The following is a 57,671-nucleotide window of genomic DNA, read 5'->3' as shown; positions in this document are numbered from 1 at the left end:
CCGCGCCGGATCGGCGTTTCGGATCGGCATCGGCGACGGCGGCAACGAACTGGGGATGGGCCTCCTGCCGGCGGAACTCGTCGGGCGGGTGGTCGCCTCGGGCGAGCGGATCCGGTGCGTGGTCGGCGCGGACGCGCTGCTCGTCGGCGGCACCTCCAACTGGGCCGCCGCAGCCCTCGTCGGCGCGCTGTCGCTGCTGCGCCCCGAGGTGCCCGAGCTTCGTACGCTGCTGGAGCCCGCGTGGTCGTCCGACCTGCTGACCGCGATCGTCTCGGCGGGCGCGGTGGACGGGGTACGCCGCCGCCCCACGCTCAGCGTCGACGGCCTCGACTGGCCCGCGTACGCCGAACCGCTCGCCCAGATCGCGGACCTGGTCAGGAGCGCCCGCTAGGCGGGCTCACCGCACGGTGGCTGGCTGGCTCGGCCGCCGGCCGCAGCGGTCTCGACACGCGTCTCGGCGGACTGGCCCGGGCGGATCCGCGGCGGCGCAGCGGCAGGTGCAGGGCGGTGGCGACCACCGCGAAGGCCGCCCAGCCGCTGCCCACCGCGACGGCCGACGAGACGTCCTGCAGGTAGTGGTACGCGGTGAGGAAACCGACCAGCGCGAGGCTGTTGCGCGCGAAGTGCCCGCTGAACTCGACCAACTGACGGCGAGCCTCGACGGCGACCAGCACCCCCGAGTACGGGAATGTCACCACCATGCCGCGCAACACCGCGCCGAGCACCGCGGTGAGGATCGCCCCGACGAAGATGACCAGCAACTTGAGCAGCGCCGGCAGACCGTCCGGGCGACCTTCGGCCGGCGTCTCCGCGCGGGAGTCCGCGTCGCCGGCAGCGGCCGGTCCGGCAGCGGCAGCGTCCGCTTCGCCGGCAGCGGTTGCTGAGGCGACCCGCGTACGGGCTCGACGGCGCAGCAGGAGCATGGCCGCCAGCCAGAGCACGAGCGTGGCGCCGAGGGCCTCCTCGAACGGGATGTCGACGGCCAACAGACCTGCGCTCAGCGCCACGTAGACAGCGATCCCCGCGCCGTCGGCGAGCAGGATGGGCCAGCGCAGCCGCTGATGGGTGACCGCCACGGTGACGAAGAAGAGGTTGAGCCCGAGCACGCCGAGCACCTGCGCACCGCCCACCCCGTACGGCGTGCTGACCAGGGCGAGCGTCATCGGCAACGGAAGGCTGTAGACCAGCGCCCGGAGCCGGACCGAGCGGATCACGCTGACCGCCCAGACCACGGCCGTCACCAGCAGGACCGCACTCAGCGTCATGGCTTCCCCGTCTCGGCCGTCAGTCCTGGAAGGTCGCGGCGTTCACGCAGACGTCGAACACGCGGGTGAGGCGCTCGACGTCCGTCCGGTTCACCGAGAACTGGTTCTCGCCGATCTCGCCGTGCGCGGTCATCCGGGCCTCCCAGCAGCTCGACCCGTCCCAGACTGTCAGATTGACGAGGAGCTGTGGACTGACCACACCGAAGGGCAGCAGACCCACCCGCGCCCCGGCCGCGCGCTGCCGCTGCACGAGCGCGGACAGCTCGTCGGTCAGCGTGGCGTAGACGAAGACCCGGGTGATCCGGACGCCCCGTTGCAGGGCCGCGACGTTCGCCTCCCAGTACCGTCGGCCGATCTCGCTGCGCCACCAGCTCAGCTCCCCGCTCACCCGGGGCATCACGTTCGTCAGCGCGTCGAGCCGGTGCACGCAGCCGCGGGTCGCACCGACCAGGTCCTCGTCCTCGTCGCCGCGGCGGATGATCCGCCCCTGCGCGAGCTGCTCGGCCTCCAGCCGGAACTGCTCGTAGCGCCGCTGCGCCTCGGCCGCGACCCGCGTGCCCGCGTGCTGCTCGGCCGCCTCCCGCATGGCCGCGGCCAGCTCAGTGGTGGTGTGGACGAGCCACGGCGGACCGTCCAGCAACGTCCGCAGGTGAAACCGGCGCTCCGCGCGGGCCAGCGAGTCCACCAGCAGCGAGATGGTGATGCCCATCAGGCCGGCCAGCAGCGACTCCACCCCGGAGGCGGCGTTGGTGAGGTCGAGCATGACGCTGAGGGTGATCGACAACGTGATGCCGACCAACGCCACCGGGTCGGTGTGCGCCACCAGACGCGCGAAGCCGTCGGAGGCGCCGCCGCGCTCCCGGGGCCGCCGACGGGCCACGTCACGGACCATCGAACTCCCCCAATCCGCCGGTGCCGCCAGGGTAGACGCCAGCCACAACCCGCCGGCCCCGCCGGACCGGAGCGGTAGCATCCGGCACGTGCAGAGCGCGGATGCGGCCCCGTCGACCGACACGGTCGCCGAGCAGATCACGGCGGACGTCCGGGCCTGGGTCGACTCCACTGCGCTCCGCGGCCTGGTCCGGCACTTCGGCGGCGACTGGCCGACCGGCGACCTCGCCGACGTGCTGCGGTTCCTCGACGACTTCTCCGCCCGGCACTGGGACTTCCGGCAGGGGCGCGAACGCCCGGACGCGCGGGAGCCGACCCTTGACGCGCTCACGTCCAGGCTGGTCCTCGACGCGGCCGCCGCGCTCGGCATGGCGCGTACGGTGCCGCCGGCCCGCCCGGCGTACGCCCACCTGGTCGTGCTGGGCGGCCTGGCGCACGCCTGCGTGCGTCGCGTCGCGTACGCCGCGCACCTGCTGCGCGCCGGCCTGCGGGTGACCGGCGAGGTCGCCGTGCTGGGCAGCTTCCGACCACTGTCCGAGTGGGAACGCGCCACCCTCGCCGACGCGGGCCTGCCCCCGGACGAGACCGAGGTGGACGTGCTGGACACGGCGGTCCGGCAGGTGTTCGGGGTGACCGCCCCGACCGAGCAGGACGGCGTCGACGCCGGCCACCCCCACCACTCCTGGTCGTCGCGGACCTACCGGCCGACGGGCCTGCCACCGGTACGGGTGCTGGCCGCGCCGTCCAGTGAACCCGACCGGCGACGCGCCCACACCGCCGACACCCAGCGGTTCTGGGCCGGACACGTCCGGCTCGCCCCGGGTGACGAGGCGCTGATGGTCACCGCGCCGATCTACGTGCCGTTCCAGCACTGCGACGCGCTACGCACCCTGGCCGTGCCGTACGGCTGCGCCATCGAGACCGTCGGGGTGGACCCGACGCTGGCCGACCTGGCAGTACTGCCCGAGCAGACCCTCACCCCCGGGCGGTACCTGCAGGAGATCCGCTCGGCCATCCGCTCGTTGCGCGCCCTGCACCACCATGTCGCCCGGCGGTGACCCGACGATCCGCCAGGCCCTACGCCCCGGCGGTGTCGGCGACGGCCTGGGCGAAGACCTCGGAGCGGTGCTCGAAGTTGCGGAACCGGCCGTAGCTCGGGGCGGCCGGGGACAGCAGCACCACCCCGCCGGCCGGGGTCACCTGCCGGGACAGCCGGACCGCGTCCACCAGGTCGTCGACCAGCTCCGTCCGCACCTTGGGCAGGCCGTCGAGCGCCGCGACGATGCGGGCGCCGCTGTCCGGGATGCCGATCACGGTCAGTTCCCGCTCGGCGAGGTGCTCGGCCAGCGGCGTGTAGTCCAGCCCTCGGTCGGTGCCGCCGACGATCACCGTCAACGGCCGCCCGTCGTACGCGTCGATGGCGTGCATGGCCGCGTACGGGCTGGTGGCCAGGGTGTCGTCGACGAAGGTCAGGCCGGACGGGTCGGTGATCTCGGTGAGCCGGTGGGCCAGCCCCTGGAACTCGGCCACCGCGACGGCCAGGTGGTCCTTGGCGGCCACCACGTCGATGCCGAGCGCGTCGAGCACGGCGAGGGCGACGCACAGGTTGCCCTCGTTGTGCCGGCCCACCAGCGGCAGCACGGCGCGGGGGAAGAGCGGCTGGTCGCTGAGGTGGAACCAGGGGGTGCCGTCCGCGCCGGTGGCGACGTTGGTGGTGTCGGGGCGGCCGGCCCGCACCGCCGGCAGCTCCCCCAGCTCGGCGGCGAGCCGTGGGTCGGCGCCGTTGACCACGATCGTCTGCGGATCGTGGGCGAGCAGGTTGAGCTTGTCGCGGTAGTACTCCCGCTCCCCGCCGTGCGCGTCCAGGTGCTCGGGGAACAGCGCGGTGACCACGGCCACCCGGGGCGAGTCGGTGAGGTCGCTGCACTGGTAGCTCGACAGTTCCAGCACGTACAGCTCCGCGTCGGGCAGGTCGAGGGTCGGCACCCCGATGTTGCCGCCGAAGACGTTCGGGCGGCCCATCGCGGTGAGCAGGTGGCTGATCAGGCTGGAGGTGGTGCTCTTGCCCTTGCTGCCGGTGACCCCGACGGTGCGCGCGGCGTGGTCGGCCATCCACAGGGCGGTGCCCTGGGTGACCGGCACGCCGCGTCGGCGCAGCTCGACCAGCCAGGGATGGGTCTGCGGCACGCCGGGCGAGCGGACCACCACGTCGGCGGCGGCCAGCCGGGCGAAGCCCGCCTCGCCGGTGACCAGCGGGGCCGCCTCGGCCAGCGGCCCGTCCCAGGGCAGTGACAGGAAGTTGGCGCTGTCGTCGACGGCGACCAGCTCGGCGGGGCCGTGCGCGGCGATCGCGGTCACAGCTGCCCGGCCCTCCCGGCCGGTCCCCCAGACGGCGACGGTACGTCCGCGCAGGTCAGACAGGCGCACTGGGCTCTCCTCGGGGTCACGGCGGCGGCAGGGCGGGGGCCGGTCCGGACACGGCCGGACGAACCAGGGCCTAGTATGGCGTGTGCCCAACGAGCAGCTCCGGCGGATGGACGCCTTCACCTTCCCGTCCTACTCGATCGACTTCGCCACCGGCGAGGTGTTGTTCGACTACGCGCTGACCGGCCCGGCCGGTGAGCAACGGTTCACCGAGGTGATCACCCTTCCGTTGCCGGCGCAGCCGCCGTCGGACGAGACCGTGGCAACCCTCGGCCGGGTGCTGGAGGTGCTGCACCTCGTCGCCGGTGTGAGCTACTACAAGGTCGCCGCGCCGCCCCGGCTGGTGCTGCCGGCGCCGCTGGGCGCGGCCACCGTCGACTACGTCACGGCCGTCTACACCAAGGGCCTCGCGGAGTACGCGTACCGCAACCAGTTGCCGCACGTGCTCGAGGTGCGCCCGCAGGTGCCGGCCGGCTCACCGGAGTCGCCGCGCGTCTACGACAACTCCGATCGTCGCCCCCTCTCCGCCGTCGGCGGCGGCAAGGACTCGATCGTGAGCTTGGAGGCGCTGCGCCGCGCCGAACTGGACCCGGTGCCGTTCTCGGTCAACCCGAACCACGTGATCGTCTCGGTCAACGAGGCGTCCGGGCTGACCCCCCTCGCGGCCCGCCGGCGCATCGACCCGGTGCTGTTCGACCTGAACGCGGCGGGCGCGCTGAACGGGCACATCCCGGTCACCGCCATCAACTCGCTGATCGCGGTGGCGACGGCGGTACTGCACGGGCTCGGCCCGGTGGTGATGTCCAACGAGCGCTCGGCGTCCGACCCGAACCTGGTCTGGAACGGCCACGAGATCAACCACCAGTGGTCCAAGGGCGTCGAGGCCGAAGGGCTGCTGCGGGGGGCGCTGGCCGAGCACGCCGGCCTGACCGAACCGTACTTCTCGCTGCTGCGTTCGCTGTCCGAGCTGCACATCGCCCGACTGTTCGCCGAGTTCACCCGGTACGACGACGTGGTGACGAGCTGCAACCAGGCGTTCAAGCTGCGCGACGCGTCCGAGCGCTGGTGCCGGGACTGCCCGAAGTGCCGGTTCGTCTTCCTCGCGATGGCCCCGTTCATGCCCCGCGAGCGGGTCACCCACATCTTCGGCGGCGACCTGCTGGCCGACCCGGAGCAGATCCCCGGCTACCGGGAGCTGCTGGGCGTGGACGGGCACAAGCCGTTCGAGTGCGTGGGCGAGGTCGAGGAGTCGGTGGTGGCTCTCGGCCTGCTCGCCGAACAGGACCAGTGGCGCGACGCCCCAGTGATCAAGGCACTGGTCGAAGCCGTACCGGAAACGGCCTGGTCCGCGGTGGCGACGTCGGACGTCTTCACCCCCGGCGGCCCCAACCACATCCCCCCAACCTACGCAAAAGCCCTAACCTCCCTGTCCTAACCCCCGCCCCCTCCCCCTCCCCCCCTGCTCCTGCCCCCGTTGATCATGAAGTTATTGCCACTCTCATCGGCGTGTCTTGGCAATAACTTCATGATCAACGCGGGAGGTGGGGGGCAGCGAGGGAGGGGGTCAGGGGGTGCGGACTGCTTCCAGGGCCAGCAGGGCCACGTGCAGGGAGAGGCTTGCCTCTACCGAGTCGAGGTCGACGTCGAGGATGCGGGCTATGCGGGCCAGGCGTTCGTAGAAGGCCGGTCGGGACAGGTGGGCGGCCGCGGCGCCGGCGGACTTGTTGCGCCCCTGCTCCAGGTACGCGCGCAGGGTGTCGAGGAGCCGCTCCCGGGGGTGCTGGGCGTCGTACTCCAGCAGTGGGCCGAGTTCGCGCTCCACGAAGGTCTGTAGCCGGGGCTCGTCGCGCAGCAGGTGCAGCAGCCCCGCGAGGCCCACGTGCGGCAGTCGGAAGATCGGCAGGTCACGCCGGTCCCGTCGGGCCGCCTCGACGATCTGCCGCGCCTCGACGAGCGACCGTCGAGCCTCGCGCAGACTGCTCACCCCGGACCCGGCGGCCACGATCAGTCCGGCCGACGCGCCGCCGACGCCACCCCGCAGCGGGTCGACACCCGACCCCGGCCGGGACGGATCGGCGGCGGACGTGGCGCGGCCCGTGCCGGCGTCGAGGCGTACCCGACGAAGTGCGCCGGCGAACGCGGACAGCGCGCGGTCCTCGGCGGCCGGGTCGGGCAGGGCCAGCAACGCGCCCACCGAGTTGTCGTCGACCGCGCTGGTCAGCGCGGTCAGCTTCGCCTCCCGCAGCGCCTGGCCGACGGCCTCGGACAGGTCCCGCAGCCGGGCCTGGCCGGCCTCGGGGCCGCCCTCTCCGGCGGGGTCGTCGCCACGGTGGCGAACCATCACGCCGACGAGGTGCCTGCGGTCCAGCGCCACACCGAGCGCCTTGGCGCGCAGCGCCACCTCGTCGACCGGTCGGGAGTGGTCGAGCAACGCCGTGAGCAGGGTGCGGTGCAGCTGCCGTTCCAGCCCCTCGGCGTCGCGGCGGATCAACCGGCCCAGCGCGAGGGTGGACGCGGCCCGCTCGATGAGGATGGTGAGCCGGGTGGGCGGGGCGACGGTCGGCTCGCCAGGCCGGGCGCTGGGCGCGTCTCCGCTGGCCGGCCAGCGCAGCAGCAACCGCCCCCAGTCCTGCCCGCGGGCGCCGACGACCGTCACCAGCCAGCCGCTGTCCGGGTCGTACGCGGTGCGCCCGGCCGGCCGGATCCGCCGCGAGTGCTGCTCCCAGCCGTCCAGCAGCAGCTCGGCGCTCTCCCCCGCCGGGTCGTACCCGAGGACCTGCCGGGACAGGTTCTCCAGCACGACGGGGCACCCGGACAGCTCGGCAGCCTGCCGGATCACCTCGGCCGCGTCGGCGCCCTCGACGGAGAGGTCGGTGAACCGCTGGTGGATCTCCTCGGCGGCCCGCAGCTCGGTGAGCTGCGCGTCGACGATCAGCGCGTGCACCGCCTCGGTGATCCGCACGAACGGGGTGGCCCGGCGCAGCTCGACCAGGGGCAGGCCGCGCCGCTCGGCGGCGGCGGCCATCACCCGGGGTACGCCGCTGACGTACCGGCGGCCCAGTTCGACGACGAGCCCGGAGACACCGACGTCGGCGAGGTCGCCGATGAACGCGCGCAGGCCCGCGTCGTCGGCCGGCAACCCGATGCCTGTGGTGAGCACCAGCTCGCCGCCGCCGAGCAGGGTGGCGATGTCGGGTACCTCGGCGACGTGCACCCAGCGCACCGGCCGGTCCAGCCCGGCGTCCCCGGCGACCACGCGGGGAGCACCGTGGCGGACGGGATCCAGGGCGAGGACCTCACGGACGGTAGGGAACACGGCCGCCACGCTACCGTCCGTGACCCCGGACCTCGACGTGCCGGGGCCGCTCAGTCGACGCCGAACTCCATGGCGGCGCGGTCGAGCGCCTCGTCGGCGGCGGAGGCGACGCCCCGGGAGGCGATGGCCTCCGCGCCGCCCTCGGGCATCGCGCCGATCAGCCCGGTCGAGGCTGCCTGCGCGGCGCCGATCATCCGCTGGGGTGCCGCGCCGCCGACCATGCCGAGGGAGGCGTACTGCTCGAGCTTCGCCCGCGAGTCGGCGATGTCCAGGTTGCGCATGGTGAGCTGGCCGATCCGGTCGGACGGGCCGAACGCCGAGTCCTCGGTGCGCTCCATCGACAGCTTGTCCGGGTGGTAGCTGAACGCGGGGCCGGTCGTGTCCAGGATCGAGTAGTCCTCGCCCCGGCGCAACCGCAGCGTCACCTCGCCGGTGACCGCCGTGCCGACCCAGCGCTGCAACGACTCGCGCAGCATCAGCGCCTGCGGGTCGAGCCAACGGCCCTCGTACATCAGGCGACCGAGGCGGCGGCCCTCGCTGTGGTAGTTCGCCAGGGTGTCCTCGTTGTGGATGGCGTTGACCAGCCGCTCGTACGCGGCGTGCAGCAGCGCCATGCCGGGCGCCTCGTAGATGCCCCGGCTCTTGGCCTCGATGATCCGGTTCTCGATCTGGTCGGACATGCCCAGGCCGTGCCGGCCGCCGATGGCGTTGGCCTCCAGCACCAGGTCGACGGGGCTGCCGAACTCCTTGCCGTTGATCGTCACCGGGCGACCCTGGTCGAACCCGATCGTGACGTCCTCGGTCGGAATCTCCACCGACGGGTCCCAGAACCGGACACCCATGATCGGGCTGACCGTCTCGATGCCGGTGTCGAGGTGCTCCAGGGTCTTCGCCTCGTGCGTCGCGCCCCAGATGTTGGCGTCGGTGGAGTATGCCTTCTCGGTGCTGTCCCGGTACGGCAGGCCGCGCTCCAGCAGCCACTCCGACATCTCCTTACGCCCACCCAGTTCGGTGACGAAGTCGGTGTCGAGCCACGGCTTGTAGATGCGCAGCTGCGGGTTGGCCAGCAGGCCGTAGCGGTAGAACCGCTCGATGTCGTTGCCCTTGAAGGTCGAGCCGTCGCCCCAGATCTGGACGTCGTCGGAGATCATCGCCCGCACCAGCAGGGTGCCGGTCACGGCCCGGCCCAGCGGGGTGGTGTTGAAGTACGCCCGCCCGCCGGAGCGGATGTGGAAGGCGCCGCAGGTCAGCGCCGCCAGCCCCTCCTCGACCAGGGCGGCGCGGCAGTCGACCAGCCGGGCGACCTCGGCGCCGTAGCTGAGCGCACGGCCGGGCACGGAGCCGATGTCGGGCTCGTCGTACTGGCCGATGTCGGCGGTGTAGGCGCAGGGGACGGCGCCCTTGTCGCGCATCCACGCGACCGCGACCGAGGTGTCGAGGCCGCCGGAGAAGGCGATGCCGACACGTTCGCCGATGGGCAGGGAGGTGAGAACCTTGGACACGGGGAAGATTATTCAGCAAGACGCATGGTCATGCAAGCGGATCGTCGCGACCCAGTTCCCAGAACGCCACCGCCGCCGCGGCGGCGACGTTCAACGAGTCCACGCCGCGCCGCATCGGGACGACCACCCGCACGTCGCTGGCCGCCTGCGCCGCCGCGGTGAGACCGGGACCCTCGGCGCCGAGCAGCAACGCCGCCCGCGCGCGCTGCGCCGGGGTCAACCGCTGAATGGGTACGGCGTCCGGCGCCGGCGTCATGGCGAGCACCGTGAAGCCCGCCTCGCGTACCTCGTCGAGGCCGGTGGGCCAGCGTTCGAGCTTGGCGTACGGCATCGCGAAGACCTCGCCCATGCTGACCCGCACACTGCGCCGGTAGAGCGGATCGGCGCAGGACGGCGACAGCAGCACCGCGTCGATACCCAGCGCGGCGGCGCCCCGGAAGATCGCGCCGAGGTTCGTGTGGTTGTTGACGTCCTCCAGGATCACCACCCGGCGCGCGGCGGCGAGCACCTCGGCCGCCGTCGGCAGCGAGCGGCGGTGGAACGACGCGAGCACCCCCCGGTGTACGTGGAAACCGGTGGCCCGTTGCAGCACGTCCTGGGTGGCGGCGTAGACGGGCGCGTCGCCGGTGTCCAGGTCGACGAGCTGGTCGACGCGCTTGGCGTCGACCAGGTACGACCGGGCCGGGTAGCCGGCGCGCAGCGCCCGGCGCAGCACCAGCTCGCCCTCGGCGATGAACAGGCCGTGCGGAGGCTCCCAGCGGGTGCGCAGCTCGACGTCGGTGAGCGCGCGGTAGTCGGCGATCCGGTCGTCGTCGGGGTCGGTGATCTCGTGGACGGGCACCCGCCGATTCTGCCGGACGGCCGACCCTCGCCCCGGCTGCCCGTCCTGCGGGGTGTTTTGTCCGGTCGAGACGGGGAACGACCGGTGGAATACCGGACCCGACGGGAAGGACCAGCCAGGTGAGCGCAGACCACACGGCACCGGGCGAAGCGGGCGCGCTGCCCCGGCGCCCGACCGTCGCGGACCACATCGTCTCCCGCCTGTTCAGCTGGGGCGTGCGGCGCTACTTCGGCTATCCCGGCGACGGCATCAACGGCATCACCTCCGCCCTGCAACGCACCAACGAGCGCGCCCAGTTCGTCCAGGTCCGGCACGAGGAGACCGCCGGCTTCGCCGCCTCCGCGCACGTCAAGTACGGCGGCGGGCCGCTGGGCTGCGCGCTGGTGACCAGCGGGCCCGGCGCCATCCACCTGCTCAACGGCCTGTACGACGCCAAGCTCGACCACCAGCCGGTGGTCGCCCTCGTCGGGCACACCGCGGTCACCGCCGAGGGCGGCGGCTACTACCAGGAGGTCGACCTCCTCGCCCTCTACAAGGACGTCGCGGCGGCGTTCCTGGCCCAGCTCGACCACCCGGCGCAGGTGCGTCACCTCGTCGACCGGGCGTGCCGCACGGCGCTGTCCCGGCGTACCGTCACCGCCCTGGTGCTCCCGTCGGACCTGCAGGACGAGCCGGCCATCCCGGACCCGCCGCACGCGCACGGCTACTACCACACCAGCAACGTGCCGAGCAGCACGCCGACCATTCCGCCGCAGGCCGACCTGCGCCGCGCCGCCGAGGTGCTGCGCGGCGGCGAGCGGGTGGCCATGCTGGTCGGGCAGGGCGCGCTCGGCGCGCAGGACGAGGTCCGCGAGATCGCCCACCGGCTCGGCGCCGGGGTGGCAACCGCGCTGCTCGGCTTCACCGTCGTCGACCATCGCGAGCCGTGGGTGACCGGCGCGATCGGGCTGCTCGGCACCCGGCCCAGCTGGCAGCTCATGACCGGCTGCGACCGGCTGCTGATCGTGGGCAGCAACATGCCGTACTCGGAGTTCTACCCGCCAGCCGGTCAGGCCCGCGCGGTGCAGATCGACCTGGACGGCACCCAGCTCGGGCTGCGCTACCCGACCGAGGTGAACCTGACCGGCGACGCCCGTCCCACCCTGCGGGCGCTACTGGACGAGCTGGGCCCCGGCCCCGGGCCGACCGCCTGGCGGGCCGAGATCGCCGAGACCACCTCGGCCTGGCGGCGCGTCCAGCGCGACCTGGCCGCGCAGACCGCCGACCCGGTCAACCCGCAACTGCTGTTCACCACGCTCAGCGACCGGCTCCCCGACGACGTGATGCTCGCCGTGGACTGCGGCACCGCGACCGCCTGGTACGCCCGGCACGTGCAGGTCCGGCCCGGGATGCTGGCCAGCCTCTCCGGCACGCTGCTGTCCATGGGTGGCGCCATGCCGTACGCCCTGAGCGCCAAGTTCGCCCACCCGGACCGGCCACTGGTCGCGCTGATCGGCGACGGGGCGATGCAGATGAACGGCGTCAACGAGCTGATCACCGTGGCGAAGTACTGGCGCGGCTGGGCCGACCCGCGGTTCGTGGTGCTGGTGCTCAACAACCGGGACCTGGCGTTCGTCAGCTGGGAACAGCGCTCCAGCGAGGGGACGCCGATGTTCCCGGACAGCCAGCAGCTGCCGGACATCGGCTATCACCAGTGGGCCCAGGTGCTCGGGCTGCACGGAGAGCTCATCGACGCGCCGGAGCAGGTGCCCGGCGTCTGGGAGCGCGCGCTGACCGCCGACCGGCCGGTCGTCATCAACGCGCTGGTCGACCCGGCCGAGCTGATGCTGCCGCCGCACTTCACCGCCGAGCAGGCCCGCAAGACCGCAGCGGCGGTGCTACGGGGCGACACCGACTGGGCCGGCATCATCCGCCGCGGCCTCCCCGCGACGATCGCCAGCTACCGCCCCCGCCGCCGCGAGCGCTGACCCCGCCGGGTCAGCCGCGGCGGTCGAGCCAGCGTTGCAGGGCCGAGCGCGGGTCCTGGCCCTGGGTGGGCTGCTGGCGCTCGGGGACGGCGGGGCGCTCCACCGGGCGGCGGGGCTCGCCGGCCAGCTCGCGGCTCGGCGCGACGAACGCCATCTCCGGCTGACCCTTCACCGCCGTGGCGATGACCCGGGCGACCGCGTCGATCACCTTGCTCTGCACCGCCGAACCCACCGAGTCGGCGGGGTCGTCCGGGTTGGCGGCGATGCCGGCGACGGCCACCTGCGGGGTGAAACCGACGAACGTCTCGGTGGCGTTCTCCTCCGAGCTACCCGTCTTGCCGGCCACCGGCCGACCGCCGAGGATGTCGTTCACGCCGGTGGCGGTGCCGCCGTTGCACTGCCCGTACGGCGACTGCTGGCCCACCGGGCAGCGGGCCGCGTCGGTCGCGGCGCGCGCCACGTCGGCGTCGAGGACCCGCTTGCAGGACGGCTGGCCGACCGGCACCGTCGCGCCCTTCGCGTCGGTCACCGAGACCACCGGCACCGGCGTGCAGTAGGTGCCCTCGGCGGCCACCGTGGCGTACGCGTTGGCCAGGTCCAGCGGGGTGGTGGCGGCGACGCCCAGGGTGAACGACCCCCAGTTCGCGGCGTTGTCCTTGGCGAAGGCGGCGTCCGTATCGGCGCGGAAGGTGATGCCCAGCCGCTGCGCCATCTCCACCACCTTGTCCTGGCCGACCTGCTCGGCCAGCCAGACGAAGTAGGTGTTCACCGAACGGCCGAAGCCGTCCCACATCATCCGGTACCCGTCCATCCAGTCCGGGTTGGCGTTCGCCGGGCACCAGCGGCCGTCGCAACTGCCCGGCCCCTCGGCGGCGTACCGGGTGGGCAGCTTGGCGGGCGCGTCGAACCCGGTGGAGAGGGTACGGCCCGACTCCAGCGCGGCGAGCATGGTGAACAGCTTGAACGTCGAACCCGCCTGGTAGCCGTCGACACTGGCCCCACCGGAGATCAACGGGTTGACGGTGTTCGGGTAGTTCGCCTGCCCGGCCGGGTTGTCGGCGAGGCTGTAGTGCCGGTTGACCGCCATCGCCAGCACCCGCCCGGTGCCCGGCTGCACGGCCGCGATCGGCAGGGCGCGCTTGTTGTCGTACCCGTACACCTTGGTGGCCTGCTGCTGCGCGGTGGCCTGGACCTGCGGATCGAGCGAGGTGACGACGGTGTAGCCGCCCGAGCGCAGGGCCTGCTCGCGCTCGGCGGTGGTGGCGCCGAAAGCCGGCTGGGTCAGCCACCACTGGCGCAGGTAGTCACAGAAGTAGCCCCAGTCGTCGTGGCCCTGGGCGACGGCGGTGCAGCCGTTGGGCTGCGCGGTCGGGTGCAGGGTCAGCGGCTCCGCCTTGGCCTGCGCGGCCTGCGCGGCGGTGATCGCGCCGGTGGCGGCCATCGAGTCCAGCACGTACGACCGGCGGGCCAGCGCCTCGTCCTTGTCGCCGCTGATCGGGCTGTACGCGTCCGGGGACTGCACCAGGCCGGCGAGCAACGCCGACTCGGCGAGGGTCAGGTTCGCCGGCGGCTTGCCGAAGTAGCGCTGGCTGGCCGCCGCGATCCCGTACGCCCCGGAGCCGAAGTAGGCGATGTTCAGGTACCGGTTGAGGATCTCGTCCTTGCCGAGGCTCTTCTCCAGCGCGCCCGCGTACCGGATCTCCTGGAGCTTGCGGCCGACGGTCGGGTCGGTGGCGGCGGCGCGCTCCTGCGGCGTGCGGGTGGGGTCGGTCTTGAGCACGTTGCGGACGTACTGCATGGTCAGCGTGGAGCCGCCCTGCTCGGTGCCGCCGCCCTTGACGTTGGCGACCAGCGCTCGGGCCAGGCCCCGCAGGTCCGCGCCGCCGTGGTCGTAGAACCGCCGGTCCTCGGCCGCCACGATCGCCTGCCGCATCCCCGGGGCGACGTCCGCCAGCGCGACGTCGGTGCGGTTCACGTCGTAGAACGTGGTGAGCAGCGTCTTGCCGTCGTTGGCGTAGAGGTACGAGCGCTGCGGGGTGGCCGGGGTCTTCAGCGAGGCCGGCAACGCGGCGTACGACCCGATCGCGGCGCGCGCGGCGAACCCGACCAGCAGGTTGCCCGGGAGCGCGGCGACGGCCAGGGCGAGCCCGGCCAGCACGCCGGCGAGCAGCACGGTGAACAGCCGCGACAGCGGCGAGCGAGAGGCGGCCATGCTCCCCAGGATTGCCACAAAAACCGCCAACCGACCACCCCCGCCTCCCAACTGTCACCAACTTCACGGCCCCCGCCCAGCCCCCACCCAGCCCCCGGCCCGCGTTGATCATGAAGTTATTGCCACGACACGCCGAGGCCGAGGGCAATAACTTCATGATCAACGGCAGCGGGAGGACGCCCGCGCGGGCGCTTCAGGGGTTTGGGGTGCTCAGGCTGGCGTTGGCGGCGTCTCGGGCGGTTTCGCGGGGCATCAGGCGGCCGGAGCGGTAGCCGATGCCGATGCCGGCGATCAGCACGAAGATCGCGCCGAACGTCTGTAGCGAGCCGATCAGGGCACCTCCCAGGCCCAGCAGCGGTGCGGCGATGATCAGCATGATTCCGTCGCCGAGGCTGAAGGTGCCCGAGCGGGCCACCGCCCACCCGGTGAGGAACCAGCCCACGCTGTAGAACGTCGCGCCGAGCAGGACCAGCGAGCGCGCGGTGGTACCGAAGACCGGCGTCTGCTCTTCGAGCCCGGCGAAGGGCAGCATCAGCACGGTGCCGGCGATGCTGATCAGCAGGCCGGCGGCGGCCACCCGGCGGCTGCGCGTGGCGGCCAGCAGGCCCGTGAGGGCCAGGAGCGCGAGCAGGCCGAGCCAGACCGCGGCCACCCAGCCGATCAGATACACGGCCCGGCCGTCGGCCGGATAGGGGTCGTTGCCCACCCCGCCGTCGCTGGCCATCGCCACCGCGCCGTAAAGAATGGCGTACGCGGGCAGCAGCCACACCGCGGCCCGCGCGAACCGGCGTACCGACCAGGCCCAGCTGGCATTCGTGGCCGGGGCGCCCGGGGTCGGCTCGCCCACGAAGGGCAGTACGCCGAATCCTCCACCGGTGCTCCGGGAGCCCAGTGGGGCGACCGGGTCGTGCGCGCCGGGCACCGGGGCCGAGGACCACATCCGATTCGCCGGATCCTTCATGCGTCACCTCGCTCGTCCGCGAGCGGTGCGAGACGCGCCGGGGCGCCCCGATTGCCTGGTCACCACCCGTCCTAGGACCGATCGTGGCAGGCATCGGAGCGCCCCATGAGCATTTTTCGCATTAAGGCCGTGGGCCGGAGCCTCCGTTCGAGGCTCGCCCTGTCCGGCCGACGTGCCGGATCAGCCGCGCTCGCGCTGGTCGGCCGGGTCCTCGGTCAGGCTGGCCGGGGTGACCGGCTCCGGCGCGGGCAGCCCCTGCGGCTTGTTGCCGCCGGTGGCCTGCGCCTCGGCGACGCGTACCTCGTCGTGGATCTGCTGAGCGGCGTCCGCCGCGGCCTGCGCCGCCTCCGCGGCCTCGCGCTCCACCTGGCTCGCGTGGTCGGCGGCCTCCGGCGCGGGAAGGTCCCCGACCATCTGGCTCAGCCCACCGAGCGCGCCACCCATCCCCTCCAGGGCCTTGGTCAGCTCGGCCGGGATGATCCAGACCTTGTTGGCGCTGCCCTGGGCGATCTGCGGCAGAGCCTGCAGGTACTGGTAGGCGAGCACCTTCTGGCTCGGGTTCGCCTGGTGGATCGCGTCGAAGACCGTCCGGATCGCCTTCGCCTGACCTTCGGCCTGCAGGATCCGGGCCTGCCGGTCACCGTCGGCCCGCAACACCGCCGACTGCTTGTCACCCTCGGCGGTGAGGATCACCGACTGCTTGTGGCCCTCGGCGGTCAGGATCGCCGCACGGCGGTCCCGCTCGGCGCGCATCTGCTTCTCCATCGAGTCGCGGATGCTGGCCGGCGGCTCGATCGCCTTGATCTCGACCCGGGTCACCTTGATGCCCCACCGGCCGGTGGTCTCGTCGAGCACGCCCGAGAGGTGCCGGTTGATCTCGTCCCGGCTGGTCAGTGCCCGCTCCAGGTCCAGGGAACCGATCACGTTACGCAACGTGGTGACTGTCAACTGCTCGATGGCCTGGAGGAAGCTGGAGATCTCGTAGGTCGCCCGGACCGAGTCGACCACCTTGAAGTACAGAACCGTGTCGATCGAGACCACCAGGTTGTCCGAGGTGATCACCGGCTGCGGCGGGAAGCTGACCACCTGCTCCCGCATGTCGACCTTGGTGCGAACCGCATCGATGAACGGCACCAGCAGGTTGAGGCCGGGATTGAGGGTGCGCTTGTACTTGCCGAGTCGTTCCACCACGTCCTGGCGCTGCTGCGGCACGATCCGCACCGCCTTGGCCAGTGTTATCACGGCGATCAACGCCACCGCGATCACCAGCACCCCGACTGTTGTCATCCCGTTCACCCTCTCGCTTCCGGCAAGTCGCCGGCGGAAGAAACATCGTCCTGCCAGACCAGGGCGGTCGCGCCCCGGACCTTAATCACCCGAACCCGCTCGCCGGGCTCGAAAGTCTGCGTCGTGTCGTACGGCCGGGCACTCCACAGCTCCCCGTCGATCTTGACGAGGCCACTGTCGGCGTCCACCCGCTCCAGCACCAGCGCCGTGGAGCCCTCGATCGCCTCCACGCCGAACGGCTGTTCGCCGCTCTCCAGCGCCGAACGGCGGTGCCGCTTGATCACCGGTCGCGCCACCACCAGGCTCAACGCGGACACCACCGCGAAGACCAGGGCCTGCACGGCCACCGGCGCACCCAGAGCGGCGGCACCGGCGGCGGCGAAGGCGCCGAGCCCGAACATGATGAGAAAGAGGGTCGTCGTGAAGATCTCGGCGACCGCCAGCACCACACCCAAAACGATCCACACCACGGCGTCCACACCACGATCCTGACACGCAAACGCACGCGCGACCTCCCCCCGAAGATCAGTAGGCTCGACCAGGCCCCTTTCCGGCCCGCCGAAACGCCACCGACCAGCGGCCCGACCCCAGGAGATCCCCTTGACGCTGCTGCCCGAGACCGCCCGGCAGATCGACGCCCGGGTCGCGCAGGCCCAGGCCGACGGCCACACCCCGTCGCTGGTGCTGGGCGTGGTGTGCGACGGCACGCTGGCGCACCTGGCCACCGCCGGCGCGCACCCCCGCCCGGACGCCGACCTCCAGTACCGGTTGGGCTCGATCAGCAAGACCATGACCGCGACCCTGATCATGCAGTTGCGCGACGCGGGCCGGCTCGCCGTCGACGACCCGGTGGAGCGCCACCTGCCCGGCACCAGCGTTGGCGCGCTCACCCTGCGCCAGCTGCTCGCGCACGCCAGCGGCATCCAGCGCGAACCCGAGGGCGACTGGTGGGAACGGGCCGCCGGCGTGGACCTCACCACCCTGCTCGCCGGGGTCACCCCCGACAAGATCGCCTACCCGCCGCACCTCACCTACCACTACTCCAACCTGGCGTACGGGTTGCTCGGCGGCATCCTCGAACGACTCACCGGGACGCCCTGGGCCGACCTGCTCAACGAGCGGATCCTCACCCCGCTGGGCCTGCGCCGCACCACGTACGCGGCCAGCGAGCCGTTCGCCCGTGGCTACGTCGTGCACCCCTGGCACGACACCCTGCGCGAGGAGCCGCGTACCGACACCGGGGCGATGGCCCCGGCCGGGCAGCTCTGGTCGACGATCGAGGACCTGGGCCGCTGGGCGGCGTTCCTGGCCGACCCCGACCCGTCGGTGCTGGCCGCCGAGACGCTTACCGAGATGTGCTCGCCCGTGGTGATCAGCGACCAGGAGTCCTGGAGACACGGCCACGGCCTCGGGGTGGAGCTCCACCGGGAAGGCGACCGGGTGTACGTCGGACACGGCGGCTCCATGCCCGGCTACGTCGCCTCGCTGGCCGTGCACCGGCCCAGCCGCACCGCTGTCGTCGGCTTCGCCAACTCCTACGGTTTCCGTACCGGCCACATCGGCGGGCTGGGCCGGCAACTGCTCACGCTGGTGCTGGACGCCGAACCCGCCCCGGTCACCCCGTGGCTTCCGGCCGCCGCCCCGCCGCCGGCCGAACTCGCTGAGCTGACCGGCCGCTGGTGGTGGATGGGCACCACCATCGAGGTGTACGCGGACGCCGCCGGCGACCTGCACGCCGGCCCGGTCGGCGCACCGAACCTCCGGTTCGTTCCCGAGGGCCCGGACCGCTGGCGGGGTCGGGCCGGTGGGCAGGACGGCGAAATCCTCACGGTGCGCCGCGACGGACAGGGCCGCGCGGTCGCGCTGGACATCGCCACCTTCGTCTACACCCGCAGCCCCGACCAGGAGCCCTGAGAACCGCCCGCCCGTCACCCCGGCACGCCGCCGGAGCGGTGGGTCAGGCTGGTTCGGTGACGAAGTCGATGAGGCGTTCCATGGCGTTGATCAGGGGGGTCTCCACGTCGGCGAAGCTGTTCACCCGGGACAGGATGTACCGCCACATGTCGGCCGGCTCGGCCACCCCGAGGGCCGCGCAGACCCCCTCCTTCCACGGCTGCCCCGGCGGCACGACCGGCCACGCCGCGATACCCAGCGCCGCCGGTTTGACCGCCTGCCAGACGTCCACGTACGGGTGGCCGGTCACCAGCACGTACGACGAGTTGACCCGGGCCACGATGCGGCTCTCCTTGCTGCCCGGCACCAGGTGGTCGACGAGCACGCCGAGTCGTCGGGTCGGGCCGGGGCCGAAGTCGCGTACGTCGGCGTCCAGGTCGTCGATGCCGTCCAACGGCTCGACCACCACGCCCTCGGTCCGCAGGTCGTCGCCCCAGATCCGCTCGACGAGGGCGGCGTCGTGGATGCCCTCCACCCAGATCCGACTGGCCTTGGCCACCTGGGCGCGAACATTGTCCACCGCCACCGAACCGGACGCGGTACGTCGGCGGGCCGCCGGCACCGGCGCGCGGCTCGGGCGGCGCAACGTCACCGGGCGGCCGTCGAGCAGGAACGCCGCGGGCAGCAGCGGGAAGTTGCGCCGCCGGCCGTGCCGGTCCTCCAGCACGACCGCGCCGGCCTCGAAGCCCACCACCGCACCGCAGAACCCGGAGTCGGCGTCCTCCACCACGAGATCCGGTTCGGCGTCCACCTCGGGGGTGACCTTTCGCCGCCGCCAGTCCCCCGCCAGCACGTCCTCGCCGTATCGCCCCGCCATGTCGATCACGCTAACGCCCCCACCAGCACCCCGCCCCCCGACACACCGCGCCACCCCATCGAGGTCTGCGGCTGCGCCAGCGCTCAGGGAGGTACGCGGGACGGGGTCGCAGCGCCGCGCCCCGGCGGCTGACGGTCAACCGCGGATCAGCGGGCCGCGCTGCGGGCGCGGATCGGGCGAAGGGGGCAGTTCGGGGCAGGCAGGGCGGCCGGAGCGGCAGTCGAGACACGGCCACCGATGACCACGTACCCTTTCGGCATGTCCACCCCCGCAACGGGCGCGGCCACGCTTGCGCCGCGCCGGTCGAGCCGGTTCGTTGCCTGGGTGCGCGCGTGGCGCGCCGGGCTGGTGCCGTACGACGAGGTCGCCGACGCCATCGCCGGTGACGAGGAGCACCTCGTTGCGGACGCCCCCGGCACCTGGACCGACGTCCCGCTCGGCGCCGCGCTGCCCACCCTGGCCAAGCTCTCCCCCGACGAGATCCGTCTGGTGCTGCCCGCGCCGGGCGACCCACGGGGTCTGCCCGGTCCCGGGGACTTCGCCGGGGCAGCCCTGGTGGCGGGCGAGGCGGTGGTGGCCGGTGGGCTGGGTCTGATCCCGCAGGTGCGCAGCCACACGTCCGGCTCGGGGGACTGTTTCGAGACGGTGCTGTGGCGGGTGTACCCGCTGCCGGCCAACGCCCCGGCCGCCTCGCTGTCGCTGCCCGGCGCCGCCGAGGCGGAGGCCGAGCTGGCCGCCGCGCTGGCCGAGACCACCGCCGCGCTGACCCGGCTCGACGTGGCCCAGTGGCGGCCCGAGTTGGCCGGAGCGCTGGCCGCGCTGCGCCGCCCGGACGGCGCCACCGACCTGCCACCCGGCTTCGACCCGCGGGCCCGCCGGCTCTTCGCCCGGGCCGCGGTGCTCGACCGGGTGCTCGCGCTGGCCGGGCACGCCGCCCCCGGTGGCGCGATCAACAACTACGAGGCCCAGCAGCGCGACGCCGCGCTGCGCCCGCTCACCACGGCCTGCCGGCAGGCGCTGGTCGCCGCCTGCAACGCCCCGCTACGCCCCTGACCCACGCCGCCCGCGATCACGCCCGCGCCGGGCATGATCGCGCTCGATCCAGGATGTCATGGCCTCCGGCGCGCGCGTGACCACCACATCCATGTTCGAGCGCGATCATCAGCGCGCCGCGCGGTCAGACCTCGTCGAGCAGGTCGGCCACCGAGTTGATGATCCGGGACGGTCGGTACGGGTAGCGCTCCGCCTCGGTACGGCTGCTGATGCCGGTGAGCACCAGGATGGTCTCCAGCCCGGCCTCCAGACCACAGAGGATGTCGGTGTCCATCCGGTCGCCGATCATCGCGGTGGTCTCCGAGTGCGCGTTGATGGTGTTCAGCGCGGAGCGCATCATCATCGGATTGGGCTTGCCGACGAAGTACGGCTCCACCCCGGTCGCCTTGGAGATCATGGCGGCGACCGAGCCGGCGGCGGGCAGCGCGCCCTCCACCGACGGGCCGGTCACGTCGGGGTTGGTGCAGATGAACCGGGCCCCGTCGTTGATCAGCCGCACCGCCTTGGTGATCGCCTCGAAGCTGTAGGTGCGGGTCTCGCCGAGCACCACGTAGTCCGGGGCGAAGTCGGTGAGCACGTAGCCGACCGCGTGCAGCGCGGTGGTCAGGCCGGCCTCCCCGATGACGTACGCGGTGCCACCCGGCCGCTGGTCGGCGAGGAACTGGCCGGTGGCCAGGGCCGAAGACCAGATCGACTCCTCCGGCACGTCCAGACCCATCCGGCTCAACCGGGCCGTGAGGTCCCGCGGGGTGTAGATCGAGTTGTTGGTCAGCACCAGGAACGGCTTGCCGGAGGCGCGCAGCCGGTTGACGAACTCCGGTGCGCCCGGCACCGGCTGGCCCTCGTGCACCAGCACGCCGTCCATGTCGGTGAGCCAGCTCTGCACGGGCTTGCGGTCATGCATCGGTGCTCCCAGCGGGCGTCGGACGGCGGGTCGGTACGCAGCACACGGTCGGGCAGGTGTCCCACATCGGCAGGTCGCCGAGGCGACGACGCAGCTGCGCGCCGTCCGGGTCGGTCCGCTCGGTGACCAGCTCCCGGACCATGGTCACGAAGCGCGGGTCGGTGCCCGGGGTGCCGGCCCGGACGAAGTCCAGGCCGAGTTGCTTGGCCGTCTCCAGCGCCTCGGTGTCGAGGTCCCACACGACTTCCAGGTGGTCGGAGACGAACCCGATCGGGCTGACCACCACGCTGGTGGTGCCACCCTCGGCGAGGGTGCCCAGGTGGTCGTTGATGTCCGGGTCCAGCCACGGCACGTGCGGGGGGCCCGAACGGCTCTGCCAGACCAGGTCGTACGCCAGGTCGGGGGCGGCGGCAGCGGCCACCAGCGCGGCGGCCTCCCGCAGTTGCGCCTCGTACCGGCCGCCGTGCGGGCCGGCGTTGGCCGCCATCGAGGTGGGGATGGAGTGGGCGGTGAACACCAGCCGGGTGGTGTCCCGCCTGGCCGGGTCGAGCTGGCCCAGCGCGGCACGGACGGCGTCGATGTGCGGCTCGATGAAACCGGGGTGGTCCCAGAACTGGCGGATCTTCTCGATCACCGGGGCGTCCGGGCCGACGGCGGCGCGGGCGGCGGCCATGTCCTCCTGGTACTGCCGGCAGGACGAGTAGCCGCCGTACGCGCTGGTGACGAAGGCCAGCGCCCGGGTCACCCCGTCGTCGCGCATCTGCGTCACGGTGTCGGCGAGCATCGGGTCCCAGTTGCGGTTGCCCCAGTAGATGGGCAGGTCGAGACCGTGCGCGGCGAAGTCGGCGCGGACGGCGGCCAGCAGCTCGCGGTTCTGCTGGTTGATCGGGGACACCCCGCCGAAGTGCTGGTAGTGCTCGGCGACCTCGGCCAGCCGCTCGGGCGGCACGCCTCGGCCGCGGGTCACGTTCTGCAGGAACGGCATCACGTCCTCGGGCCGTTCGGGCCCGCCGAAGGACACCAGCACCACCGCGTCGTACGCCATGGGGTCATTCTCGCCCCTCGGCCGCGACGGCCCGGCGACGCCCCCTGGTCCGGACGCGTAGATCACGCGGACGGCGACCAGGGAGCGTCGCGGCGCAGTGTCAGGAACCGACGGCGTGGTAGCCGCCGTCGACGTGGACGATCTCGCCGGTGGTGGCCGGGAACCAGTCGGAGAGCAGCGCCAGGCAGGCCCGGGCGGCCGGCTCCTGGTCGGTGAGGCTCCAGCCCAGCGGAGCCCGCCCGGCCCAGGCCTCCTCGAACTGGTCGAAGCCGGGGATCGACTTCGCGGCGATGGTACGCAGCGGCCCGGCGGCCACCAGGTTGCTGCGGATGCCCTGCTTGCCCAGGTGCATGGCGAGGTAGCGGGACGCGGACTCCAGGCCGGCCTTGGCCACGCCCATCCAGTCGTAGACCGGCCACGCCTTCGTCGCGTCGAAGGTCAGGCCGACCACCGCGCCGCCGGCCGACATCAGCGGCAGCGCCGCCATGGCCAGCGACTTGTACGAGAAGGTGGAGACGTGCAGGGCGGTCGCCACGTCCTCCCAGGGGGCGTCGAGGAAGCCGCCGCCGAGGCAGCTCTGCGGGGCGAAGCCGATCGAGTGCACGACGCCGTCGAGACCGTCGACGTGCTCCCGTACCCGGTCGGCGAGGCTGGCCAGGTGCTCGGTGTTGGTCACGTCGACCTCGATCACCGGCGCGGGCTCGGGCAGCCGCTTGGCGATCCGCTCGACCAGGGAGAGCCGTCCGAAGCCGGTCAGCACGACCTGCGCGCCGTTCTCCTGGGCGAGTTTCGCCACCGAGAAGGCGATCGAAGCCTCGGTGATCACACCGGTGACGAGCAGCCGCTTACCGGCGAGCAGTCCGGACATGCAGGGTTTCCTCCGTACGTTGTCGAAGCGCTGGTCAGTGGCCCATGCCGAGGCCGCCGTCGACCGGGATCACGGCGCCGGAGACGTACCCGGCGCTGTCCGAGGCCAGCCAGGTGACCACGGCGGCCACCTCGTCCGGGCTGGCCATCCGGCCGGCCGGGATGGACTTGCGGATCTCCGCCTTGCGGTCGTCGCTGAGGCTGGCGGTCATGTCGGTGTCGATGAAGCCGGGCGCCACCACGTTCGCGGTGATGTTGCGGCTGCCCAGCTCCCGGGTGATCGAGCGGGCCACGCCGACCAGGCCGGCCTTGCTGGCGGCGTAGTTGACCTGACCCGCGCCGCCGGAGAGACCCACCACCGAGGAGATGAAGATCATCCGGCCCCACTTGGCCCGCAGCATCTTGCCGGAGGCCCGCTTGGCGACCCGGAACGCGCCGGTGAGGTTGGTGTCCAGCACACCGGTGAACTGCTCCTCGGACATCCGCAGCAGCAGGGTGTCGTCGGTCATGCCGGCGTTGGCGACCACCACCTCGACCGGACCCAGCTCGGCCTCGACGGCGGTGAACGCGGCGTCGATCGAGGCCGCGTCGGTGACGTCGGCGCGCACGCCGAACAGCCCGTCGGGGGCATCGCCGCTGCGGTGGGTGACCGCCACCCGATCGCCCTGCTTGGCGAAGGCCTGCGCGATGGCCAGGCCGATCCCCCGGTTACCCCCGGTCACCAGCACGGTACGGGCCACGGTTCCCCCTTGCGAATGGTCAGCACGGACGCGTCGGAGCCTAGGCGTTACCGGCAGGTAAGCGCTAACGGGAGCCGCGTCACACCGTGGTACGACACCGGGATCAACCCCTGGTGGCACGCCCCGTGATGGGCTCTGCCCGTACCCTCCGGGTGGTGAACCGGCAACCGATCGCCGTGGCCCTGCGGGCGTTGCGGCAGACCCTGTGGGGCCCGGACGCCCCGCCCGGTCGACCGCTGCTGGCCCGCTGGCCCCGGCTCGCCCGACCCGCCGCCCCGGTCGGGCTGCTCGCCGCGCTCGGCCTCTTCTGGATCACGCTCACCGTGGAGAGCAACTGGGGTCTGCCGGTTCCGATCGCGGTGCTGTTCGCGGCGCTGACCGTGGCGCCGCTGCTGGCGCTGCCCCGGCGTCCGCTGCTGGCCTGGCGGCTCACGGTGCTGGCCCTGCTGGTGTGCACGTTCAACGCCCCGGCCGACCTGCCCGGACCGTGGACGCCGCCGCTGGCGCTCGGCTCGGTCGCGGTGGTCGCGGTCGTCGTCGCGCGGGTCGACCGGCCGGTGCTGGCCTGGGTGGTGGCGATCACCGCGGTGCCGGTGCTCACCCTGGTGCGCGCGGAGAACCGGGCCGCCGTCCTGGCGCTGCTCGGCGCGCTGGCGATCGTCGGTGACCTGATCCGGCGCAACCGGCTGTCCCGGCGGGCGCTGGCCGCGCAGACCGAGCTGAGCGAGCGGGAGCAGGAGCGCCGCGCGGTGCTGGAGGAGCGCACCCGGATCGCCCGCGAACTGCACGACGTGGTGGCCCACCACATGTCGCTGATCGCGGTGCAGGCCGAGACCGCGCCGTACCGGCTGACCGACGTGCCGGCGCCGGCCGCCGCCGAATTCGCCGCCATCGCCGGCTCGGCCCGCGACGCGCTGACCGACATGCGGCGGCTGCTGGGGGTGCTGCGCAGCGAGGCCACCGGTCCGCAGACCGCTCCGCAGCCCGACCTGACCGACCTGGGCCCGATGGTGGACGCGGCCCGTCGCGCCGGGCTGCCGGTGACCCTGGACGTCGACCCGCTTGGCGACGGGCGGGTGCCCGCGCCGGTCGGGCTGGCCGCGTACCGCATCGTGCAGGAGGGGCTGGCGAACGCGGCCCGGCACGCGGCCGGCGCCGCGGTGCGCGTCACCGTCCGCGCCCGCCAATCCGGTCTGGGAGTACGCGTCGAGAACTCCCCGACCGACGCCCGACCGACCGCCGACGGCAGCCCGGGGCATGGGCTGACCGGCATGCGGGAGCGGGCCACCTCACTGGGCGGTACGTTCACCGCCGGGCCGCTGCCCGACGGCGGTTACGCGGTGGCGGCCGAACTGCCGTACGAGCCGGAGAGCGGAGACGCATGATCAAGGTGCTGATCGCCGACGACCAGGCGATGGTCCGGCAGGGCTTCGGCGCGTTGCTCGCCGCCCAGCCGGACCTGCTCGTGGTGGGTGACGCCGCCGACGGCGCGCAGGCCGTCGCCGCCGCCCGCCGGCTCGACCCGGACGTGGTGCTGATGGACGTGCGGATGCCGGTCATGGACGGGCTGGAGGCCACCCGCAAGCTGCTGGGCGACCGCTCGGCGCAGCGCCCCCGGGTGCTCATCCTCACGACGTTCGACCTGGACGACTACGTGTACGAGGCGCTGCGGGCCGGCGCCAGCGGCTTCCTGCTCAAGGACGCGCCGGCGGCCGACCTGGTGCAGGCGGTGCGGGTGGTGGCGGCCGGGGACGCGCTGCTCGCCCCGGCGGTGACCCGCCGACTGATCGCCGAGTTCGCGGCCCGCCCGGACCGCCGCCGACCCCGCCCCACCGACCTGGCCGGGCTCACGCCCCGCGAGACCGAGGTGCTGCGGTTGATCGCCCGGGGGCGCAACAACGCGGAGATCGCCGGTGACCTGGTGGTGGCGGAGCAGACCGTCAAGACGCACGTGGGGCGGATCCTGGCCAAGCTGGGGCTGCGCGACCGGGCCCAGGCCGTGGTGCTGGCGTACGAGACGGGTCTGGTCGCCGCCGGCGAGTAGTCCCACAGGGCCAGCCGGGAAACGGCTCCCCGGGGCGACGCCCGCGACCCGTGTCACGGTGACGGCGCTCACCGCCCGGGGTGGCCTGGCCCTGCCCGGGCTGCACACCGCGCCGGACGGTCCGGCGTGGGTGCTGGCCCGGTTCTGCTGGCTGCCCCTGCTCGCCGCGGTGCTGGTCACCGTCGTGCGTACGGGCCGTCGACACGGGTCGGCGGACCGCCCCGACCGGTGGCGTCGGCCGGGCGGTGGAGCGGTTGCCGACCGGTCGGCCGAGTGCGTGCCGGCGCCGGCTCAGGTGTACGCTCATCGACGTTCCGGGCCGGCCGACTTGCAGGAGGTGATCGCTGTGCGAGATAGCGATCCTCCTAGTCGTGGCCGGGCCGATGGTCAGCCCCGCTGAGCCACGACTCAGTCTGGCGAGCTGACCCCGCTCCGCTCCCCCACCGCCTCGGCTGACGCCGGGGCGCGTGTGCCGCGCCGTCCGGTCACCGGACGGTCGCCGGGAGCCGCCCGGTCACGACTTCGTGTGCGCGTCCCCACCCCCTGCGGTCCGCCCCCCGCACGCGGACCGTCCAGCCGCCACTCGGAGCCGTCCATGAGCCGCTACGTCGCCCCGCTGGGCTTCACCCTCGCCGCCGTCTGGGTGGCCGTCGTCTTCGTCCTGGCCGGCGGCGGTCACTGACCACCGCCGGCCCGTTCTCTTTGCTGGCCGTTCGCTGCCTGTCTCTTCCCTGGCCGTCCGCTGCCCTGGCCGCCCTCAGAGCATCCGCGACGACCAGAGCAGGCTGAGCGCGCCGGCGCAGAGCGCCAGCAGCAGCGCCAACCCCGCGTACCACTGGGTCACCTCGCGCGGCTCGGTGCGGAACCCGATCGAGCTGCCCATGTCCTGGTAGACCTGCTTCAGCTCGCTCACCGAGGCCGCCTCGTAGAAGTAGCCCTCGGTGGTCTCGGCCAGCTCCGCGAGGGCGAGCCGGTCCACCGGCACCCGCTGGAGCTGCCCACCGATGTCGACCTGACCGGTGTCGGTGCCGAACGCGATGGTGGAGACCGGCACGTTGGCCGCCTGCGCGGCAGCCGCCGCCTCCTCCACCGACCGGCCGGAGGTGCGGAACCCGTCCGACAGCAGCACGATCCGCGCCGGTGGGATACCCGCCGCGCCGTCGGCCGGCACCGACCGGATCGCCTCCAGGCAGGTGAACACCGCCTCGCCCGTCGCGGTCGCCTCGGCCAGCACCAGCCCGTCGATCGCGGCGGTCACCGCGTCCCGGTCCTTGCCCGGCGGCACGAGCACGTTGGCCGCCTTGGCGAACGAGACGAGACCCAGGTTGTAGCTCTCCGGTAGCTCGCCCACGAACTGCTTGGCCGCCTCCTGCGCGGCCTCCAGCCGGTTCGGCGCCACGTCGTCGGCCTGCATGGACAGCGACACGTCGATGGCGAGCATCACCGTCGCCCGCTCCAGCGGCTCCTTGGTGTCCACCGCCGGACGGGCCAGCGCCGTGGCGAGCACCAGCAGGCAGAGCAGGAACGCGGTCGCCGGCACGTGCCGCCGCCAGCCCAGACCCTTCGGCGCGACGGTCCGCAGCAGGTCCACGTTGGTGAACCGCATCGCGTACGCCCGGCGGTGCAGCTGCCGCCAGATGTAGAACGCGGCGAGGGCGAGCACCGGCAGCACGGCCAGCAGCCACCACGGTTGCAGAAAACGGATCATCGTGTCGTCCCCCGGGTGCGGGCGTGCCGCTGCGCGGCCACGAAACGCACCATGTCCAGCAGCCAGTCTCGGTCGGTACGCAGACGCAGGTGGGCCGCGCCGGCGCCACGCAGCGCGGCGGCGATCGTGGCCCGTTGGGCGGCGGCGGCCTCGGCGTAGCGCTGCCGCAGCCGCGGGTCGGCGGTCTGCACCTCGTGCAGCTCACCGCTCTCCGGGTCGACCACCGGCAGCACCCCCACGTCGGGCAACTCCAGCTCGCGCGGGTCCACCACCTCGATCGCCAGCACGTCGTGCCGGACGCGCAGCTTGCGCATCGGCCGGGCCCACTGCTCGGTCGGCGCCAGGAAGTCCGAGACCACCACGGCCACCCCGCGCCGCCGGGGCGGGCGGTTGAGCATGTCGACCAGCGCGCCCAGATCGCCCCGGCCGGGCTGGATCGCGGTGCCGGCGACGGCCCGCAGCAGGCCCTGCGCCTCCTTGCGGCCGGAGCGGGCCGGCAGTCGGGTGAGCACCCCCGGCCCGACCGGCGGCGGGCCACCGCGCCACCGTCGCGCCGGTGCGGACGCGCCACCACCGGTGCCGATCACCGCGCCGATCCGGTTGCCGCCGCGCACGGTCAGATGGGTGATGGCGGCAGCGGCGGCCACCACCACCTCCCGCTTGAGCCACTGCCCGGTGCCGAAGTCCAGGCTGGCCGAGAGGTCCAGGGCCAGCCACGTCTCCAACTCCCGGTCCGCGACCGTCCGCCGCACGTGCGGGGTCGTGGTCCGCGCGGTCACCGGCCAGTCCATCCGGCGTACGTCGTCACCGGGGCGGTACTCCCGCGACTCCCCCGCCTCGCTGCCCGGCCCCGGGAGCAGGCCGGCGTAGTCACCCTGGAGCAGACCATCGAGCTTGCGGGTGACCAGCAACTGGAGTCGGGACAGCACGGCCTCGCTGCGGTCGGGGGCGGGACGAGGGGTGGGTGAGGTCACGGCCGCTGCCCGGGCCAGCCGGCGCCCGGCGGCGGGGTACTCGGCGGCGGGGTGGCCTGCTGTCGGGGCGCGACGGCCGGAAGCGGGATGGTCGACATCACCCGGTGCACGATGTGGTCGGCCGGCACGTCGTCGGCGAGCGCGTCGTAGCTGAGCACCAGCCGGTGGCGCAGGATGTCCGGGGCGATGTCCTGCACGTCCTGCGGCAGGGCGTAGTCGCGCCCGCGCAGCAGCGCCAGCGCGCGGGTGGCCCGGACCAGACCGAGCGAGGCGCGCGGGCTGGCCCCGTACTGGATCAGCTGGGCGACGTCCGGCATGCCGTGCTCGGCGGGTGCGCGGGTGGCCAGCACCAGGCGCACCGCGTAGTCGACCAGCGCGTTGTGCACGAAGACCTGGTCGGCCTTGCGTTGCAGGGCGATCAGCTCGGGGGTGTCGAAGACCGCCGTCGGCTCCGGGGCGGTCACGCCCATCCGGTAGACGATCTCCCGCTCCTCGGCGTCGGTCGGGTAGCCCACGACGATCTTCATGAGGAACCGGTCCCGCTGCGCCTCCGGCAGCGGGTAGACGCCCTCCTGCTCGATCGGGTTCTGGGTGGCCATCACCAGGAACGGATCGGGCACCCGGTGGCTCTCCCCGCCGATCGACACCTGGCGCTCGCTCATGACCTCCAGCAGCGCCGACTGCACCTTGGCCGGAGCGCGGTTGATCTCGTCGGCGAGCAGGAAGTTGACGAAGACCGGGCCCAGCTCGACGTCGAACTTCTCGCTCGACTGCCGGTAGATCCGGGTGCCCATGATGTCGGCCGGCACCAGGTCCGGGGTGAACTGCACCCGGGCGAAGGACCCGCCGACGACCTTGGCGAGGGTCTCCACGGCCAGGGTCTTGGCCACGCCGGGCACGCCTTCGAGCAGGCAGTGACCCCGGGCGAGCAGCGCGACGAACATCCGCTCGACCATCCGGTCCTGCCCGACGATCACCCGTTTGATCTCGAAGAGCGCCTTCTCCAGCAGGCTGGCGTCCTGCGCGGGCGTGGTCACCGGTGCGGGTGTGTCCGGTGCCGTCCCGTTCGGCGTCGGGGCGTCGGGCGTGGTCGGCTGGGCCACCGGTCCTCCACAGCGTTGGTCGGTCGTCGCGGCTGGTGCGGTATCAAGCCTCGCACGCCTTCCTGAGTGCCGAGGTGGGGAGAAGCCGATTTTCGCCGCGGGCGTCCAATGCCCGAATCGCGTGTCACGGGTGGACAGGGACCGGCCCGCCGTGTGTACGATTCACCCCGTCGCCGGGCGGCTCCCCCCGTGGCCGCCCGGCGCTCAAGCTTTCCGTCCGGCCGCCCTAGACTGGCCCGGATGAGCCTCCCCTCCCCTGCCGACGAGCCCCTGGTCTGCTCGGCCCGGGGCTGCCGCGCCCCCGCCGTCTGGGCGCTGGAGTGGAACAATCCGCGCCTGCACACCGCCGATCGGCGCAAGACCTGGCTGGCCTGCGCCGAGCACCGCGGCAGTCTCGGCGAATTCCTGAACGTTCGCGGCTTCCTTCGTGCCGTCACTCCGGTGCCCGGATCGCCTACCCTCGACACGTGAGCGAGCGCAGCGAGCGACCGATGAGGCACGGCAGCGGGGCGCTCCGCGCCGCCGACGGGCAGGGCGAGGCGGCGGCACACGGCGCACGGATCGTGCGGCGTCGCGGCGTGCGGAACGGCGCCCGCCGGTGAGCGCGGAGGACCGCGTCGACCGCCCGACCTCCCCCGACCCCACCTCCCCGGCCAGTCCGCCGCCGCCCGGCGTCGCGCCGCCACCCGGCGCGTTCCCGGCGCCCGGCACACTCGGCCCGGACCCTTCCCCACCGGACGTGTCGTGGCCGGCCCCGCTGCCGCCGAGCGCCCTGCCCCCGCCCGGCGGGTACGACGCCGCATCGCCTCCGCGCGGCGGGTACGACGCCGGTCCGCCCCCGTCCGACCTGCCGTCGCCTGGTCTCCTGCCGTCGGGCACGGGTTCGGTGACCCACTCCGGTCCGCAGTCGTCGGGGCGAGGGCCGCTGGAGCCCTGGCCGGACACCGTCCGGTGGCAGCCGATCTCCACCAACCTGATCTGGGTGGAGCTGATCCGGCTCGCGGTCGTGGTGGCCATCGGCCTGGCGGTGACCGCGATCGGCTGGGCGCTGAGCGGCCACTGGCTGTTCGGGCTCGCACTCGCCCTCGTGGTGGTGCTCGGCGCGTGGCGGGCCATAGCCATCGTCCGCGCGGTACGCGCCTGGGGCTACGCCGAGCGCGACGACGACCTGCTGGTGCGGCACGGGCTGCTGGTCCGGCGGTTGTCCATCGTCCCGTACTCCCGCATGCAGTTCGTCGACGTGAGCGCCGGTCCGCTGGAGCGTGCCTTCGACCTGGCCACGGTGCAGCTGCACACGGCGGCGGCCGCCAGTGACGCGCGGGTGCCGGGGCTGCGTCCGGCGGAGGCGTCCCGACTGCGCGACCGGCTCACCGCGCTGGGCGAGGACCGGGCGGAGGGGCTGTGACCGCCCGCGCGGGTGACCGTCGGCACCGCCGAGAGCCGGCCCGATGAGCGACGGTCCCGCCGAGCCGGACACCCGGCCTCCGCTGCCCGCCGGCAGCGCGCCTCCCGCCGGCGCACCGCCTGCCGCCGGCAGCGCGCCTGCCGCCGGCGCACCGCACCCCGTTGGCCCGCCCACTCCGCCACATCCCGGTCCGCCTGCTCCGCCGTACCCCGCGGGACCGCCTGGGGTGCCGTACCCCGCGGGGCCGTCTGGGGTGCCGCCCGGGGCGGTCTACCCCTGGCCGGCGTCGCCGGGCGGCGGTGACGGTGAGCCGCGGCAGCGGCTGCACCCGCTCAGCCCGCTGCTGCACGGCGCCAAGTCGCTGGTCGTGGTGATCGCGGGCTTGTCCTGGTCGACGCTGTCGCGGGTCGGCTTCGGCTGGTTCGCCGCCATGGTGGTGGTGCTGGCGCTCGGCGCGACCGTGCTGTCGGTGATCAGCTGGTACAACACCGGCTACCACGTGGTGGGCCGCGAACTGCGGGTGCACGAAGGGCTGCTCTGGCGGCGTACCCGGGCCATCCCGCTGGAGCGGTTGCAGGCCGTGGAGGTGGTCCGCCCGCTGCTCGCCCAGCTCACCGGCCTGGCCGAGCTGCGCCTGGAGGTGGTCGGCGGAGGCAAGACCGAGGCGCCGCTGGCGTACCTCGGAGTGGCCGACGCGGCCCGCCTGCGCGAGCGGCTGCTGACGCTCGCCGGGCGGACGACCCCGCCGCCCCCGCCCGGCGTCACCGCGTCTCCGACGGGACCCGGGACGCCGACGGCCGCGGCGGGACGACCGCTGCACGCGGTGCGCAACCAGAACCTGCTGGTCAGTCAGTTGCTCACCCCGCAGGCGTTCCTGCTCCCGTTCGGCGTGGCCTTCGTCGTGGTGCAGTTCGTCACCGCCGGGTCGTGGTCCTTCGTCGCGGTGGCGAGCACGCTGACCGCGATGGCCGGTGTGCTGCTGCAACCGATCCGCCGGGTGCTCGACGATTGGAACTTCCGGCTGGCCCGCGACGGCGGCACCCTGCGGGTGCACAACGGCCTGCTGGAGACGCGCGCGCAGACCGTGCCGCTGGACCGGGTCCAGACCGTGCGGGCCACCTGGCCGCTGCTGTGGCGGGTCAACGACTGGCTGCGGCTGCGGTTGGAGGTGGCCGGCTACTCCGTGGCGGAGGCCGACGACCGCAACCGGCCGGACCGGCTGCTGCCGGTCGGCGACCTGCCGACCGCCACGATGATCGTCGCCGAGGTGCTGCCGGGCGTACGCCTGGACGCGCTGACGCTGAGCCCACCACCGCCCCGGACGCGCTGGCTGCACCCGCTCGGGCGCGGCGCGCTCGGGGCGGGTCTGTTCGAGCGGGTCTTCGCCACCCGGTCCGGGCTGCTCACCCGGCAGTTGGCGATCGTGCCGTACGCGCGGATCCAGAGCGTGCGGGTGGTGCAGGGGCCGGTGCAGCGCCGACTGGGGCTGGCGACCGTGTACGCGGACACCGCCGGCGGCTCAGGCGCGGCCGCCCAGGACCGGGACCTCACCGAGGCGTGGGCCCTGGCAGCCGAGCTGACCACCCGAGCAACCAAAGCCCGCCGCACGCCCTAACCCCACCCCACCCCACCCCACCCCACCCCTCCGGTGATCATGAAGTTATTGCCCCGACACGCCGAGCGGACGGCCAATAACTTCATGATCGACGGGGGCAGGGCGGGGGCAGGGCAGGGCAGGGCAGGGCAGGGCAGGGCGGGGTTGGTCAGTGGTCGGCGGGTATCGCTGGTTGGTCGCTTGGTGTGGGGTGTCTGTCGACTGATGGGTCGGGGGCGACCGTCTGCCCTGGTGGTTCGTTGGCGGCCCCCGCTCGGCGGGCCCGTAGCGCCGCCCAGCCACGCTCGGCCAGGCCGACGACCAGGTAGGTGAGCCCGACGTACGTCCAGCCCACCAGCACGTCGATCACGTAGTGCTCACCGGAGTAGACCAGGGTGAAGGTCATCGCCAGCGGGTACGCGAGCAGCAGCGGCCACCAGCGGCGACGGGTGGTGGTCAGGAAGAACAGCACCACGAACAGCGCCCACGCCGTGTGCAGAGACGGCATCGCGGCGACCGGGTTCGAGGCGATCTGGCCGGCGTTGAGCACGTTGCCGGCGCCGTGCATGCCGAACGCCTTCCAACCCCGGGTGGAGATCCGGGCGACCTCGGTGAGCAGGCCGTTCTGCGCCGCCCACCACGGCGGGGCGGCTGGGTACACGAAGTAGGTCACCAGGCCGGCGGCGCAGAGGAAACCCCAACGCCGCATGTACGCGGCCCAGCGGCGCCGGTCGCGCAGCCAGAGCACCGCGGCGGCGGTCAGCGCCACCACGAAGTGCGAGAAGTACACCCAGCTCGCCGCGACGTCCCACCAGTGCACCTGCGGGCGGTAGAGGTGCTCCTGCAACCAGATGGTGGGCACCTCCCCGCCGGTGGCCCAGCCGAACATGAACCGGTCGGCGACGATCAGCTCCATGGCGTGCGGTGTGGCCCCGTTGTCGGCGAACCCGCGCGAGAGGTTGTAGACGACGAACAGCAGCACCACCGGCACCCAGTCCCGGGCGAAGCGCAGGTGGCTGCGCCACGGCCGCTCGCTGTTCCAGGCGATGGTCGCCAGCCAGATCCACACGAAGGCGTACGCGGGGTCGGTGGGCAGCCCGATCGCCAGCCAGGCGGCGACGAAGGCGACCGCCCAGATCGTCATGGCGACGACGCGCCGACGGCCCCCGTCCGGGGACGCGGGCGGGTCGGTCCGGGCGGGGGGTTGGGGGTCAGTCACGACGGCCATCGCGGTCAAGGTTAACGACGGGTACGGCATCGACCGACGGGGACCACCCGGCGAAGCCGTGCACACGTGGACGGCGGTCGGTGTGCGGATCGTCGGGCGCGTGCGCGACGGGCTCGGCGAGCACCTAGGCTGACGACCATGCAGGAGCAGCCCGAGCCGGCCTTCGCGCCGGGTCTGACCGCCCAGGTCGAACTGACCGTCACCGACACGGACACCGCCCAGGCGGTCGGTTCGGGGGACGTACCGGTGCTGGGCACACCCCGGGTGCTCGCACTCGCCGAGGCGGCCACCGTCGCGGCCACGGCGGCCACGCTGCCGCCCGGGTCGACAACTGTCGGCACCCGGGTCGAGTTGGAGCACCTCGCGCCGACGGTGGTCGGGCGCACGGTACGGGCGCAGGCGCTGCTCGCGGCGGTCGACGGTCGCCGGTTGTCGTTCGAGGTCACCGTCGCGGACGGCGACCAGACGGTGGCCCGGGGCCGGGTCGACCGGATCCTGGTGGACCGGCAACGCTTCGTCGACCGGGCCGGGCGGTCGTCGTGAGCGCCGGGTTCAGCGAGGTCGCCGACCGGGTGTACGTGCTGCGCGAGCCCCTGCTGCGGGTCAACGTCACCCTGGTCGTCGGCGACGACGAGGCGCTGCTGGTGGACACGCTCTCCTCGGCCGGGCAGGCCACCGAGCTGGCCGCCGCCGTCGGGCGGGTCACCGACCGTCCGCTGACGCTCGTCAACACCCACCACCACTACGACCACTGCTTCGGCAACGCCGTCCTGGCCGGCGACCCACCCCGACCGGTGTACGCGCACGAGCGGGCCGCCGCGGCCCTGCGCGACGAGCCGGAGCGGCTGCGCCGGGAGGCGTACGAGGAGGTGCGCACGGAGCACCCGGAGCTGGCAGCCGAGCTGGCCGACACCCCGCTGCTCGCTCCGACGCACACGGTGCACACCGAGACCGCACTCGACCTGGGTGGCCGGCGGGTGCTGCTGCGGCACCCGGGGCGCGGGCACACCGACGCCGACGTCGTGGTGCACGTGCCCGACGCGGACGTGCTCGTCGCCGGCGACCTGGTGGAGCAGAGCGGCCCGCCCGCCTTCGAGGACTCGTACCCCCTGCAGTGGCCGGACGCGGTCGCGGACCTGCTGCGGCTGACCACCGCGCGCACGGTGGTCGTGCCGGGCCACGGCGACCCGGTGGACGTCGGGTTCGTCCGCGCCCAGCACGCCGAACTGGCGCGACTGGCCTGGCTGATCCGCGCCGCGCACACCGGCGACGCGCCACCGGAGCGGGTGGCCGCCGAGGCCCCCTTCGGGGCCCGTGCCGCCCTGATCGCCGCCCGCCGCGGCTACAACGAGCTCAACGGCACCGTCTAGCTGCCGAAGCGGCGCTCGACGTCGGTGCGGGTGGGCATGGCGGTGGCGCCGCCCGGGGATTCGCAGACGAGGCCCGCCACCCGCAGCGCGAAGGCCACCCGCTCGACCCAGCCCGCCGGGTCGTCGGGCTCGCCGTCGAGAAGCAGGTCGGCGATCAGCGCGGCCATGACCGAGTCGCCGGCGCCGGTGGCGTCGATGGCGTTGACCTTGGGGGCCCGCACCCGTACCGGATCCGCACCGGCGGCGGCCAGCACCGCGCCGGCCGCACCGAGCGTCACCACCACCGTGGCCGCGCCCAGCTCACGCAGGTACGCGGCCACCCCCTCGACCGGCTCGCGCGGGTAGAGCAGCGCGGCGTCGGCGGTGCTCAGCTTGACCAGGTGCGCGCCCGCGGCGAACTCGGCCACCACCTCGCGCAGCCCCTCCAGCGCGGCCGGCCCGTCGAGCAGGTGGGGGCGTACGTTCGGGTCGAAGACGCGCAGCCCGGCGGCGAGCGACCAGGCCCGGCGCGCGGCGGCCAGGGTGCGCGGTTGCACCAGCACGACCGAGCCGCAGTAGAGCACGTCCGCGCCCTCCAGCAGCGCCAGGTCCAGCTCGTCGGCGCCGAGCAGGCTGTAGGAGGGCGGCTCGCCGTAGAAGCGGAAGTCGGGTTCCGGCCCGTCGTACGTGACCACCGCGAGCGCGGTCGACGCCGGCACCGTGACCGCACCGGCGAGACCGACGCCGACATCGGTCAGGAAGCCGCGGATCCGCCCGCCCAGCACGTCGTCGCCGAGCGAGCCGACGAACTGCGCCGCACCGCCGAGCCGGGTCAACCCGACGGCGACGTTGAGCGGCCCACCGCCGATCGCCTGCCGGTAGACCCGTTCCCCGTCGCGCTCGGTGTCGAGCAGGTCGACGAGCGCCTCGCCGAACACCACCGCGTACCCCATCGAAGTCCCTTCGTCGTCAGCCGGCAGCGTCCCGGCGTGCCGCACGCCGGCCCGCCGAGGGAACGATCGGGCGGACATGGTCCGCTGGCACCAGGCTGGCACAACGGACGCCCTGCTGGGCGGCGAAGACGCGGTACCGGTGCGGCGTCAGCCCGGGTGGTGGATCGGCCCGTCGAGCGCGGACAGGGGCCGGCCGCTGCCGCCCCAGCGGGCGGCGACGATCTGCGCGGCGACGCTCACCGCGGTCTCCTCGGGCGTACGACCGCCGAGGTCCAGCCCGATCGGTGAGGCGAGCCGGTCGAGCTGCTCCGGGCTGAGCCCGGCCTCGCGCAGCAGCTTGTGCCGCTCGTCGTGGGTACGCCGTGACCCCATCGCGCCGACGTACGCCAGCGGTTGGCGCAGGGCCAGCGCCAGCAGCGGCACGTCGAACTTCGGGTCGTGGGTGAGTACGCAGACGACGGTGCGCGCGTCGACCCGGCCGGCGTCGACCTCGGCCCGCAGGTAGCGGTGCGGCCACTGCACCACCACCTCGTGCGCGTCCGGGAAGCGCCGCCCGGTGGCGAAGACGGCCCGGGCGTCGCAGACGGTCACCTGGTAGCCGAGGAACGCGCCGATCCGGGCCACCGCGGCCGCGAAGTCGATCGCCCCGAAGACGATCATCCGGGGCGCGGTGGCGTACGCGGCCACGAAGAGGCTGAGGCCGGCGCCCCGGCGCTGCCCGTGGTAGCCGTACCGGAGCACGCCGCTGTGCCCGGCGGCGAGCAGTCCGAGCGCGTCGTCGGTCGCGGCGTCGTCCAGCCGGTCGTCGCCGAGCGAGCCGGTCACCTGCCCACCGGTCAGCACCAGCCGTCGGCCCAGTCGCCCCGCCGGGTCGGTCGGGGCCGCGCCCGGGGGGTCCCCCGCGTCGGCGGCCACGCAGGTGATGACCGCGGCCGGTTCGCCGGCCCGCCGCGCGGCGGCGACCGCGTCCAACTGCGCGAGGGCGCCGCCGTCGATCCGCTCCACGAACACGTCCAGCATCCCGCCGCAGGTCAGGCCCACGGCGTACGCCTCGTCGTCGCTGACGCCGTAGTGGACCAGCTCGGGTACGCCGGTGTCGAGCACGTGGCGGGCGCGTTCGTAGAGGTCGGCCTCGACGCAGCCGCCGGAGACGCTGCCGGTGACCGTGCCGTCGGCGGCCACGAGCATGGCGGCGCCGGGCGGCTGGGGCGCCGATCGCCAGGTGGCGACGACGGTGGCCAGGGCGACCGGCTCGCCGGCGCGGCAGCGGCGGTGCAGGTCGTCGAACACGTCGGGCACGCGCTGCCGCCTCCTTCGTCTCGTCGCCGTCCGGTCCCGCCGTACGACCGACAGGGCGACGTGCGCCGCCCCGACGCGGGAGATCTGCCCGGACGGCCGTCGTCGCCGTGGGGATGCAGACCATCACTATAGGAGAGATCCCGCCGATCCGATCCGGAGACGGGTGAGCCGACGACGGCACGACGGGCCGCGTCACCCGCGTTTTCACACATCGAGGATCGACTATTGCGCCGACGACGGTCGCGTGGTGGGATGACGCGTACCGGGCGGTGCGAGGGCTGCCGCGCCGCCGGTTGCCGGGTTGGTTCGACGCGAGGGCACCGGTCCAGGACAGGACCGTTGATGGCGTGTGTCCGCTGGCCGCTCTTCGGCCGGGGCACGTCACTGTGATCGCCGCAACCGCCCGCACGGCGCTGCGACGACACCACAACCCCACCCGATTGCGGCGGGGCGGCTCGGGCGGCACGCCTCGCGAGTCAGGAGAACCCGTGAACCGTTCCCGTACGGCCGCGTTGCTCACCGCGGCCCTTACCCTCGCGCTGGGCGCCGTAGCCCTGGCGTCCAGTCCGCAACCGGCCGCCGCGCACGGCGCGGCGATGACGCCGGGCGCCCGGACCTACCTCTGCTGGCAGGACGGCCTCAGCCAGACCGGCGAGATCAAGCCGAACAACCCCGCGTGCGCCGCCGCGGTGGCGCAGAGCGGGACGAACTCGCTCTACAACTGGTTCAGCGTGCTGCGCTCGGACGCCGGTGGTCGCACCACCGGCTTCATTCCGGACGGGCAGCTGTGCAGTGGTGGCAACACCGGCTACCGGGGCTACGACCTGCCCCGCACCGACTGGCCGCTGACCCACCTGACCTCCGGCGCGCGACTGGACTTCCGGTACAGCAACTGGGCGCACCACCCGGGCACCTTCTACTTCTACGTCACCAAGGACAGCTGGAGCCCGACCCGGGCGCTGGCCTGGAGTGACCTGGAGGAGCAGCCGTTCCTGACGGTGACCAACCCGCCGCAGCGCGGCGGCGTCGGCACCAATGACGGTCACTACTACTTCAGCGGCAACCTGCCGTCGGGCAAGAGCGGCCGGCACATCATCTACTCCCGCTGGGTGCGCTCGGACTCGCAGGAGAACTTCTTCGGCTGCTCCGACGTCGCCTTCGACGGCGGCACCGGCCAGGTGACCGGTGTGGGTCCGGGCGGCTCAAACCCGCCCACCACCCCGCCGCCGACCACGGCTCCGCCCACCACGCCGCCGCCGACCACCCCGCCGCCGACCACGCCTCCGCCCACGACGCGGCCGCCGACCACCCCGCCGCCGACCACGCCGCCGCCGTCGACCGGTGACTGCATGGCCGTCTACAAGGTGACCAGCGCCTGGCAGGGCGGTTTCCAGGGCGAAGTCACGATCATGAACCACGGCAGTACGCCGTTCGCCGGCTGGACCGCGAGCTGGACCTGGCCCAACGGGCAGGTGATCAATCAGATCTGGAGCGCCACTCAGACGACGTCCGGCGCCTCGGTGACGGCGACGAACGTCTCGTACAACGGCACGGTCGCACCCGAGGGCACGACCACGTTCGGCTTCCTGGCCAGCAGCACAGGAACGAACGGCATCCCGACGGTGACCTGCGCGCGCCGCTGAGGTTCCCTGAAATGATCAAGAGGTTTGCGTCACCCGGAGTCACTCGGGTGACGCAAACCTCTTGATCGACAGGGTGGGGTCGCTGGATCAGCGGACCATGGAGCCGACCACCGGCTTCGTCAGCAGAGCCGACTGGTTGCGCTGGATGCCCGGATCGAGCGTCTTGGCCACGAAGATGGCGTGCCAGATGCAGAAGATCAGCACCGTCCACACCTTGCGGGAGTGGTCGGCCTCCTCCCGCTTGTGCTCGTCGAGCAGCCGCAGCGCGTACGACAGGTCGAGCAGGTCACCCGCCCCCGAGGTGCTCAGCACGTGCCGGGCCCACTCGTACATCTCGCCGCGCAGCCAGACCCGGGTGGGCGTCGGGAAGCCCAGCTTCTTGCGGTTGACGATCGCCGGCGGCACGACACCCTGCAACGCCTGACGCATCGCGTACTTGGTGGCGTCGGAGCGCGGCGGCAGCTTGAGATCCACCGGGATCTTCGCCGCGACGTCGAAGACCTCGCGGTCGAGGAACGGCACCCGCACCTCCAGCGAGTGCGACATCGAGATCCGGTCGGCCTTGACCAGGATGTCGCCGCGCAGCCAGGTGTAGAGGTCGACGTACTGCATCTTGGTGACGTCGTCCAGCTCGGTGCACTCGGCGTAGATCGGCGCGGTCACGTCCGTGTAGCGCACCGAGGGGTCGTAGCGGCGCAGCAGGTGCTGCTTCTCCTCCTCGGTGAACATCCGGGCGTTGCCGTAGTAGCGCTCCTCGATCGGGGTGGTGCCGCGCTCCAGGAAGCTCTTGCCCTTGACCCCCTGCGGGATCGCCTTGGAGACCGCCCGCAGGCCCTTCTGCACGCCGCCGGGCAGGCCGTTGACGGTGCCGAGCGACAGCGGCTCCCGGTAGATCGTGTAACCGCCGAAGAACTCGTCGGCCCCCTCGCCGGAGAGCACCACAGTGACGTGCTCGGCGGCCTTCTTCGCCACGAAGTAGAGCGGCACCAGCGCCGGGTCCGCCACCGGGTCGTCCAGGTGCCAGACGATCTTCGGCAGCGCGTCGATCATGTCCTGCGGACCGATCTTGGTGGGGATGGTGGTGACGTCCAGGTGCCGGGCCGACTCCTGCGCGACGTCGATCTCCGAATATCCCGGCACGTCGTAGCCGACGGTGAAGGTGAGGATGTTCGGGTTGAACTCGCGGGCCAGCGCGACGACCGCTGTCGAGTCGATGCCGCTGGACAGGAACGACCCGACCGGCACGTCGGAGCGCATGTGCATGCGTACGCTCTCGCGCAGCGTCTCCCGGATCTCGTGGTAGAGCTTCTGCTCGTCGTCGACCGGCGCGGGCCGGAACACCGGCCGGTACCACCGGCGTACGTCGATCCGCCCGCCCGGGGACCAGGTCAGGTACTCCCCCGAGCCGATGCGGCTGATGCCCTTGTGCAGGGTGCCGGGCTCGGGAACGTACTGCAGCGTCAGGTAGTGGCTCAGGTTGGCCGCGTCGACACCCGCGTCGCCCTGGTAGTTGCTGTGCGCGAACGGCAGCAGCGCCTTCTTCTCCGATGCCAGGTAGAGGCCGTCGGCGGTCTCCAGGTAGTGCAGCGGCTTGATGCCGAAGTAGTCGCGGGCGCCGAACGCGCGCCGTTCCTGCCGGTCCCAGATGACGAAGGCGAACATGCCACGCAGGCGGGTGAGCACCTGCTCGCCCCAGTAGTGGTAGCCGGCGACGATCACCTCGCCGTCACCGGCCGTCGCGAACTGCGCGCCGAAGTTCCGGACGAGCTCGTCGCGCAGCTCGATGTAGTTGTAGATCTCACCGTTGAAGGTGAGCAGATAACGGCCGTTCGCGTAGGGCAGCGGCTCGTGACTCGACGCGACGTCGATGATGGCGAGCCGCTTGTGGGCGAACACGCCGTCCGCGTACCGGCCGGAGGCGTCGCCGACCACCTCGACCCCTGTCTCGTCGGGGCCGCGGTGGTGCAGGCATTCCAATGCTCCGGCGATGTGGTCGCGGTGCGCGGCGGCGTTGCCGTTCGCGCTGAAGAAGGCCAGGAGTCCGCACATGGTGGTCATCTTTCCACGCGGTCCGTCGGCCCGTCGCAGCCGTCCGTCGATCCGGAGCGCTCCCGGCCGCCACCAACACGAACCGGGCACGCGGTACCGTCGGGACCAGCAACGACGCGGAGGGAGCGGCGCAATGACCGAGGAACGCACCGACGGTACGCCGACAGACGGCACGGAATCGCACGATCCGGACTTTCCGGAGGCGTTCCTGTCCTTCATGCGGCAGGGCTGGCGGGACACCGAACTCCCGGTCACGCCCCGTCCCGAGGCACCCAACTACGCCAAGCGCCGCGCCGCGCTCTCGGCGGCGTTCCCCGGCGAGACACTGGTCATCCCGACCGGCGGCGAGAAGGTCCGCGCCAACGACACCACCTACCCGTTCCGGCCGGGCAGCGACTTCGCCTACCTGACCGGCGACCACGACCCGGACAGCGTGCTGGTGCTGCGCCCGAACGGCTCGGGGCACGACGCGACGCTGTTCATGCGGCCCCGCTCGTCCCGGGAGACCGACGAGTTCTTCCGCAGCCGGCACGGCGAGCTGTGGGTCGGCCGGCGACACACCCTCGGCGAGAAGTCCACCGAGCTGGGCATGCCCACCGCCGACCTGAGCGGCCTGGAGGCGGCGCTGGCCGACCTGGCACCCGGTCGCACCCGGGTGCTGCGCGGGTTCGACGCCCAGGTCGACGCGGCCGTCCGCCCGTACGACGGGGTCCGCGCCGAGGGGCAGCCGCCCCGCGACCGGGAGCTCGCGATCGCCATCTCGGAGCAGAAGCTGGTCAAGGACGAGTGGGAGATCGGCCAGCTTCAGGACGCCGTCGACGCCACGGTGCGCGGCTTCGAGGACGTGGCCCGGATCCTCCCCGCCGACCGCGCCGTCTCGGAGCGACTGCTGGAGGGGATCTTCGCGCTGCGCGCCCGCCACGACGGCAACGACGTCGGGTACGGCTCGATCGTCGGCGCCGGCGAGCACGCCACGATCCTGCACTGGGTGCACAACCACGGCACCACCCGTCCCGGTGACCTGCTGCTGATGGACATGGGCGTCGAGGGGCACAACCTCTACACCGCCGACGTCACCCGGGTGTTGCCGGTCGACGGCCGGTTCACCCCATTGCAGCGCCAGGTCTACGACGCCGTGTACGCCGCGCAGCAGGCCGGCATCGACATCATCAAGCCCGGCGTGGCGTTCAAGGACGTCCACCTGACCGCCATGCGGGTCCTCGCCGAGGCGCTCAAGGACCTCGGGCTGCTCCCGGTGAGCGTGGACGAGGCGATGGACCCGGCCTCGACGGTCTACCGCCGGTGGACGCTGCACGGCACCAGCCACATGCTCGGCATCGACGTGCACGACTGCGCCAACGCCCGCAAGGAGCACTACCGCGACGGCGTGCTCGGCGAGGGCTATGTGCTGACCGTCGAGCCGGGGCTGTACTTCCAGCCGGAGGACGAGCTGGTCCCCGAGGAGCTGCGCGGCACCGGCGTGCGGATCGAGGACGACATCCTGGTCACCGCTACCGGCGCGGTGAACCTCTCGGCCGGCCTGCCGCGCCGCTCCGACGAGGTGGAGACCTGGCTGGCCGAGCAGCGCGAGGCGGGTCCGCGCCTGCCCGGCTGACCCGGTACGACCCCCGGCGGGCCCCGCCCCCGGTGCCAGCGACGTTTTCCGTCGTCCTGACACCGGTGGCGGGGCCCGTCGCTGTTTGCGCTGCCCAGGGCCTTTCTTCACGCCCTGCGCCCCGGTGTACCCACCCGACCGACGTGAGGCGAATGCGGGCTTTTTTCGGATAAGTCCGCCTCGCGAGGATCCTTCTCATACGGTGTGGATAACAGGCTGCAACCCATTTGTAGCTGCTCGTGCCGCTCAAGTGGTACGAGCCCGTCTGGTAGCAGGAAAGGGCGGAAGGCTCTGATGTCCAACGACGTAACGACTCCCGACGGCGGGGCCCCAGCGGCCGCGCCGTCGACTAGGCGACGCAAGCTGTGGGTCGCCACCGGCGTGGCCGGCCTGACCGGCGTCGTCGGTCTGGCGGCACTGGGTGGGCTGGCTGCCCGTGACCACAAGCCCGACGACGCACAGCGGGCCAGCGACTCGCAGGCGGCGCCGAAGCAGAACGTCAGCGACGCCGGCCAGGCCGAAGGCCAGGACGACGGTAAGGACCGGGATGAGCGTGGCAAGGACCGGGATGAGCGTGGCAAGGACCGGGACGAGCGTGGCAAGGACCGGGACGAGCGTGGCGAGGACCGGGATGAGCACGGCAGGGTGCGGGAGGTGCCTTGTGACGATGAGAAGCTGATCGAGGCGATCGATCTGGCGAACCGGGACCAGGGCGGCACGTTGAAGCTGGCTCCGCACTGCACCTACGAGTTGAGCTTCTCCGACAAGAAGTCCGGTACGGGTCTGCCGACGATCCGGCAGGAGATCACGATCAAGGGCAACGACGCGACGATCAAGCGGGACTCCGAGGACGCGTTCCGGATCTTCCGGGTCGCCGCCGGCGGCGACCTGACCCTGAAGGACCTCACCGTCAAGGACGGCAACGCCGCCGAGTTCAAGTACGGCGGCGCGCCGCAGGGCCCCGGCGGTCCCCAGGGCCCCGGCGGTCCGCAGGGCCCCGGCGGTCCCCAGGGCCCCGGCGGCCCGCAGGGCCCCGGCGGTCCGCAGGTTGCCGACGCGCCGCAGGCTGCGGATGTGCCGCAGGGTGCCGACGTTCCTTCGGCGGCTCCGGAGAAGCCCGCGCCGCCGATGAAGAAGGACGGCGATGCGGACGGCGGTGCGCTGCTGGTCGAGCGCGGCGGCAGCGCCCACCTGGAGAAGGTCGAACTGACCCGCAACAACGCCGAAGGCAACGGCGGCGCCATCGCCAACTTCGGCCGGGTCGACCTCGACGACAGCGAGGTCGAGAACAACCACGCCCGGGAGAACGGCGGCGGCATCTTCAACGTCGGCGTACTCAAGGTCAAGGGGTCCTCCGACGACAAGGACTGGTCCTCCCACGGCCAGGGCGGGTCCGCCGACGGCAAGGCCGACGACAAGAACGACGACAAGAACGACGGCAAGAACGAGTTCTCCCACGAGCGGGATCACGAGTCCCGCATCACCAACAACACCGCCGGTGACAACGGCGGCGGCATCGCCAACGGCCGCGGCAAGAAGGAAGAACACGGCAAGGACAAGGACAAGAACAACGACTACTGGCCAGGCGTGCAGGGCCGCGACGAGGCCGGCAGCGTGGAGATCTTCAAGACCTCCATCGACGGCAACACGGCCAACGGCAACGGCGGCGGCGTGTTCAGCTCCAGCGGCTTCGTCAAGATCGTCCTGTCGAGCATCACGAAGAACACCGCCTGCGAAAGCGGCGGCGGCATCTACGCCCGCAACACCAACCTCGACCTCGAGAAGGTCATCGTCGCCAAGAACCACGCCAGCAAGGACGGCGGCGGCGTCGTCAACACCGGCGGCGAAGAAAAGAAGAAGGAAGGCCCCTCCTCCAGCGACGACAAGAAGGACCAAAAGGAGCAGGAAGCCACCGCCACCATCGCCGACAGCGAGATCGTCGAGAACACCGCCGGACGCTTCGGCGGCGGCATCTTCAACGGCGACCCCGACGTCAAGCTCAAGGAAGGCTTCGAGGAGCCCGACAACAAGGACAACAAGGACGACAACGCCCGCCTCACCCTGCGGGACACCGAAATCAAGGCCAACACCGCCCTCAACGGCGGCGGCATCTTCAACAACAAGGGCACAGTCACCCTGACCAAGACCCGCGTCACCAAGAACACCGCCACCGACTCCTCCAAGACACACCGAGTCGCCGGCGGCATCCTCAACAACAACGGCAAGGTCCGCCTCGACGAAAAGTCGACCATCACCAACAACGACCCCACCAACTGCGCCGGCACCGTCAAGGACTGCTTCAACTGACCAGCGCATGATCGCGGGAGTCCCTTTCCGCCGCGCGGCGGAAAGGGACTCCCCTCCCGCGTAGCCCACCCGGTTGTGGTGCGCCGCGCGTCAGGAACGCGTGCCGCCGGAGGTGGCCGCGCGGTCATCGGAAGTGACCGCGCGCTTTCCGCCCTCCACGACGCCCTTCGCCATCCGTGACGCCCCTGCTGCCCGGCCGTCCGCCGTGCTGCCGGCTGCACCGCCCACATACCTAATGTGGGCTTTTTTCGCATACGCCCACGAGGCGAAGAAGGTTCTCATATGGTGTTCTTCAGCAGCTACAACCGATTTGTAGCGAAGGCCGCCTCGCTGTGGCGAAGCGACCTTGTCGGGTACAAGGAGAGGGCAGAGAGCTCCGATGTCCAACTACCTTCGCAATAACGAGGACGCCAACCGTGAGACGACCTTTCCGATCCGTCGTCGCCGGCTCTGGCTCGCCACCGGCATTGTGGGCCTCACAGGAGCGGTCAGCCTCGCAGGGGTCGCCTACGCGACCACCGGGGCCACCGGTGCCCACCGGTTGACCGATGTGAAGTGGTCCACGGCTCAGCAGCTCAAAAAGGACGACGGCAAGGACCGGGATGAGCGTGGCAAGGACCGGGATGAGCGTGGCAAGGACCGGGACGAGCGTGGCAAGGACCGGGATGAGCACGGCAGGGTGCGGGAGGTGCCTTGTGACGATGAGAAGCTGATCGAGGCGATCGATCTGGCGAACCGGGACCAGGGCGGCACGTTGAAGCTGGCTCCGCACTGCACCTACGAGTTGAGCTTCTCCGACAAGAAGTCCGGTACGGGTCTGCCGACGATCCGGCAGGAGATCACGATCAAGGGCAACGACGCGACGATCAAGCGGGACTCCGAGGACGCGTTCCGGATCTTCCGGGTCGCCGACGGCGGCGACCTGACCCTGAAGGACCTCACCGTCAAGGACGGCAACGCCGCCGAGTTCAAGTACGGCGGCGCGCCGCAGGGCCCCGGCGGTCCCCAGGGCCCCGGCGGTCCGCAGGGCCCCGGCGGTCCCCAGGGCCCCGGCGGCCCGCAGGGCCCCGGCGGTCCGCAGGTTGCCGACGCGCCGCAGGCTGCGGATGTGCCGCAGGGTGCCGACGTTCCTTCGGCGGCTCCGGAGAAGCCCGCGCCGCCGATGAAGAAGGACGGCGATGCGGACGGCGGTGCGCTGCTGGTCGAGCGCGGCGGCAGCGCCCACCTGGAGAAGGTCGAACTGACCCGCAACAACGCCGAAGGCAACGGCGGCGCCATCGCCAACTTCGGCCGGGTCGACCTCGACGACAGCGAGGTCGAGAACAACCACGCCCGGGAGAACGGCGGCGGCATCTTCAACGTCGGCGTACTCAAGGTCAAGGGGTCCTCCGACGACAAGGACTGGTCCTCCCACGGCCAGGGCGGGTCCGCCGACGGCAAGGCCGACGACAAGAACGACGACAAGAACGACGGCAAGAACGAGTTCTCCCACGAGCGGGATCACGAGTCCCGCATCACCAACAACACCGCCGGTGACAACGGCGGCGGCATCGCCAACGGCCGCGGCAAGAAGGAAGAACACGGCAAGGACAAGGACAAGAACAACGACTACTGGCCAGGCGTGCAGGGCCGCGACGAGGCCGGCAGCGTGGAGATCTTCAAGACCTCCATCGACGGCAACACGGCCAACGGCAACGGCGGCGGCGTGTTCAGCTCCAGCGGCTTCGTCAAGATCGTCCTGTCGAGCATCACGAAGAACACCGCCTGCGAAAGCGGCGGCGGCATCTACGCCCGCAACACCAACCTCGACCTCGAGAAGGTCATCGTCGCCAAGAACCACGCCAGCAAGGACGGCGGCGGCGTCGTCAACACCGGCGGCGAAGAAAAGAAGAAGGAAGGCCCCTCCTCCAGCGACGACAAGAAGGACCAAAAGGAGCAGGAAGCCACCGCCACCATCGCCGACAGCGAGATCGTCGAGAACACCGCCGGACGCTTCGGCGGCGGCATCTTCAACGGCGACCCCGACGTCAAGCTCAAGGAAGGCTTCGAGGAGCCCGACAACAAGGACAACAAGGACGACAACGCCCGCCTCACCCTGCGGGACACCGAAATCAAGGCCAACACCGCCCTCAACGGCGGCGGCATCTTCAACAACAAGGGCACAGTCACCCTGACCAAGACCCGCGTCACCAAGAACACCGCCACCGACTCCTCCAAGACACACCGAGTCGCCGGCGGCATCCTCAACAACAACGGCAAGGTCCGCCTCGACGAAAAGTCGACCATCACCAACAACGACCCCACCAACTGCGCCGGCACCGTCAAGGACTGCTTCAACTGACCGACGGTCAGCGAACGGATCCACGCAGGGTCCGGCCCCCTACCACCTCGGTGGCAGGGGGCCGGATCGTCGTGGGATCAGCCCTGGACGAAGACCGCCACGCTGCGCGCCGGCACGGTGAACGTGCCGCTTGCCTGGTCGAACGAGGCGGTCCGCAGCACCGAATCGGCGGACTCCCGCAGCACCGGGTGCAGCGCCACGTTCGCCCCGCGCAGGCCGGTCACCGTCTGCTTCGCGGCCCCAGGGGTGGCGTTGAAGACGACGGTCACCGACTTCCACTTCCCGTCCAGCCCCCGGGCGTCCAGGGTCATGGTGAGCACGCCCGGCGTCTCCTTCTCGCCGGAGAGCGGGAAGGCGACCCGCTGCTGCACCTGGCCGGCGGTGGCCAGCCCGAACACCGGCGAGGACTCCCGGATCCGCAGCAGCTCCGCGTACCGGGCGTCGGCCAGGTTGATCGCGGCGCAGTCCGGCACCAACGTCGGATCGGCCAGCAGCGGCTTCGCGTACGACCACTTGTCCTGGTTGTCCTGCGCCGGCGGCAGGCCGGCGCCGAACCCGTTGCCCCGCTCGCAACCCCAGCGGATCTGGTTGAACCAGTCACCGGAGTTGAACGAGTTGCGGTCCAACGACTTCGACCGCAGCCGTTCGGTGCCGGCGGGGACGAACCCGGTGCCCTGCCCCAGCACCACCGTGCTCAGCGCCAGCACCTGCATCCGGGAACGGTCCGCCGCGGTGGTGGCCTGCGGCAGCTTGTACGCCAGCGCGTCGTACAGGATCTCGTTGTCGTGCGCGTCGACGTAGGTGACCGCCTCCCCGGGCGCGGCGGTGTAGCCGGCCGGGGCGCCGTTGTAGTCCACCTGCGCCCCGGTGACCGTCCGCCCGGAGGTGTCGGTGAACCGGTAGTCCCGCAGGTTGCCCGTGAGACCCACCTTGATCAGGTCGTGGGCGTGCAGCAGGCGGGCCTTCTGTGCCGCCGCCGACCCGTTCACCGGGTCGCCGTTGGGGTCGCTGTAGAGCCCGGAGGCGAAACCCTGCGCGCGGGGGTTGGCGTCGAACGGTCCGCCGCCGCGTACCGCGTCGCGCAGCCGGTCGTTGAACGTGCCGATGCCGGTGCCGGCCATGTTGGCCTGGGTGGCCTGCACGAACCGGGCGTCATTGGCGACCTCGCCGAAGTTCCAGCCCTCTCCGTAGAGCATGATCGCCTTGCCGTCCACCCCGTCGCGGGCGACGGTCAGCCGGTCCAGCGCGGCACGCACGGCCAGGATGTTCGCCTTCGGGTGGTGGCCCATGAGGTCGAACCGGAAGCCGTCAACCTTGTACTGCTTGGCCCAGGTGACCAGCGAGTCGACGACCAGCTTGCCCATCATCGCGTGTTCCGGGGCGGTGTTGGCGCAGCAGGTGGAGTTGGCCACCGTCCCGTCGTCGAGCAACCGGTGGTAGTAGCCGGGCACCACCTGGTCGAGCACCGATTTCTCGTCGACGCCGGCCGCCGAGGTGTGGTTGTAGACCACGTCCATGACCACCCGCAGGCCGGCCTCGTTCACCCCGGCGACCATCCGCCGGAACTCGGTGGTCCGCGCCGCGCCGACCGGGTCGACGGCGTATCCGCCCTCCGGCACTGTGTAGTGCAGCGGGTCGTATCCCCAGTTGTAGCCGTCGGTCTCGGCCACCGCCGCCACGCACTTCTGCTGCTGCTCGGAGTCCGGCGGAAGGGCCGCCAGGTCACAGGCCGGCTGGCGCTGGTCGGCCCGCTTCTCGGGGATCGTGGCGAAGTCGAACGCCGGCAACAGGTGCAGGTGCGTCACACCGGCGTCGCCCAACGCCCGCAGGTGGGTCATCCCGGCGGTTTTCGGGTCGGTGAACGCCAGGAAGGTGCCCCGCCGCTGCGCCGGCACGGTCTCGTCGGCGATGGAGAAGTCGCGCACCGACAGCTCGGAGATCTGCGCCTTCGACGCCGGCACGGCGGCCGGCTTGCGCAGCGTCCGCCACCCCGCCGGGGCCAGCGCCGGATCGTTCAGGTCGACCAGCTGGCTGTGCGTGGAGTCCGCGGCGAGAGCCACCGAGTACGGGTCGGTCACCGACGCGGTGACCATCCGCTGCGCGGCCGGCTGCCACGCCTGCACCTGGTAGCGGTAGTACTTCCCCGTCCAGGCGTGGCTGCCGCGCACCGACCAGACGCCGGTGCGGTCGTCGCGGCGCATCGGCACCGTCTTCGGCGCCGCGGCGGGTGAGTCGAACAGTTGCAGCGCCACCGTCCGGGCGGTCGGCGCCCAGAGCGCGAGGCTCGGCGTACGGCCGGCGAAGGTCGGACCGAGCGTGACCTGGGTGGCCCGGGAGTACACGTCGTCGAGCACGCCGGGAATCTGCACGCCGGTCGCGGCGAGCAGGGCGCCCGCCGCGTCGCGCTCGGTGACCAGCAGCTGCCCGCGCAGCGCCGCCGGCACCTTCGCCAGGTCGCCCCGGTCGAGGGAGAAGGCCCGGTAGGACCACAGGTGCGGGAACGCCGCGCGCTGGGCCTCGGTGAGCCCGTTGCGCTGCGCCCGCAACGGCAGACTGGTGTACGTCCCGGACAGCTCGCCGTCGACGACGCTCACCCCGCCGGTGGGGGCGGCCACCAGGGCGTACACCCGACCGTCGGTCGGTGGTGTCTGCCAGGCCACTGTGGACCGGTCGATCCATTGCGCCTTCTGCTTGCCGATGTCGGTGTCCCCGCCCGCGCTGGTCGCGGTCGACGGCAGCAGCCGCCCCGGGGTGGCGGCGAGCAACCACACCTCCCGGCCGGCGCTGGCGAAGTCGAGCCGCTGGTCGTCGGGCAGATCCTTGGTGTCGCCCTTGTGGATGATGTAGTTCAGCCCGGTGGCCCCGGCCGCCAGCGGCACCCGGAACACCGCGCCGAACGCGTCGATCGACGTCGGCGCGAGCGGGGTCGCCCACTCGGTCGGGTTGGCCGCACCGTCCCACAGGTGCAGGCCCCACCCGTCGTACTTGCCGTCGGCCCGCCGGTAGTGGATCACCGCGGTGCCCTCCTCGACCGCCGGGTCCGGTTGCCCGGTGGCCGCCTGCCTGCTCGGATAGACCGCCGGGTCACCCTGCTTGAGCCAGACCTCACCGGTGGCCGTCACGTCGATGCTGCGATCCTGGGCGACGTCCTTGGTGCCATTCTTGTCGACCACCACGAAGCCCACGGACTTCGCGCCCGGCTTGAGCTTCACCCAGGCGAACCGGCCGTAGGAGTCCTCCCCGGCGAACGGCTGCCCCTTCGGCCACTCGGTGACGTACGCCGGGTCGATGTCGCCCCAGGCGTACAGCCCCCAGTCGTCGTACCCCCCGGCCGGACGCTGGTAGTGCACCACCGCCCACTCCCGGGACCCGCCCTGCTCGGGCGTGCCGACGACGGCGACGGACCGTGCCGTCGCGGTGCGGCCACGGCCGTCGCGGACGACGGCGCGGTACTCGATCCGGGTGCCGCCGGCCAGCCCGTCCAGGTCGTGGTGCACGGTGTACGGCGCGTGGTCGGCGCTGCCCAGCAGCGTCCACCTGCCGCCAGCCACCCGGGCCGCCACGGTGACGGTGGCCAGCGGGTCGCCGGTCACCTTCGCGGTGACCGCCGCGCGGGTCGCCACCGAGGCGCCCGGCGCGGGGGTGGTGATGCTGATGGTCGGCTTGCCGGTCGGCCGGGCGATGGCGGTGCCCGCGCGGTACACGGCCGCCGACAGCGGCGGCACGGTCAGCGTCAGCCTGCCGTCGGCGCCGGCCTGTTGGCCGCCCGATCCGCCGTAGATGCCGGTGAAGGTGGCGCCGGCCGACCAGGTGTCCACGGTGACAGTCTGCGCGGTCTCGGCGTTGTTCACCGCCACCACGTACTCGGTCCGGTCGGCGGGGGCGATCCGGGAGGCGGCGAACACGCCGGGGCCGTCGGCGGCGTACCGGGTGACCTGGATGCCGTCGCGCAGCGCGGGGTGCGCCTGGCGCAGCCGGCCCAGCTCGGCGATCGTCCGGTACAGCGGGTGGCCGGTGTCGAACTGGTCGCTGGCGTGGGTGCGGTCGGTGCCGAGCAGGTCGTCGTCGAGATAGTCGGGCACCTTCGAGGCGAACATGTCCTGCCGGGCGTCCTTGTCCCCACCGGGGCCGGTGAAGCCCTGCTCGTCACCGGAGTAGACCACCGGCTGACCGCGGGTGAGGAACATCAGCTGGTGGGCGAGCTGGTCCCGCCGCAGGTGGCTGGCCGGGGCGGTGCCGCCGCCGGCGATGAACGACCCGATCCGGCCCATGTCGTGGTTGCCGAGGAACGTGGTCAGCCGACCCGCGTCGGTGTCCCGGGCGGCGTAGAGGTCGTCGCGGGCGTACACGTCGGCGAGGGCCTTCGCCGAGCCGGCGCCCGCCGTGTAGCCCCGCGCGGCCTCCTGGAACGCGAAGTCGATGGTGGCCGGCAGACCACCGCGCCGCACGTACGTCGACGTGATCTCCGGGTTGGCGCTGTAGACCTCGCCGAACAGGAAGAAGTCCTTCTTGCCGGCCTTCTCGGCGGCCCGCTCGACGCCCCGGGTGAACTGCGGCCAGAAGTCCATGTTGACGTGCTTGACGGTGTCCAGCCGGAACCCGTCGACGCCGGTCGCGCCGATCCAGTCGCCGTACGCCTTCGTCATGCCCCGCACCACCTCGGGACGCTCGGTCCACAGGTCGTCGAGGCCGCTGAAGTCGCCGTACTCGCTGTTCTCACCGGAGAAGGTGGAGTCACCCCGGTTGTGGTACATGGTCGCGTCGTTGAGCCAGGCCGGCACCTTCACGGTGGCGTCGCCGGGCTCGGGAAAGACCGGCGTGTACGGGCCGGAGTTCCTGTCGACCGTGGGGAAGTCACGGCTGCCGTCGGCGTAGTTGCGGTCCTCGAAGGCCCGCCCCTGCGCGTCGACGTACGGCGAGGTGGCCTTGTCCACGTAGGCGTAGGAGTCCTCGGCGTACTTGATGACGTCGGCGGTGTGGTTGACCACGACGTCGAGGTAGACCTTGATCCCCCGCCGGTGCGCGAGCGAGACCAACTCCTTGAGCTGCGCGTTCGTGCCGAAGTGCGGGTCGACCTGGGTGAAGTCGGTGATCCAGTATCCGTGGTAGCCGGCCGAGATGTCGTCGCCCTTGCCCTGCACCGGACGGTTCTTGAAGATCGGTGCGAGCCAGATGGCGGTGGTGCCCAGACCCTGGATGTAGGCCAACTTGTCGATGACGCCCTTGAGGTCACCGCCGTGGTAGAAGCCCTTGTCGGTCGGGTCGAGCCCGGTGCGCAGCCGGTCGCCGGTCAGGCCACCGGAGTCGTTGCGCCGGTCGCCGTTGGCGAACCGGTCCGGCAGGACGAAGTAGAACTGCTCGGCACGCGCGGTGTCGGCGCCGGCGGCCAGCAACGCCTCGGCGGTGGGCTCGTCGCGCCACTGGACGGCGCCGGCCGCGGCGAGGGGGTCGGTGCCGGACGGTCGGGGGTCGGCGTCGGCGCCCAGGGGCCGCGCGGAGTCCGGCGTACCGACGAGGGTGAAGGTGAGCAGGCAGACGAGCGCGAGCAGGGCGGTACGCGGAATCGGCGGGGGTTTCATCGACGGCCTTCCTCTGGTCGTGATTGGCCGCACGCTAACCCTTGCCGAAACAATCTGCAATACCTTGCAAACAAAGTCGTAACCGAGCAGTGTCCTTGCGGAAGCACAGCTCAGAACCCGCCGCAGCGCACTCCGTCGACTGTGCAGCCTCGCGGCGTCGTCGACGCCCGTTCCAGGTGGAACCGCAACGCCACCGACCCGCCGGCCGGCACGTCCACCCCACTGACGTACGTGAAACCGCCGTCGAACTGCCGCACCGTCCCCTGGGGCACACCCTCCACCCAGGTGGTCACCAGCCGACCACCGGCGAACTCGAACCGCACCGTCCAACCGCGGTCCACACCGGATGCGTTGACGATCAGCACCTCGCCGATGAAACCTCCGTCGAAGCTCTGCACCACCCGGTAGCGTCCACTCACCGCCGGCGGCTGCTGCGGCGGCACCCCCGCCGACGGTCGCAGCGAGGTCGGTGCCACCGTCGGGCCGACCGCCGGTGGCCGCGACATCGCCGGCGTGCTCGGGGGCGGCCCGCTCGCCCGCGGCGACAGCCCCGGCAGCACCGGCGCCCTCTCCGGCAGCGGCGTCGACGACAGGTCGGACGGCGTGACCGGCGCCTGCGGCAACGGCAACCCCGCCGGCGGCGGCCCGTCGTCGACAGCCGGACTACGCCCCCGGTACGCACCCAGAGCCACGAAGAGCAGAACCACCATCACGACGAGGCCGGCGCACACCACGATCCACGGCGACGACGCGATGGCAGCCGGACCGTGCGACGGTCGCGGCGCGCGACGCATGCCGGACATGTGCCTCCCTCAGCGGGCCGTCCGGGCAGCGTAGCGATCGACGGCCCGGCCCGGAAGCGCCGTCGCCCTTGCCCTGCACCGGCACCGGCACCGGCACCGGCACCAGTTCAGCCGAAGCGACAGTCGACGCCGTTGACCGTGCACCGCACCGGCCGCTGCGCCGACCCGTCCCAGGCCAGCCGCAACCGCAACGTCTGCGTGTCACCCGGATCCAGCGCCGCCCCGCCGCTCACCACGAACGCACCGCCACCCTGCGCCGACACGGAGATCCCCGCAGCACCGCTGACCCGCAGGCCCCGCATGGCGTCCTCGAACGCCAACTCCACCCGCCAGTCCGCCGACCGGGCCGACTCGTTCGTCACCGACAGCACGGCCTCCGTCGCGTCCCCGCCGTCCGTACCGCCCTGGTACCGGGCGGTCACCGCCCCCTTCGCCGCCGCGCTCGTCCGGGCCGGCGACGGCGAACCCGTGGTGGCGCGCGGCGACGGCGTCCGACTGCTGCGCGACGGCCGCGGCGACGCCGTGCGCCGCTCCAGCCCACCCGGCGTCGCCCCCGACGACGCCGTAGCCGGCACGGTCGGCAGGAACACCGGCGGCGCGGCCTGCGGCGCGCTCTCCCGCTCCCGCGTACGGAACGACAACAGCGCGATCACCAACAGCACCGCCAGCGCGCCGATGCCGAGCAGCACCACGATCCACGGCACCGACAGCAGCACGCGCGCCGTCCGCGGACCCCCCGCACCGTCCGGCCCTGACGCCATCAAGTCTCCCCTCGTCCCACCGACGCGACAGCGTAGCCAGCGGCGGCCAGACCGAAAACCTCGCGGGTACAGATCGGACCGACCGGCCCACCCGAAGCGGAAAACGGCTCGCCCGCGTGGACGGTCGCCCGGCGGTCAGGCCGTCCGGATAACGGTGCAGATGACCGGACCCTCACCCGACGTACGCAGCAGATAGCGGTACCGCTCCCCCGGCACCGCGTACCCCCGGCTGTCCAGGAACTCCCACTCCACCGACACCATGGTCAGCAGCGCCGACACCGGCTGCACGTCCTCGATCCGAGCGTGCGCGGCGATCAACTGTCGATCCTGGTAGTCGGGCGCGGCGCCCACGAAGGACAGCGCGACCGCCGCGAGCGAGGTGAACGAGAAGCTGTACGTGTCGGCCACCACCAACCCGGGCAGGGCGTAACAACCGGCGAGCGACGGCAGGTCGCCGGAGGTCATCGCGGCGCCGTACCGGTCGAAGAAGCCGGTCAGCGCGTCGAGATCGGTGGAGGCGTTCACGCGACAGCAATTGCCGCTCACCGGGCCGGCCAAACCTCAGCGGGGCGGAACCCGCACCTCGATCTCCGCACCCAACCGGGCGCCACCGGTCAACCCCAGATCGTCACCACTCCAGAACCGTCCCGGGTCGTACCAGTTTGGACGCTTACCGGCGGGCAGCAGGCCCATCGCCTCGTAGGTCACCGCCACCACCTCGGCGCAGTACGCCGTCTCCAACGCCCTCTCCCGCGCAGCCGCGCTGGCCGGAGCTGCCGTCGTCCCCGGGGTGGCCGTTGTCCCCGAGTTGGCCGTCGTCCCCGAGTTGGCCGTCGTCCCCGGGTTGGCCGGTGTCCCCGGGTTGGCCGCAGCGCCCGGAGCGGCCGTTGTCCCGGGGTTGGCCGCATTGCCCGGGGTGGCCCGGCTGGCCCGGGGCCCCGACGCGGCCGGATTGGCCCCGGTGGTCGGGGTTTCCGACGCGGCCGGAGCGGCCGGGTCGGCCCAGGTCGCCTGAGCGGCCCGCGACACGGCTCGAAGCGCGGCCCGGCCGGGGCCCGGCAGCGACGGCACCCGACCGCGCACCCACCGCCACGCCAACTGGGCGGTCGACGGGAACGGCGTGCCGTCCAACCGCGCGACGGTCCGCAGCACCGCCCGCTCCATCTCCCCGTCCGCCGGCGGGTCGAGCTGCCGCAGCCAGGCGCGCTGACCGTACCGGTTGGCCCACACGCAGACCGCGTCCCGCAGGTCGTGCAGCTGCACACCACGCTGGTGCGTGCCCGACCACAGGTCCGGCAACGATCGGCCCAGCTCCGCGTGCCACATCAACGGCGGCATGTCGTCCAGCACCACCGCCATCCCGACGTGGTTGACCGGGCTGTTCGTGGTGAACTGGATCGCCCGGTCCGGCACGCTACGACCCCGGAACACCCACACGTCACCGGTGCGGGTCAACTCGACGGCCTCATCCAGGCTGATGCTCATGAGGGTCTAGCCTAGGCCGATGCGGCAACGAATGCGGTGGTGGAAGGTCCTCGGGCTCGCCGGCCTCGCCGGGGTCGCGGCGTCCGGTGTGGTCATAGCGCGGGCCGAACGGCGCCGGCGCGCGTACACGCCGGAGGAGATCCGGCAGCGGCTGCTGGAACGTCACGCCCAGGCCAGTGAGGCAGCCAAACCCGCAGACCCCGCCTGACGACCCGGACCCGGTCGAACCTCCCCGGTCTACCCCGCGCGGTCCCACGCCGGTCCCACCCGACTTGTCCGGCCGGCCCAGGTGATCGGCGGACAATCCCGCCGGCCTTCATGATCGTGCTCGATCCTGGATGTAGTGGCCTCGCCCGCGTGGTGAGGCCCCTGTTTCCTGGATCGAGCACGATCATCCGGTGGCGGTAGGGCCGCGCGGAGGTGATCCACTCGGGTTCGGTGATGTGGGGGTGTCCTGGGCGTCCGGATACCCCGGTATCGCCGAAGTCGAGTCGATCAACCCCCCGGGGTGGTGGCGTGACTCCGAGGTCGGCGTGCAGTGGCGTGCTGCCCACCGAGGGACACCGCGCGCGCGTTTCGGCGGGCATGATCGTGCTCGATCCCGGATGTAGTGGTCTCGCCCGCGTGGTGAGGGGCCTGTTTCCTGGATCGAGCACGATCATCAGGTGGCGGTGGGGCCGCGCGGGGGTGATCCACTCGGGTTCGGTGATGTCGGGGTGTCCCGCGCGCCCGGATACCCCGGTATCGCCGAACCCGAGTCGATCACCACCGGCTGGTGCGGGTGTCCGTTTCCGGTGGGTGGTTTGTCCGGTCCCGGGCGGCGGCGTCCCGTGGTCGGTGCCACCCTGGTGGCGGAATCGGGGACCCGGCGGGGTCGTTATACCTGGCATGCCGCCGCGAGCCTCGGGCTTCGGTGGCGCGGCAGCCGCCGGGAACACCCGCCCGGTCGCCGCGGTTACATCCCCGCACGGCCGAGCAGCACGATTGGCCGGCCTGTGTGGCGGCCCGCCGGGAACACCCGTGCGGTCGCCGCGGTTACATCCCCGCACGGCCGAGCACCACCGGCCGGCGCCGTCCGGAATGCGGAATGAGTCGCTGCCCCGGGCCGTTGCACCACCCTCCGGGACATCCCCGAGCAGGCCCCCTGCTGGGCCGCCGGGCCAGGTCCCCCGTGAACTTTCCCGCTCGGCACACCGCCCCCGCTTGTGTGTCGTTGCGTTTTCCCCCACATGCAGAGGAGCACGCCATCATGCGTACCGATCTGATTCGTAAGACCGCTCTGACCGCTGCCGGCCTCGCCTTCACCGGCGGCGCCATCGCCGGCCCCGTCACCACCGCCTACGCCGCGTCGCAGGCCAAGCCCGCGTCGCAGACCCAGGCCGACCG

The 57,671-nt window shown here is 72.5% G+C and carries 47 protein-coding genes and 1 pseudogene (1 of these 48 running past the window's edge); 21 read left to right on the top strand and 27 right to left on the bottom strand.

Going from position 1 to position 57,671, the window contains the following annotated elements; translation table 11 throughout:
• On the top strand, positions 1-391 hold the 3' end of the coding sequence (locus ABZU53_RS21625; protein WP_355067154.1) for a glutamate cyclase domain-containing protein. Its footprint begins 392 nt before the window's first position; 391 of the gene's 783 nt are visible here — the last part of the coding sequence; the start codon falls outside the window, past its left edge; its stop codon occupies positions 389-391.
• On the opposite strand, the gene ABZU53_RS21620 is transcribed toward ABZU53_RS21625, so the two are convergent.
• Together ABZU53_RS21620 and ABZU53_RS21615 are read right to left on the bottom strand one after the other, a co-directional pair.
• The gene (locus ABZU53_RS21620; protein WP_355067153.1) at positions 375-1,265 is read right to left on the bottom strand and encodes a hypothetical protein; all 891 of its coding nucleotides are present in this window, start codon (positions 1,263-1,265) and stop codon (positions 375-377) included. The two genes, ABZU53_RS21625 and ABZU53_RS21620, sit on opposite strands and share 17 nt — an antisense overlap.
• Positions 1,266-1,284: 19 nt before the next feature.
• A complete protein-coding gene (locus tag ABZU53_RS21615) occupies positions 1,285-2,157 on the bottom strand; it encodes a hypothetical protein (RefSeq protein ID WP_355067152.1) in 873 nt (290 codons plus the stop codon).
• An 88-nt stretch (positions 2,158-2,245) separates the two neighbouring features.
• Here ABZU53_RS21615 and ABZU53_RS21610 point away from each other — a divergent pair, with 88 nt between their 5' ends.
• Positions 2,246-3,214 (top strand): hypothetical protein, encoded by a 969-nt coding sequence (locus tag ABZU53_RS21610; protein WP_355067151.1) that lies wholly within the window; start codon positions 2,246-2,248, stop codon positions 3,212-3,214.
• 19 nt (positions 3,215-3,233) lie between these two features.
• Here ABZU53_RS21610 and murD read toward each other — a convergent pair whose 3' ends face one another.
• Positions 3,234-4,583, bottom strand: coding sequence for a UDP-N-acetylmuramoyl-L-alanine--D-glutamate ligase (gene murD, locus ABZU53_RS21605; protein ID WP_355067150.1), 1,350 nt, complete (start codon positions 4,581-4,583; stop codon positions 3,234-3,236).
• 82 nt (positions 4,584-4,665) lie between these two features.
• Here murD and ABZU53_RS21600 point away from each other — a divergent pair, with 82 nt between their 5' ends.
• On the top strand, positions 4,666-6,015 hold the full coding sequence (locus ABZU53_RS21600) for a hypothetical protein (RefSeq protein WP_354858427.1): 1,350 nt from the start codon (positions 4,666-4,668) through the stop codon (positions 6,013-6,015).
• 129 nt (positions 6,016-6,144) lie between these two features.
• On the opposite strand, the gene ABZU53_RS21595 is transcribed toward ABZU53_RS21600, so the two are convergent.
• From ABZU53_RS21595 to ABZU53_RS21585, 3 genes are read right to left on the bottom strand one after another with little or no spacing between them, the layout of a single operon-like run.
• Complete coding sequence (locus ABZU53_RS21595; RefSeq protein ID WP_355067149.1) at positions 6,145-7,905, bottom strand: PucR family transcriptional regulator; 1,761 nt, start codon at positions 7,903-7,905, stop codon at positions 6,145-6,147.
• Positions 7,906-7,946: 41 nt separating this feature from the next.
• Positions 7,947-9,398, bottom strand: coding sequence for an argininosuccinate synthase (gene argG, locus ABZU53_RS21590; RefSeq protein WP_234588495.1), 1,452 nt, complete (start codon positions 9,396-9,398; stop codon positions 7,947-7,949).
• A gap of 28 nt (positions 9,399-9,426) precedes the next feature.
• The gene (locus ABZU53_RS21585) at positions 9,427-10,239 is read right to left on the bottom strand and encodes an RNA methyltransferase (RefSeq protein WP_355067148.1); all 813 of its coding nucleotides are present in this window, start codon (positions 10,237-10,239) and stop codon (positions 9,427-9,429) included.
• Between the two features lie 119 nt (positions 10,240-10,358).
• Between ABZU53_RS21585 and ABZU53_RS21580 the strand changes: the two genes are divergently transcribed.
• A complete protein-coding gene (locus ABZU53_RS21580) occupies positions 10,359-12,206 on the top strand; it encodes a thiamine pyrophosphate-requiring protein (RefSeq protein ID WP_355067147.1) in 1,848 nt (615 codons plus the stop codon).
• A gap of 10 nt (positions 12,207-12,216) precedes the next feature.
• Here the strand turns inward: ABZU53_RS21580 and ABZU53_RS21575 are convergent, their stop codons facing one another.
• The 4 genes from ABZU53_RS21575 to ABZU53_RS21560 form a co-directional block, all read right to left on the bottom strand.
• Positions 12,217-14,418: a transglycosylase domain-containing protein gene (locus tag ABZU53_RS21575; protein WP_355067146.1), complete on the bottom strand. Its 2,202-nt coding sequence runs from the start codon at positions 14,416-14,418 to the stop codon at positions 12,217-12,219.
• Between the two features lie 193 nt (positions 14,419-14,611).
• Entirely contained in the window at positions 14,612-15,379 is a 768-nt protein-coding gene (locus tag ABZU53_RS21570) for a hypothetical protein (RefSeq protein WP_354861717.1), read from the bottom strand.
• Between the two features lie 180 nt (positions 15,380-15,559).
• Positions 15,560-16,666: an SPFH domain-containing protein gene (locus tag ABZU53_RS21565; protein WP_354861715.1), complete on the bottom strand. Its 1,107-nt coding sequence runs from the start codon at positions 16,664-16,666 to the stop codon at positions 15,560-15,562.
• Between the two features lie 5 nt (positions 16,667-16,671).
• Positions 16,672-17,145: an NfeD family protein gene (locus ABZU53_RS21560; protein ID WP_354861713.1), complete on the bottom strand. Its 474-nt coding sequence runs from the start codon at positions 17,143-17,145 to the stop codon at positions 16,672-16,674.
• Between the two features lie 121 nt (positions 17,146-17,266).
• On the opposite strand from ABZU53_RS21560, the gene ABZU53_RS21555 reads away from it, so the two are divergent.
• Positions 17,267-18,580 carry a serine hydrolase domain-containing protein gene (locus tag ABZU53_RS21555; protein ID WP_355067145.1) on the top strand — a complete coding sequence of 438 codons (1,314 nt, stop codon included), beginning with the start codon at positions 17,267-17,269 and terminating at the stop codon, positions 18,578-18,580.
• Between the two features lie 43 nt (positions 18,581-18,623).
• Here ABZU53_RS21555 and ABZU53_RS21550 read toward each other — a convergent pair whose 3' ends face one another.
• Positions 18,624-19,436 (bottom strand): DUF3097 domain-containing protein, encoded by an 813-nt coding sequence (locus ABZU53_RS21550; protein WP_355067144.1) that lies wholly within the window; start codon positions 19,434-19,436, stop codon positions 18,624-18,626.
• Between the two features lie 258 nt (positions 19,437-19,694).
• Here ABZU53_RS21550 and ABZU53_RS21545 point away from each other — a divergent pair, with 258 nt between their 5' ends.
• Complete coding sequence (locus ABZU53_RS21545) at positions 19,695-20,489, top strand: hypothetical protein (RefSeq protein WP_039908695.1); 795 nt, start codon at positions 19,695-19,697, stop codon at positions 20,487-20,489.
• A gap of 124 nt (positions 20,490-20,613) precedes the next feature.
• Here the strand turns inward: ABZU53_RS21545 and ABZU53_RS21540 are convergent, their stop codons facing one another.
• The 4 genes from ABZU53_RS21540 to fabG form a co-directional block, all read right to left on the bottom strand.
• Positions 20,614-21,393, bottom strand: a complete 780-nt coding sequence (locus ABZU53_RS21540; protein ID WP_354861708.1) for an HAD-IIA family hydrolase — start codon at positions 21,391-21,393, stop codon at positions 20,614-20,616.
• Positions 21,386-22,438: a ferrochelatase gene (locus ABZU53_RS21535; protein WP_355067143.1), complete on the bottom strand. Its 1,053-nt coding sequence runs from the start codon at positions 22,436-22,438 to the stop codon at positions 21,386-21,388. Before ABZU53_RS21535 ends, ABZU53_RS21540 begins: the two co-directional genes overlap by 8 nt.
• 100 nt (positions 22,439-22,538) lie before the next feature.
• Complete coding sequence (gene fabI, locus ABZU53_RS21530) at positions 22,539-23,306, bottom strand: enoyl-ACP reductase FabI (RefSeq protein WP_355067142.1); 768 nt, start codon at positions 23,304-23,306, stop codon at positions 22,539-22,541.
• 34 nt (positions 23,307-23,340) lie between these two features.
• Complete coding sequence (gene fabG, locus ABZU53_RS21525) at positions 23,341-24,045, bottom strand: 3-oxoacyl-ACP reductase FabG (RefSeq protein ID WP_354861702.1); 705 nt, start codon at positions 24,043-24,045, stop codon at positions 23,341-23,343.
• Positions 24,046-24,200: 155 nt separating this feature from the next.
• On the opposite strand from fabG, the gene ABZU53_RS21520 reads away from it, so the two are divergent.
• From ABZU53_RS21520 to ABZU53_RS21505, 4 genes are all read left to right on the top strand, one after another.
• Positions 24,201-25,430, top strand: a complete 1,230-nt coding sequence (locus tag ABZU53_RS21520; protein WP_355067141.1) for a histidine kinase — start codon at positions 24,201-24,203, stop codon at positions 25,428-25,430.
• Positions 25,427-26,089, top strand: coding sequence for a response regulator transcription factor (locus ABZU53_RS21515; RefSeq protein WP_354861699.1), 663 nt, complete (start codon positions 25,427-25,429; stop codon positions 26,087-26,089). The genes ABZU53_RS21520 and ABZU53_RS21515 overlap by 4 nt, the downstream gene beginning before the upstream one ends.
• 58 nt (positions 26,090-26,147) lie before the next feature.
• Positions 26,148-26,489 (top strand): hypothetical protein, encoded by a 342-nt coding sequence (locus ABZU53_RS21510; protein ID WP_355067140.1) that lies wholly within the window; start codon positions 26,148-26,150, stop codon positions 26,487-26,489.
• A gap of 126 nt (positions 26,490-26,615) precedes the next feature.
• On the top strand, positions 26,616-26,771 hold the full coding sequence (locus ABZU53_RS21505; RefSeq protein WP_354861697.1) for a hypothetical protein: 156 nt from the start codon (positions 26,616-26,618) through the stop codon (positions 26,769-26,771).
• A 75-nt stretch (positions 26,772-26,846) separates the two neighbouring features.
• Here the strand turns inward: ABZU53_RS21505 and ABZU53_RS21500 are convergent, their stop codons facing one another.
• The 3 genes from ABZU53_RS21500 to ABZU53_RS21490 are packed head-to-tail and all read right to left on the bottom strand — an operon-like array spanning position 26,847 to position 29,874.
• Positions 26,847-27,797 (bottom strand): VWA domain-containing protein, encoded by a 951-nt coding sequence (locus tag ABZU53_RS21500; RefSeq protein WP_354861695.1) that lies wholly within the window; start codon positions 27,795-27,797, stop codon positions 26,847-26,849.
• Positions 27,794-28,789 carry a DUF58 domain-containing protein gene (locus tag ABZU53_RS21495; protein WP_355067175.1) on the bottom strand — a complete coding sequence of 332 codons (996 nt, stop codon included), beginning with the start codon at positions 28,787-28,789 and terminating at the stop codon, positions 27,794-27,796. Before ABZU53_RS21495 ends, ABZU53_RS21500 begins: the two co-directional genes overlap by 4 nt.
• Positions 28,768-29,874 carry a MoxR family ATPase gene (locus tag ABZU53_RS21490; RefSeq protein WP_354861694.1) on the bottom strand — a complete coding sequence of 369 codons (1,107 nt, stop codon included), beginning with the start codon at positions 29,872-29,874 and terminating at the stop codon, positions 28,768-28,770. Before ABZU53_RS21490 ends, ABZU53_RS21495 begins: the two co-directional genes overlap by 22 nt.
• A 240-nt stretch (positions 29,875-30,114) precedes the next feature.
• On the opposite strand from ABZU53_RS21490, the gene ABZU53_RS21485 reads away from it, so the two are divergent.
• The 4 genes from ABZU53_RS21485 to ABZU53_RS21470 all read left to right on the top strand — a co-directional run bounded on the left by ABZU53_RS21485 (position 30,115) and on the right by ABZU53_RS21470 (position 32,894).
• Positions 30,115-30,345, top strand: a complete 231-nt coding sequence (locus ABZU53_RS21485; RefSeq protein WP_354861692.1) for a hypothetical protein — start codon at positions 30,115-30,117, stop codon at positions 30,343-30,345.
• Positions 30,342-30,476, top strand: coding sequence for a hypothetical protein (locus tag ABZU53_RS21480; protein WP_354861690.1), 135 nt, complete (start codon positions 30,342-30,344; stop codon positions 30,474-30,476). Before ABZU53_RS21485 ends, ABZU53_RS21480 begins: the two co-directional genes overlap by 4 nt.
• 263 nt (positions 30,477-30,739) lie before the next feature.
• Positions 30,740-31,279 (top strand): PH domain-containing protein, encoded by a 540-nt coding sequence (locus ABZU53_RS21475; protein ID WP_355067174.1) that lies wholly within the window; start codon positions 30,740-30,742, stop codon positions 31,277-31,279.
• Positions 31,280-31,532: 253 nt separating this feature from the next.
• Entirely contained in the window at positions 31,533-32,894 is a 1,362-nt protein-coding gene (locus ABZU53_RS21470; RefSeq protein WP_355067173.1) for a PH domain-containing protein, read from the top strand.
• 148 nt (positions 32,895-33,042) lie between these two features.
• Here ABZU53_RS21470 and ABZU53_RS21465 read toward each other — a convergent pair whose 3' ends face one another.
• Positions 33,043-34,101 carry a phosphatase PAP2 family protein gene (locus ABZU53_RS21465; protein WP_355067139.1) on the bottom strand — a complete coding sequence of 353 codons (1,059 nt, stop codon included), beginning with the start codon at positions 34,099-34,101 and terminating at the stop codon, positions 33,043-33,045.
• 138 nt (positions 34,102-34,239) lie between these two features.
• Here ABZU53_RS21465 and ABZU53_RS21460 point away from each other — a divergent pair, with 138 nt between their 5' ends.
• Together ABZU53_RS21460 and ABZU53_RS21455 are read left to right on the top strand one after the other, a co-directional pair.
• A complete protein-coding gene (locus ABZU53_RS21460) occupies positions 34,240-34,644 on the top strand; it encodes a hotdog domain-containing protein (protein ID WP_355067138.1) in 405 nt (134 codons plus the stop codon).
• Complete coding sequence (locus tag ABZU53_RS21455) at positions 34,641-35,471, top strand: MBL fold metallo-hydrolase (protein WP_355067137.1); 831 nt, start codon at positions 34,641-34,643, stop codon at positions 35,469-35,471. The genes ABZU53_RS21460 and ABZU53_RS21455 overlap by 4 nt, the downstream gene beginning before the upstream one ends.
• Here ABZU53_RS21455 and ABZU53_RS21450 read toward each other — a convergent pair.
• Both ABZU53_RS21450 and ABZU53_RS21445 read right to left on the bottom strand, forming a co-directional pair.
• Positions 35,468-36,403: a carbohydrate kinase gene (locus ABZU53_RS21450; protein WP_355067136.1), complete on the bottom strand. Its 936-nt coding sequence runs from the start codon at positions 36,401-36,403 to the stop codon at positions 35,468-35,470. The two genes, ABZU53_RS21455 and ABZU53_RS21450, sit on opposite strands and share 4 nt — an antisense overlap.
• 147 nt (positions 36,404-36,550) lie before the next feature.
• A complete protein-coding gene (locus ABZU53_RS21445) occupies positions 36,551-37,702 on the bottom strand; it encodes an XdhC family protein (protein ID WP_355067135.1) in 1,152 nt (383 codons plus the stop codon).
• Positions 37,703-38,190: 488 nt separating this feature from the next.
• Here ABZU53_RS21445 and ABZU53_RS21440 point away from each other — a divergent pair, with 488 nt between their 5' ends.
• Positions 38,191-39,345: a lytic polysaccharide monooxygenase gene (locus tag ABZU53_RS21440; protein ID WP_355067134.1), complete on the top strand. Its 1,155-nt coding sequence runs from the start codon at positions 38,191-38,193 to the stop codon at positions 39,343-39,345.
• Positions 39,346-39,432: 87 nt separating this feature from the next.
• On the opposite strand, the gene asnB is transcribed toward ABZU53_RS21440, so the two are convergent.
• A complete protein-coding gene (gene asnB / locus ABZU53_RS21435; RefSeq protein WP_354863278.1) occupies positions 39,433-41,394 on the bottom strand; it encodes an asparagine synthase (glutamine-hydrolyzing) in 1,962 nt (653 codons plus the stop codon).
• Between the two features lie 133 nt (positions 41,395-41,527).
• Here asnB and ABZU53_RS21430 point away from each other — a divergent pair, with 133 nt between their 5' ends.
• The 3 genes from ABZU53_RS21430 (at position 41,528) to ABZU53_RS21420 (ending at position 47,657) form a co-directional block, all read left to right on the top strand.
• A complete protein-coding gene (locus tag ABZU53_RS21430) occupies positions 41,528-43,009 on the top strand; it encodes an aminopeptidase P family protein (protein WP_355067133.1) in 1,482 nt (493 codons plus the stop codon).
• A 294-nt stretch (positions 43,010-43,303) separates the two neighbouring features.
• The gene (locus ABZU53_RS21425; protein ID WP_355067132.1) at positions 43,304-45,316 is read left to right on the top strand and encodes a hypothetical protein; all 2,013 of its coding nucleotides are present in this window, start codon (positions 43,304-43,306) and stop codon (positions 45,314-45,316) included.
• A 379-nt stretch (positions 45,317-45,695) separates the two neighbouring features.
• On the top strand, positions 45,696-47,657 hold the full coding sequence (locus ABZU53_RS21420) for a hypothetical protein (protein WP_355067131.1): 1,962 nt from the start codon (positions 45,696-45,698) through the stop codon (positions 47,655-47,657).
• A gap of 77 nt (positions 47,658-47,734) precedes the next feature.
• Here the strand turns inward: ABZU53_RS21420 and pulA are convergent, their stop codons facing one another.
• The 5 genes and pseudogenes from pulA to ABZU53_RS21395 form a co-directional block, all read right to left on the bottom strand.
• Positions 47,735-53,236, bottom strand: a complete 5,502-nt coding sequence (pulA, locus tag ABZU53_RS21415) for a pullulanase-type alpha-1,6-glucosidase (protein WP_355067130.1) — start codon at positions 53,234-53,236, stop codon at positions 47,735-47,737.
• Positions 53,237-53,346: 110 nt separating this feature from the next.
• Positions 53,347-54,039 carry a cellulose binding domain-containing protein gene (locus ABZU53_RS21410; RefSeq protein ID WP_355067129.1) on the bottom strand — a complete coding sequence of 231 codons (693 nt, stop codon included), beginning with the start codon at positions 54,037-54,039 and terminating at the stop codon, positions 53,347-53,349.
• A gap of 107 nt (positions 54,040-54,146) precedes the next feature.
• Positions 54,147-54,755 (bottom strand): hypothetical protein, encoded by a 609-nt coding sequence (locus ABZU53_RS21405; protein ID WP_355067128.1) that lies wholly within the window; start codon positions 54,753-54,755, stop codon positions 54,147-54,149.
• A gap of 180 nt (positions 54,756-54,935) precedes the next feature.
• Positions 54,936-55,325: a hypothetical protein gene (locus ABZU53_RS21400; protein ID WP_355067127.1), complete on the bottom strand. Its 390-nt coding sequence runs from the start codon at positions 55,323-55,325 to the stop codon at positions 54,936-54,938.
• A gap of 540 nt (positions 55,326-55,865) precedes the next feature.
• Positions 55,866-56,285, bottom strand: a pseudogene (locus tag ABZU53_RS21395) (hypothetical protein); the annotation flags it as partial.
• A 19-nt stretch (positions 56,286-56,304) separates the two neighbouring features.
• Here ABZU53_RS21395 and ABZU53_RS21390 point away from each other — a divergent pair.
• A complete protein-coding gene (locus ABZU53_RS21390) occupies positions 56,305-56,493 on the top strand; it encodes a hypothetical protein (RefSeq protein ID WP_354863390.1) in 189 nt (62 codons plus the stop codon).
• Positions 56,494-57,671 lie beyond the last annotated feature (1,178 nt).

The organism is Micromonospora sp. NPDC005194 (genome assembly GCF_040608335.1).
Classification (GTDB): Bacteria; Actinomycetota; Actinomycetes; order Mycobacteriales; family Micromonosporaceae; genus Micromonospora.
The sequence above is the reverse complement of the archived record's forward strand: the minus strand, read 5'-3'. Positions and strand labels throughout refer to the sequence as shown.

Coding starts and splice junctions, on each gene's coding strand:
- ABZU53_RS21620 (WP_355067153.1), bottom strand. CDS start 1,265: ATGACGCTGAGTGCGGTCCTGCTGGTGACGGCCGTGGTCTGGGCGGTC.
- ABZU53_RS21615 (WP_355067152.1), bottom strand. CDS start 2,157: ATGGTCCGTGACGTGGCCCGTCGGCGGCCCCGGGAGCGCGGCGGCGCC.
- ABZU53_RS21575 (WP_355067146.1), bottom strand. CDS start 14,418: ATGGCCGCCTCTCGCTCGCCGCTGTCGCGGCTGTTCACCGTGCTGCTC.
- ABZU53_RS21570 (WP_354861717.1), bottom strand. CDS start 15,379: ATGAAGGATCCGGCGAATCGGATGTGGTCCTCGGCCCCGGTGCCCGGC.
- ABZU53_RS21565 (WP_354861715.1), bottom strand. CDS start 16,666: ATGACAACAGTCGGGGTGCTGGTGATCGCGGTGGCGTTGATCGCCGTG.
- ABZU53_RS21550 (WP_355067144.1), bottom strand. CDS start 19,436: ATGGCGGGGCGATACGGCGAGGACGTGCTGGCGGGGGACTGGCGGCGG.
- ABZU53_RS21545 (WP_039908695.1), top strand. CDS start 19,695: ATGTCCACCCCCGCAACGGGCGCGGCCACGCTTGCGCCGCGCCGGTCG.
- ABZU53_RS21540 (WP_354861708.1), bottom strand. CDS start 21,393: ATGCATGACCGCAAGCCCGTGCAGAGCTGGCTCACCGACATGGACGGC.
- ABZU53_RS21535 (WP_355067143.1), bottom strand. CDS start 22,438: ATGGCGTACGACGCGGTGGTGCTGGTGTCCTTCGGCGGGCCCGAACGG.
- fabI (WP_355067142.1), bottom strand. CDS start 23,306: ATGTCCGGACTGCTCGCCGGTAAGCGGCTGCTCGTCACCGGTGTGATC.
- ABZU53_RS21515 (WP_354861699.1), top strand. CDS start 25,427: ATGATCAAGGTGCTGATCGCCGACGACCAGGCGATGGTCCGGCAGGGC.
- ABZU53_RS21500 (WP_354861695.1), bottom strand. CDS start 27,797: ATGATCCGTTTTCTGCAACCGTGGTGGCTGCTGGCCGTGCTGCCGGTG.
- ABZU53_RS21485 (WP_354861692.1), top strand. CDS start 30,115: ATGAGCCTCCCCTCCCCTGCCGACGAGCCCCTGGTCTGCTCGGCCCGG.
- ABZU53_RS21465 (WP_355067139.1), bottom strand. CDS start 34,101: ATGGCCGTCGTGACTGACCCCCAACCCCCCGCCCGGACCGACCCGCCC.
- ABZU53_RS21460 (WP_355067138.1), top strand. CDS start 34,240: ATGCAGGAGCAGCCCGAGCCGGCCTTCGCGCCGGGTCTGACCGCCCAG.
- ABZU53_RS21450 (WP_355067136.1), bottom strand. CDS start 36,403: ATGGGGTACGCGGTGGTGTTCGGCGAGGCGCTCGTCGACCTGCTCGAC.
- asnB (WP_354863278.1), bottom strand. CDS start 41,394: ATGTGCGGACTCCTGGCCTTCTTCAGCGCGAACGGCAACGCCGCCGCG.
- ABZU53_RS21430 (WP_355067133.1), top strand. CDS start 41,528: ATGACCGAGGAACGCACCGACGGTACGCCGACAGACGGCACGGAATCG.
- ABZU53_RS21425 (WP_355067132.1), top strand. CDS start 43,304: ATGTCCAACGACGTAACGACTCCCGACGGCGGGGCCCCAGCGGCCGCG.
- ABZU53_RS21420 (WP_355067131.1), top strand. CDS start 45,696: ATGTCCAACTACCTTCGCAATAACGAGGACGCCAACCGTGAGACGACC.
- pulA (WP_355067130.1), bottom strand. CDS start 53,236: ATGAAACCCCCGCCGATTCCGCGTACCGCCCTGCTCGCGCTCGTCTGC.
- ABZU53_RS21410 (WP_355067129.1), bottom strand. CDS start 54,039: ATGTCCGGCATGCGTCGCGCGCCGCGACCGTCGCACGGTCCGGCTGCC.
- ABZU53_RS21390 (WP_354863390.1), top strand. CDS start 56,305: ATGCGGCAACGAATGCGGTGGTGGAAGGTCCTCGGGCTCGCCGGCCTC.